The 55,547-nt window shown below is 59.9% G+C and carries 56 protein-coding genes and 4 tRNA genes (1 of these 60 running past the window's edge); 36 read left to right on the forward strand and 24 right to left on the reverse strand.

What is annotated here, in order from left to right; all coding sequences use genetic code 11:
• The first annotated feature begins 202 nt into the window (after positions 1-202).
• The gene (gene rhtA, locus QRN41_RS23715; RefSeq protein ID WP_094066277.1) at positions 203-1,090 is read left to right on the forward strand and encodes a threonine/homoserine exporter RhtA; all 888 of its coding nucleotides are present in this window, start codon (positions 203-205) and stop codon (positions 1,088-1,090) included.
• A gap of 164 nt (positions 1,091-1,254) precedes the next feature.
• The gene (locus QRN41_RS23720; RefSeq protein WP_034096797.1) at positions 1,255-1,536 is read left to right on the forward strand and encodes a hypothetical protein; all 282 of its coding nucleotides are present in this window, start codon (positions 1,255-1,257) and stop codon (positions 1,534-1,536) included.
• Positions 1,537-1,594: 58 nt separating this feature from the next.
• On the opposite strand, the gene QRN41_RS23725 is transcribed toward QRN41_RS23720, so the two are convergent.
• The 3 genes from QRN41_RS23725 to QRN41_RS23735 all read right to left on the reverse strand — a co-directional run bounded on the left by QRN41_RS23725 (position 1,595) and on the right by QRN41_RS23735 (position 5,117).
• A complete protein-coding gene (locus QRN41_RS23725; RefSeq protein ID WP_167418356.1) occupies positions 1,595-3,403 on the reverse strand; it encodes an aminopeptidase P family protein in 1,809 nt (602 codons plus the stop codon).
• Positions 3,404-3,452: 49 nt separating this feature from the next.
• On the reverse strand, positions 3,453-4,613 hold the full coding sequence (locus tag QRN41_RS23730) for a cysteine desulfurase family protein (RefSeq protein WP_167418355.1): 1,161 nt from the start codon (positions 4,611-4,613) through the stop codon (positions 3,453-3,455).
• A gap of 234 nt (positions 4,614-4,847) precedes the next feature.
• On the reverse strand, positions 4,848-5,117 hold the full coding sequence (locus tag QRN41_RS23735) for a hypothetical protein (RefSeq protein ID WP_167418354.1): 270 nt from the start codon (positions 5,115-5,117) through the stop codon (positions 4,848-4,850).
• Between the two features lie 272 nt (positions 5,118-5,389).
• Between QRN41_RS23735 and QRN41_RS23740 the strand changes: the two genes are divergently transcribed.
• Complete coding sequence (locus QRN41_RS23740; RefSeq protein WP_094066269.1) at positions 5,390-6,493, forward strand: sigma-54 interaction domain-containing protein; 1,104 nt, start codon at positions 5,390-5,392, stop codon at positions 6,491-6,493.
• Here QRN41_RS23740 and QRN41_RS23745 read toward each other — a convergent pair.
• The gene (locus tag QRN41_RS23745) at positions 6,482-6,847 is read right to left on the reverse strand and encodes an antibiotic biosynthesis monooxygenase family protein (RefSeq protein WP_167418353.1); all 366 of its coding nucleotides are present in this window, start codon (positions 6,845-6,847) and stop codon (positions 6,482-6,484) included. The two genes, QRN41_RS23740 and QRN41_RS23745, sit on opposite strands and share 12 nt — an antisense overlap.
• Before the next feature lie 99 nt (positions 6,848-6,946).
• Between QRN41_RS23745 and soxR the strand changes: the two genes are divergently transcribed.
• The 10 genes from soxR (at position 6,947) to QRN41_RS23795 (ending at position 14,342) form a co-directional block, all read left to right on the forward strand.
• On the forward strand, positions 6,947-7,387 hold the full coding sequence (gene soxR / locus QRN41_RS23750; RefSeq protein WP_034096748.1) for a redox-sensitive transcriptional activator SoxR: 441 nt from the start codon (positions 6,947-6,949) through the stop codon (positions 7,385-7,387).
• 101 nt (positions 7,388-7,488) lie between these two features.
• Entirely contained in the window at positions 7,489-7,950 is a 462-nt protein-coding gene (locus QRN41_RS23755; protein WP_167418357.1) for a VOC family protein, read from the forward strand.
• Between the two features lie 280 nt (positions 7,951-8,230).
• Positions 8,231-9,433 (forward strand): PepSY-associated TM helix domain-containing protein, encoded by a 1,203-nt coding sequence (locus QRN41_RS23760; protein ID WP_034096746.1) that lies wholly within the window; start codon positions 8,231-8,233, stop codon positions 9,431-9,433.
• Entirely contained in the window at positions 9,430-9,969 is a 540-nt protein-coding gene (locus QRN41_RS23765; protein ID WP_034096745.1) for a PA2404 family protein, read from the forward strand. Before QRN41_RS23760 ends, QRN41_RS23765 begins: the two co-directional genes overlap by 4 nt.
• Entirely contained in the window at positions 9,966-10,286 is a 321-nt protein-coding gene (locus QRN41_RS23770) for a hypothetical protein (protein WP_034112764.1), read from the forward strand. The genes QRN41_RS23765 and QRN41_RS23770 overlap by 4 nt, the downstream gene beginning before the upstream one ends.
• Positions 10,283-10,843 carry a DUF6162 family protein gene (locus tag QRN41_RS23775; protein ID WP_034137649.1) on the forward strand — a complete coding sequence of 187 codons (561 nt, stop codon included), beginning with the start codon at positions 10,283-10,285 and terminating at the stop codon, positions 10,841-10,843. The genes QRN41_RS23770 and QRN41_RS23775 overlap by 4 nt, the downstream gene beginning before the upstream one ends.
• A gap of 19 nt (positions 10,844-10,862) precedes the next feature.
• Complete coding sequence (locus QRN41_RS23780) at positions 10,863-11,783, forward strand: metal ABC transporter substrate-binding protein (protein ID WP_167418352.1); 921 nt, start codon at positions 10,863-10,865, stop codon at positions 11,781-11,783.
• Positions 11,780-12,526: a metal ABC transporter ATP-binding protein gene (locus QRN41_RS23785; RefSeq protein WP_034096741.1), complete on the forward strand. Its 747-nt coding sequence runs from the start codon at positions 11,780-11,782 to the stop codon at positions 12,524-12,526. The genes QRN41_RS23780 and QRN41_RS23785 overlap by 4 nt, the downstream gene beginning before the upstream one ends.
• Positions 12,523-13,422, forward strand: coding sequence for a metal ABC transporter permease (locus QRN41_RS23790; protein ID WP_040266411.1), 900 nt, complete (start codon positions 12,523-12,525; stop codon positions 13,420-13,422). Before QRN41_RS23785 ends, QRN41_RS23790 begins: the two co-directional genes overlap by 4 nt.
• The gene (locus QRN41_RS23795) at positions 13,422-14,342 is read left to right on the forward strand and encodes a metal ABC transporter solute-binding protein, Zn/Mn family (RefSeq protein ID WP_167418351.1); all 921 of its coding nucleotides are present in this window, start codon (positions 13,422-13,424) and stop codon (positions 14,340-14,342) included. Before QRN41_RS23790 ends, QRN41_RS23795 begins: the two co-directional genes overlap by 1 nt.
• A gap of 43 nt (positions 14,343-14,385) precedes the next feature.
• Here the strand turns inward: QRN41_RS23795 and QRN41_RS23800 are convergent, their stop codons facing one another.
• On the reverse strand, positions 14,386-15,099 hold the full coding sequence (locus QRN41_RS23800; RefSeq protein ID WP_034112756.1) for a UTRA domain-containing protein: 714 nt from the start codon (positions 15,097-15,099) through the stop codon (positions 14,386-14,388).
• A 350-nt stretch (positions 15,100-15,449) separates the two neighbouring features.
• Between QRN41_RS23800 and QRN41_RS23805 the strand changes: the two genes are divergently transcribed.
• The 8 genes from QRN41_RS23805 to QRN41_RS23840 all read left to right on the forward strand — a co-directional run bounded on the left by QRN41_RS23805 (position 15,450) and on the right by QRN41_RS23840 (position 25,060).
• Positions 15,450-16,526: an ABC transporter substrate-binding protein gene (locus QRN41_RS23805; RefSeq protein ID WP_285422196.1), complete on the forward strand. Its 1,077-nt coding sequence runs from the start codon at positions 15,450-15,452 to the stop codon at positions 16,524-16,526.
• A 127-nt stretch (positions 16,527-16,653) separates the two neighbouring features.
• Positions 16,654-17,460, forward strand: a complete 807-nt coding sequence (locus QRN41_RS23810) for an alkaline phosphatase family protein (RefSeq protein WP_285422197.1) — start codon at positions 16,654-16,656, stop codon at positions 17,458-17,460.
• A gap of 5 nt (positions 17,461-17,465) precedes the next feature.
• The gene (locus QRN41_RS23815; RefSeq protein ID WP_162276720.1) at positions 17,466-18,302 is read left to right on the forward strand and encodes an ABC transporter permease; all 837 of its coding nucleotides are present in this window, start codon (positions 17,466-17,468) and stop codon (positions 18,300-18,302) included.
• A complete protein-coding gene (locus QRN41_RS23820) occupies positions 18,289-19,089 on the forward strand; it encodes an ABC transporter permease (RefSeq protein WP_034137642.1) in 801 nt (266 codons plus the stop codon). Before QRN41_RS23815 ends, QRN41_RS23820 begins: the two co-directional genes overlap by 14 nt.
• Positions 19,086-20,075: an ABC transporter ATP-binding protein gene (locus QRN41_RS23825; protein WP_034137641.1), complete on the forward strand. Its 990-nt coding sequence runs from the start codon at positions 19,086-19,088 to the stop codon at positions 20,073-20,075. Before QRN41_RS23820 ends, QRN41_RS23825 begins: the two co-directional genes overlap by 4 nt.
• A gap of 28 nt (positions 20,076-20,103) precedes the next feature.
• A complete protein-coding gene (locus tag QRN41_RS23830) occupies positions 20,104-20,757 on the forward strand; it encodes an HAD family hydrolase (protein WP_034137640.1) in 654 nt (217 codons plus the stop codon).
• Between the two features lie 333 nt (positions 20,758-21,090).
• Positions 21,091-23,172, forward strand: coding sequence for a carboxy terminal-processing peptidase (locus QRN41_RS23835; RefSeq protein WP_173603440.1), 2,082 nt, complete (start codon positions 21,091-21,093; stop codon positions 23,170-23,172).
• Between the two features lie 118 nt (positions 23,173-23,290).
• Positions 23,291-25,060, forward strand: a complete 1,770-nt coding sequence (locus tag QRN41_RS23840; RefSeq protein ID WP_167418350.1) for a bifunctional diguanylate cyclase/phosphodiesterase — start codon at positions 23,291-23,293, stop codon at positions 25,058-25,060.
• Here the strand turns inward: QRN41_RS23840 and QRN41_RS23845 are convergent.
• The 4 genes from QRN41_RS23845 to bamJ form a co-directional block, all read right to left on the reverse strand.
• Positions 25,057-25,428 (reverse strand): hypothetical protein, encoded by a 372-nt coding sequence (locus QRN41_RS23845; RefSeq protein ID WP_034096729.1) that lies wholly within the window; start codon positions 25,426-25,428, stop codon positions 25,057-25,059. The genes QRN41_RS23840 and QRN41_RS23845 overlap by 4 nt on opposite strands.
• Complete coding sequence (locus QRN41_RS23850; protein WP_094066258.1) at positions 25,425-25,763, reverse strand: helix-turn-helix domain-containing protein; 339 nt, start codon at positions 25,761-25,763, stop codon at positions 25,425-25,427. Before QRN41_RS23850 ends, QRN41_RS23845 begins: the two co-directional genes overlap by 4 nt.
• Positions 25,764-25,859: 96 nt before the next feature.
• Positions 25,860-26,315 (reverse strand): YkvA family protein, encoded by a 456-nt coding sequence (locus QRN41_RS23855; RefSeq protein ID WP_167418349.1) that lies wholly within the window; start codon positions 26,313-26,315, stop codon positions 25,860-25,862.
• Between the two features lie 298 nt (positions 26,316-26,613).
• Entirely contained in the window at positions 26,614-27,345 is a 732-nt protein-coding gene (gene bamJ, locus QRN41_RS23860) for a BamJ family beta-barrel-assembly machinery protein (protein WP_034137636.1), read from the reverse strand.
• A gap of 247 nt (positions 27,346-27,592) precedes the next feature.
• Here bamJ and QRN41_RS23865 point away from each other — a divergent pair, with 247 nt between their 5' ends.
• Positions 27,593-29,401 carry a di-heme-cytochrome C peroxidase gene (locus QRN41_RS23865; protein WP_167418348.1) on the forward strand — a complete coding sequence of 603 codons (1,809 nt, stop codon included), beginning with the start codon at positions 27,593-27,595 and terminating at the stop codon, positions 29,399-29,401.
• Positions 29,398-30,564: a catalase family protein gene (locus QRN41_RS23870; protein WP_034137634.1), complete on the forward strand. Its 1,167-nt coding sequence runs from the start codon at positions 29,398-29,400 to the stop codon at positions 30,562-30,564. The genes QRN41_RS23865 and QRN41_RS23870 overlap by 4 nt, the downstream gene beginning before the upstream one ends.
• 307 nt (positions 30,565-30,871) lie before the next feature.
• Here the strand turns inward: QRN41_RS23870 and QRN41_RS23875 are convergent.
• Together QRN41_RS23875 and QRN41_RS23880 are read right to left on the reverse strand one after the other, a co-directional pair.
• Positions 30,872-30,948, reverse strand: a tRNA-Asp gene (locus QRN41_RS23875).
• 19 nt (positions 30,949-30,967) lie between these two features.
• Positions 30,968-31,043 (reverse strand) — tRNA-Val (locus tag QRN41_RS23880).
• Positions 31,044-31,245: 202 nt separating this feature from the next.
• On the opposite strand from QRN41_RS23880, the gene QRN41_RS23885 reads away from it, so the two are divergent.
• The 3 genes from QRN41_RS23885 to QRN41_RS23895 all read left to right on the forward strand — a co-directional run bounded on the left by QRN41_RS23885 (position 31,246) and on the right by QRN41_RS23895 (position 35,265).
• The gene (locus QRN41_RS23885; protein WP_034096723.1) at positions 31,246-31,764 is read left to right on the forward strand and encodes a sigma-70 family RNA polymerase sigma factor; all 519 of its coding nucleotides are present in this window, start codon (positions 31,246-31,248) and stop codon (positions 31,762-31,764) included.
• Positions 31,765-31,770: 6 nt separating this feature from the next.
• A complete protein-coding gene (locus tag QRN41_RS23890) occupies positions 31,771-32,754 on the forward strand; it encodes a FecR family protein (protein WP_285422198.1) in 984 nt (327 codons plus the stop codon).
• Between the two features lie 78 nt (positions 32,755-32,832).
• Positions 32,833-35,265, forward strand: a complete 2,433-nt coding sequence (locus QRN41_RS23895; RefSeq protein WP_167418346.1) for a TonB-dependent siderophore receptor — start codon at positions 32,833-32,835, stop codon at positions 35,263-35,265.
• Between the two features lie 139 nt (positions 35,266-35,404).
• Here QRN41_RS23895 and QRN41_RS23900 read toward each other — a convergent pair.
• Together QRN41_RS23900 and QRN41_RS23905 are read right to left on the reverse strand one after the other, a co-directional pair.
• Positions 35,405-35,481: transfer RNA gene (locus tag QRN41_RS23900), tRNA-Asp, on the reverse strand.
• 19 nt (positions 35,482-35,500) lie between these two features.
• Positions 35,501-35,576, reverse strand: a tRNA-Val gene (locus QRN41_RS23905).
• A 159-nt stretch (positions 35,577-35,735) separates the two neighbouring features.
• On the opposite strand from QRN41_RS23905, the gene rdgC reads away from it, so the two are divergent.
• The 3 genes from rdgC to sugE all read left to right on the forward strand — a co-directional run bounded on the left by rdgC (position 35,736) and on the right by sugE (position 38,201).
• Positions 35,736-36,656: a recombination-associated protein RdgC gene (rdgC, locus tag QRN41_RS23910; protein ID WP_047882847.1), complete on the forward strand. Its 921-nt coding sequence runs from the start codon at positions 35,736-35,738 to the stop codon at positions 36,654-36,656.
• A gap of 159 nt (positions 36,657-36,815) precedes the next feature.
• Positions 36,816-37,781 (forward strand): bile acid:sodium symporter family protein, encoded by a 966-nt coding sequence (locus tag QRN41_RS23915; RefSeq protein ID WP_034112747.1) that lies wholly within the window; start codon positions 36,816-36,818, stop codon positions 37,779-37,781.
• 105 nt (positions 37,782-37,886) lie between these two features.
• Positions 37,887-38,201 carry a quaternary ammonium compound efflux SMR transporter SugE gene (gene sugE, locus QRN41_RS23920; RefSeq protein ID WP_034096718.1) on the forward strand — a complete coding sequence of 105 codons (315 nt, stop codon included), beginning with the start codon at positions 37,887-37,889 and terminating at the stop codon, positions 38,199-38,201.
• A gap of 59 nt (positions 38,202-38,260) precedes the next feature.
• Here the strand turns inward: sugE and QRN41_RS23925 are convergent, their stop codons facing one another.
• The 4 genes from QRN41_RS23925 to QRN41_RS23940 form a co-directional block, all read right to left on the reverse strand.
• Positions 38,261-40,135 carry an MFS transporter gene (locus QRN41_RS23925; protein WP_167418345.1) on the reverse strand — a complete coding sequence of 625 codons (1,875 nt, stop codon included), beginning with the start codon at positions 40,133-40,135 and terminating at the stop codon, positions 38,261-38,263.
• A gap of 68 nt (positions 40,136-40,203) precedes the next feature.
• Positions 40,204-41,352: a TDT family transporter gene (locus QRN41_RS23930; RefSeq protein WP_167418344.1), complete on the reverse strand. Its 1,149-nt coding sequence runs from the start codon at positions 41,350-41,352 to the stop codon at positions 40,204-40,206.
• A gap of 106 nt (positions 41,353-41,458) precedes the next feature.
• A complete protein-coding gene (locus QRN41_RS23935; RefSeq protein ID WP_094066252.1) occupies positions 41,459-41,770 on the reverse strand; it encodes a cupin domain-containing protein in 312 nt (103 codons plus the stop codon).
• A gap of 42 nt (positions 41,771-41,812) precedes the next feature.
• Entirely contained in the window at positions 41,813-43,006 is a 1,194-nt protein-coding gene (locus QRN41_RS23940) for an MFS transporter (RefSeq protein WP_167418343.1), read from the reverse strand.
• Between the two features lie 91 nt (positions 43,007-43,097).
• Here QRN41_RS23940 and QRN41_RS23945 point away from each other — a divergent pair, with 91 nt between their 5' ends.
• The gene (locus tag QRN41_RS23945; protein WP_094066250.1) at positions 43,098-43,637 is read left to right on the forward strand and encodes a TetR/AcrR family transcriptional regulator; all 540 of its coding nucleotides are present in this window, start codon (positions 43,098-43,100) and stop codon (positions 43,635-43,637) included.
• A 69-nt stretch (positions 43,638-43,706) separates the two neighbouring features.
• Here QRN41_RS23945 and QRN41_RS23950 read toward each other — a convergent pair whose 3' ends face one another.
• The 4 genes from QRN41_RS23950 to QRN41_RS23965 form a co-directional block, all read right to left on the reverse strand.
• Positions 43,707-44,486 (reverse strand): ABC transporter permease, encoded by a 780-nt coding sequence (locus QRN41_RS23950; protein ID WP_034096712.1) that lies wholly within the window; start codon positions 44,484-44,486, stop codon positions 43,707-43,709.
• On the reverse strand, positions 44,483-45,415 hold the full coding sequence (locus QRN41_RS23955) for an ABC transporter ATP-binding protein (RefSeq protein WP_034137625.1): 933 nt from the start codon (positions 45,413-45,415) through the stop codon (positions 44,483-44,485). Before QRN41_RS23955 ends, QRN41_RS23950 begins: the two co-directional genes overlap by 4 nt.
• 134 nt (positions 45,416-45,549) lie before the next feature.
• On the reverse strand, positions 45,550-46,167 hold the full coding sequence (locus QRN41_RS23960) for a glutathione S-transferase (protein WP_167418342.1): 618 nt from the start codon (positions 46,165-46,167) through the stop codon (positions 45,550-45,552).
• Positions 46,168-46,211: 44 nt separating this feature from the next.
• Positions 46,212-46,871 carry a transglutaminase-like domain-containing protein gene (locus QRN41_RS23965; RefSeq protein ID WP_167418341.1) on the reverse strand — a complete coding sequence of 220 codons (660 nt, stop codon included), beginning with the start codon at positions 46,869-46,871 and terminating at the stop codon, positions 46,212-46,214.
• 192 nt (positions 46,872-47,063) lie between these two features.
• Here QRN41_RS23965 and QRN41_RS23970 point away from each other — a divergent pair, with 192 nt between their 5' ends.
• Positions 47,064-49,511 carry an acyl-CoA dehydrogenase gene (locus tag QRN41_RS23970; RefSeq protein ID WP_167418340.1) on the forward strand — a complete coding sequence of 816 codons (2,448 nt, stop codon included), beginning with the start codon at positions 47,064-47,066 and terminating at the stop codon, positions 49,509-49,511.
• A 74-nt stretch (positions 49,512-49,585) separates the two neighbouring features.
• Positions 49,586-49,993: a PA2817 family protein gene (locus tag QRN41_RS23975; RefSeq protein ID WP_034096707.1), complete on the forward strand. Its 408-nt coding sequence runs from the start codon at positions 49,586-49,588 to the stop codon at positions 49,991-49,993.
• A 26-nt stretch (positions 49,994-50,019) separates the two neighbouring features.
• Here the strand turns inward: QRN41_RS23975 and QRN41_RS23980 are convergent, their stop codons facing one another.
• The gene (locus tag QRN41_RS23980) at positions 50,020-50,952 is read right to left on the reverse strand and encodes a LysR family transcriptional regulator (RefSeq protein ID WP_167418339.1); all 933 of its coding nucleotides are present in this window, start codon (positions 50,950-50,952) and stop codon (positions 50,020-50,022) included.
• An 89-nt stretch (positions 50,953-51,041) separates the two neighbouring features.
• On the opposite strand from QRN41_RS23980, the gene QRN41_RS23985 reads away from it, so the two are divergent.
• On the forward strand, positions 51,042-51,668 hold the full coding sequence (locus QRN41_RS23985; RefSeq protein WP_167418338.1) for an alanyl-tRNA editing protein: 627 nt from the start codon (positions 51,042-51,044) through the stop codon (positions 51,666-51,668).
• 31 nt (positions 51,669-51,699) lie between these two features.
• Here the strand turns inward: QRN41_RS23985 and QRN41_RS23990 are convergent, their stop codons facing one another.
• Both QRN41_RS23990 and QRN41_RS23995 read right to left on the reverse strand, forming a co-directional pair.
• Positions 51,700-53,274, reverse strand: a complete 1,575-nt coding sequence (locus tag QRN41_RS23990) for an alkaline phosphatase D family protein (RefSeq protein WP_285422199.1) — start codon at positions 53,272-53,274, stop codon at positions 51,700-51,702.
• Positions 53,271-53,825: a GNAT family N-acetyltransferase gene (locus tag QRN41_RS23995; RefSeq protein ID WP_167418336.1), complete on the reverse strand. Its 555-nt coding sequence runs from the start codon at positions 53,823-53,825 to the stop codon at positions 53,271-53,273. The genes QRN41_RS23990 and QRN41_RS23995 overlap by 4 nt, the downstream gene beginning before the upstream one ends.
• Before the next feature lie 190 nt (positions 53,826-54,015).
• On the opposite strand from QRN41_RS23995, the gene QRN41_RS24000 reads away from it, so the two are divergent.
• The 3 genes in view from QRN41_RS24000 to QRN41_RS24010 are tightly spaced (at most 24 nt apart) and all read left to right on the forward strand, a layout consistent with a single transcriptional unit that may run on beyond the window.
• Positions 54,016-54,423: an ExbD/TolR family protein gene (locus tag QRN41_RS24000; protein ID WP_034096703.1), complete on the forward strand. Its 408-nt coding sequence runs from the start codon at positions 54,016-54,018 to the stop codon at positions 54,421-54,423.
• A gap of 2 nt (positions 54,424-54,425) precedes the next feature.
• Positions 54,426-55,151: an energy transducer TonB family protein gene (locus tag QRN41_RS24005; protein ID WP_167418335.1), complete on the forward strand. Its 726-nt coding sequence runs from the start codon at positions 54,426-54,428 to the stop codon at positions 55,149-55,151.
• A 24-nt stretch (positions 55,152-55,175) separates the two neighbouring features.
• Positions 55,176-55,547, forward strand: partial view of a TonB-dependent receptor gene (locus QRN41_RS24010; protein WP_167418334.1) — the beginning only. Its footprint extends 1,908 nt past the window's final position; the window shows 372 of its 2,280 coding nt (coding positions 1-372); its start codon is at positions 55,176-55,178; its stop codon lies beyond the right edge, outside the window.

A 55,547-nucleotide genomic window follows, 5' to 3' on the forward strand; every position in this document is an offset into this window, starting at 1 on the left:
CGCCGGAAGTGGGGCGAATTATAGACTTCTGGAATCTGCCGTCAAGCGTTAATTTGCGTTTTCTATTAACCCCCATGAAAGAAGCCAAAAACACTCTATGTAGATAAGCGCCTCACTATTGTTGAGCAATATATTGCTCATCCGTATCTACTTGAGCATCATACCGTCCTCGCCTATCCAATATGATCTCGGACGACAACAAATGACCTCCTCTCCCCGCAGCCTGGCATCAACACTGTTTCCGGTCGGCCTGCTCTTGATTGCCATGGCATCCATCCAATCCGGCGCATCGCTCGCTAAGAGCATGTTCCCGGTCGTGGGCGCACAAGGTACTACTGCTTTGCGCTTGATTTTCGCCAGCGTGATCATGCTGGTTCTGTTACGTCCGTGGCGCGCCAGGCTGACTGCAAAGTCTCTGCGTACAGTGGTTGTCTATGGCATGGCACTGGGCGGCATGAATTTTCTCTTCTATATGTCATTACGCAGTGTCCCTTTGGGTATTGCCGTAGCACTCGAATTCACAGGGCCGCTGGCCGTAGCTATCTATGCCTCCCGGCGAGCGGTTGATTTCCTGTGGATTGCCTTGGCGATCGTCGGCCTACTCCTCTTGATTCCGATGGGAGAAGCCAGCAATGGCATCGACTTGTTGGGAGGTGCCTATGCGCTGGGTGCCGGTATCTGTTGGGCGCTTTACATAGTGTTCGGGCAGAAGGCGGGGAACGATAACGGCGTGCAAACCGCGGCCCTGGGCGTGATGATCGCTGCATTGTTCGTGGCACCTATCGGCATCGTTCATGCGGGAACGGCATTGCTGACACCCGCCTTGATTCCGGTCGCCATCGGTGTGGCTATCCTCTCTACCGCGCTGCCCTACACTCTTGAGATGGTTGCACTCACACGTCTGCCGGCCCGTACTTTCGGCACGCTCATGAGCATCGAACCTGCATTCGGTGCACTCTCTGGTTTGTTGTTCCTACAAGAACACCTCTCCATCCCCCAATGGCTGGCCATAACCTGCATTATCCTGGCTTCGGTAGGTGCCACACTGACGATGCGCAATGAGTCCAAGCCGTTGGTTCCGGCGGATTGATGCATCGTTGAACGTAGCTCTGGTATTTGCCGCTCATTTGAGCCATGTTTAGCCCTCAACGAATGTTACTCATGGAGTTTTTCGACAAGGACAGCGCGAACGCCAAGCTCGGCAGCGAGCACAGCCTGCCTCAACTCTTACGAGGCGGCTTTTTAAGGATAGGAATGAGAAGAATATTGATACTGTTGATGGTCGTGGCGATTGCAGGCTGTGCCGCGACCACAAAAACAGAAGTAAAACGGGGCAAGAAAGGGCTGCATATCAACTGTTCCGGCCTGTCCTCCTCTTGGGAGCAGTGCTACACCAGCGCAACAAATTCATGCGGCACTAAGGGCTATCGGGTGATCGCGAAGTCTGGTGACAATTCTGAAGAACCTGGCGATTACCCCTTCGGCCTCAACCCGGCGGGTTACACCAGCCGGAGCATGATTGTCATTTGTAAGTAGCCGACTTTCAAAACGTGGGTCGATTTTATAGCCGCCCACGCTTTGAGAACCACAACCTTTAAATGGCCGACGTGCGGACCAGCAACCACTCAAGACCAGCGCCACTGAGCAATGGACTCAAACGTTCACGCACCTGTTCGTGATAGGCATTGAGCCACTCGCGCTCATCCGTTGTCAGCAGCGAAGGCTCCAGACAACGGGTATCGATGGGACAGAGGGTCAACGTTTCGAATTTGAGAAACTCGCCAAACTCGGTCTTGCCGGCCTCACGGTTCAACACCAGGTTTTCGATGCGCACCCCCCAACGACCAGGCCGGTAGGTACCCGGCTCGATAGAAGTGATCATCCCCGGCTGCATCGCTGTCTGCGGCGCGGTAGCCGCCTGATAGGCAATCACTTGCGGGCCCTCATGCACATTGAGGAAATAACCTACGCCGTGCCCCGTGCCATGACCGTAATCCACGCCTTCGGCCCAGATAGGAGCGCGGGCAATGGCATCCAACAGCGGTGACAGAATCCCTTTGGGGAAGTGCGCGCGCGACAGTGCGATCACACCCTTAAGCACACGAGTGCAGTCACGTTTCTGCTCGTCGCTTGGCGTGCCGATAGGCACCATGCGCGTAATGTCCGTAGTGCCGCCCAAGTACTGACCGCCAGAGTCAATCAACAGCAAGCCGTCGCCCTCGATAACCGCATGCTCTTCTTCAGTGGCGTGGTAGTGGGGCATCGCGCCATTGGCGTTGAATGCCGCGATAGTGTTGAAACTCAGCGAAACATAATCGGGACGGCGGGCACGAGCTGCCGTCAGGTGTTCGTCGATCGTCAGTTCAGTGATGCGCTCGCGCCCAAACGCGCCGTCCAGCCAAGCGAAAAATTCGCACAACGCGGCGCCATCCTGTTCCATCGCGCGACGAATATGTTCCGCGTCCGCCAGACTTTTGCGGGATTTGGCCAGCGTCGTCGGGTTTAGCCCCTCAATCAGTTTGACGCCGGCATCCAAGTTTTCCAGCAAACCGGCCGTCACGCGCGCGGGATCAACCTGCACGCTGGCACCCGACGGCACCGCACGCAGCGCCTGCGCTACCTCGCTGTAGTCGCGTAATGTCACACCGTCCTGCTGCAGCACTGCACGCAACTCGGCATCGACTTTAGTCAACGCTACGAACAATGTGGCCTGCTGCTGACTGATCAGCGCAAAGGACACAAATACCGGATTGAACGACACATCACCACCGCGCAGGTTAAACAACCAGGCGATGTCATCCAGGGTGGCAATAAAATGCCAATCAGCACCCTTCTCTTTCAGACTGGCGCGCAATGCGGCGAGTTTCTCGCCACGGCCAAGGGTCGCTTGGGGCGGCAGGTGCTGATAGATCGGTTGATCGGGTAAATTCGGCCGGTCTCTCCAAACCTCATTGAGCAAATCGATATCCGTGCGCAACCGTGCGCCGCGCTCTGCGAGCTTGGCGCTCAAGGTTCGCGCTGAAGCAACCGCCATCACCGCACCGTCCACTGCCACTACACCCCCTTCGGGTGTTTGCTCGGCCAGCCACTCCAATGGCCCAGGCTGACCTGGCTGCAGCTTGACCAGCTCGATACCACTGCCTTTAAGTTCCTTGGTGGCTTGCTCCCAGTAACGGCTGTCAGCCCATACACCGGCGAAATCCGCTGTAACGATCAACGTTCCCACTGACCCATGAAAACCAGACAGCCACTGGCGCCCCTGCCAGTAACCCGGCAGGTATTCGGATAGATGCGGGTCGGCCGACGGCACCAGCAAGGCATCGATCCCCTCGCGGCTCATCAGTTCACGGGTATGCGCCAGGCGCTGGGGAACCGTTCCATGGGTCAAAGGCTGCATGCTCATTGTGTCTCCTGCTAACCACAAATAATTGTTATGCGTTGCGAATGAATATTCAGATGGCCCAGAAGGCCGGCGCACTGGCGAGTGCGGCCTTGATCAACTGTGCTGCCCGATCGATGTCCTGCTCAGAGGTAAACCGTCCCAGGCTCAAGCGAATCGTGCGACCGGCGCCACGGGCATCATGTCCCAATGCAAGAAGCACATGAGAAGGCGTATTACTGGCCGAGTTACACGCCGAAGTCGCGGAAAACGCAATGTCCGCACTCAGCGCAGCCGAATTGAATTCACCTTCGCCAAACGTAAGGCTCAGAGTATGGGGAATACGTTGGGTTGGGCTGCCATTGAGGCGCATCCCAGGAACACTGTCCAACTGATCCAACAAGCGTTGACGCAAGGCCGCGATCTTAACCTGTTCTTCGGCGAACGATTCGGCGGCCAGGGCAAACGCCATCCCCATGCCGGCAATCTGATGGGTTGCCAGGGTGCCGGAACGCAAGCCGCCTTCATGCCCACCGCCGTGGATCTGCGCCAATACCTTCTGCTGCGCACGTGGGCCGACGTACAACGCGCCGATGCCCTTGGGCCCATACAACTTGTGCGCGGAAAACGACATCAGATCCACTGGCCACTGTGCCAGGTCAATCGCCACCTTGCCTGCCCCCTGCGCCGCGTCAACGTGCAGCAATGCGCCATGCTTGCGCACGCGCGCGCCGATGGTGGGGATGTCATTGAGGGTGCCCAGTTCGTTATTCACCAGCATCAGCGACACCAGGAAGGTGTCTTCACGCAGCGCCTCACTCACCGCATCGGCGCTGATCAACCCGTCGGCGTCCGGCACCAAGTAAGTCACGGCCACGCCGGACTCCTGCAATTGCCGCGCGGTATCCAGAGTGGCCTTGTGCTCAATCTGGCTGGTGATGATATGCCCACCAGCCACTCCCCGCGCCTGGGTCACGCCCTTGATCGCCAGGTTGTTGGATTCCGTAGCGCCGGAGGTCCAGACGATCTGTTCGGGCCGTGCGCCCACCAACGCGGCGACCTGCTCGCGCGCCTGCTCGACTGTCTGCTTGGCGGCTTGGCCGAAGGCATGGGAGCTGGACGCAGGGTTACCGAAATTGGCATTAAAGCCCAGGCATTCGACCATCACCTGGATGACCCGCTCATCCACCGGCGTGGTGGCGGCGTAGTCGAAATACAACGGACGTTTCGTCATAACGTTCAAACACTCGCAGAGCAGGTTCCCGAGAACAGCGTCTCAGGGGCATCGACCAGAACAAGAGGTCGTCAGGTTTACCCAATCGGATGCCATTGAAAAAGGACCACGTTATTTAAATGTGCGTAGGAACGCTCCTGAAATTGAGCTTAACAGGCTCGGGCGGCGCCAAGGCAAACAAAAAGCCCGAGGTCCTTAAAGGAAACCTCGGGCTTTTTGCTACTGGACGCAGGCTCAACTGGGACGACCGTGCAGCGTGACGCTACGCTCGGCGTTCATTTCACCCTGGCGATCAAAGCCGAACGGTTGCTGTGGCTGCCCCATCAAAGCGGCGCGCTGGCGTTGGTACTCATCAAAGGACAGCCCGCGACGACTGAGGGTTTCCAGCGCCAACTGCTTGGTTTCTTCCGCCGTGTAGGGACGCAATTCGGGCGAATGGTGGCTCGCACAACCGCCCAGCACAGAGGCTACAAGTAATAAAGAGACAGCGAGAAATCGGTTCATGGCGACGGTCCTGTGGGTGGGGCTCAAGTCAATGAACACAGGCTACTCCCGCCTATTCACAGTGAAAAATCACCGTCTTCGATAGTTGCTATCAACCGCTCAGGCACCTTCGATAGCTATATCGTCTAATATTCTATTTTGATCTACCAATATGGAAATTGATTAATTTACGGAATAACAACAACCCTCTATAACAAGCCACAACATGTGCCCGCGCTCCCCCCATCGACGAAATAAACCAGTCCTGACGCGCACTGACAAGAGAGGTATCCATGCAGCTTCTGACCTTGCCCTCCTCCCCAGCCCTGGCGACCTCTATCCGCGCCACGGCCCAGGTTTTCGAGGACCCGAAGTCTCAGGCCCTGCTCGCCCATATCCAGCAAGTAGCGCCCAGCGAAGCCAGCGTGCTGATTATCGGTGAAACCGGTACTGGCAAAGAGCTGGTGGCGCGCCACATCCATAACCTCAGCGCACGGCGTCACCGACCGTTCGTGGCAGTGAACTGCGGGGCTTTCTCTGAATCACTGGTGGAAGCCGAATTGTTCGGGCATGAAAAAGGCGCCTTCACCGGAGCCCTCACTGCCAAGGCCGGCTGGTTTGAGGAGGCCGATGGTGGCACGCTGTTTCTGGATGAAATCGGCGATTTGCCCATGGCGATCCAGGTCAAATTGTTGCGGGTGCTGCAGGAGCGAGAAGTGGTGCGCCTCGGTTCGCGTAAGAGCATTCCGATTGATGTGCGCGTAGTGGCTGCTACTAATGTTCAGTTAGAGAAAGCCATCAACGCCGGACATTTCCGCGAGGACCTCTATTACCGCCTGGATGTAGTCAGCCTTGAACTCAGCCCGCTGCGCGAGCGGCCCGGCGATATCCTGCCGTTGGTGCGCCACTTTATCCAAACCTACAGCCAGCGCCTGGGCTACGGGTCGGTCACTATCAATCACGAGGCGCAGCTCAAGCTGAAAAGTTACAGCTGGCCGGGCAATATCCGCGAGCTGGAAAACGTTATCCATCACACCCTGCTGATCTGCCGAAATGGCGTGATCGAGCGCGAGGATTTGCGCCTGTCGAATCTGCGCATCGAACGCCAGGACGACTCCGCGCACGCGCTCGACAACAGCGCCGAAGCCCTGCTAGAGCGCGCATTCCAGAAGCTGTTCGAAGAACAGGCCGGTGCCCTGCATGAAAAGGTTGAAGACGCCCTGCTGCGCGCCGCCTACCGATTCAGCCATTACAACCAGGTACACACCGCCAACCTGCTGGGCCTGAGCCGGAATGTGGCCCGCAGCCGCCTGATCAAAATAGGTGAATTGGCGGTGAATAAACGTCGGCCAGGGGAAACCCTTCAAGGTGGGCGGATGCTGCACCTATCCGTTTAGACGACAGTGCAAAGCGTTATCGGGGCCACGTTCGAAACTCTGCAACACTTGGAAAGAACCAAAGGTCACCGCAGTGGCGCGATGGGTGCGAATCAGCATCCAGAAGCCCTCATCGCCCTGCTCGAAACGCTGGAACGCCGCCTCGCCCTCCTCACGCGATTGCCATTGCAGGTAATTAAGCACGCGTCGCCCGTCAGCACTGATCTGGACGCTGGCGCTCAGGAAACCCTCCTGGCTCTGGGCCAGGCGCTCACTCTGGGTAGACAAGGCCGCCACCAGTGCCAATTGTTGCGGGGGCTCGACGTGGAATTCGATCAGTTGAGTGAAGCTGCGACTTTTCTCTATTACTTGCATGAACTGCCTCCTTTCTATGTAGGCGGAATCTTGCGATTAGATGCCACGCAGGGTAAAACCTCGAGTTAAGTCAAGGTCAAGCACTGATTCGGAGTTTTCATGCTCAATAAAGAACTGACCGTCGGCCAATTGGCCGCGCGCAGCGGTGTGGCCGTCACAGCCCTGCACTTTTACGAAACCAAAGGGCTTATCAAAAGTCATCGCAACGCCGGCAATCAACGGCGCTACCCGCGGGACGTATTGCGTCGCGTGGTGGTGATCAAAATCGCGCAACGCCTGGGGATTCCGTTGGCGACGATCGGCGAAGCGTTGCAGGCCTTACCGGATGGCCGTACTCCTACGGCGCAGGATTGGGAGCGCTTGTCGGCGCAATGGCGCGAAGACTTGGATGAGCGCATCCATAAACTGCAATTGCTGCGCGACAAGCTCAACGGCTGCATTGGGTGCGGATGCCTGTCATTGGAGGCGTGCCCGTTACGCAATCAGGGCGATCAGCTCGGCGAGCGCGGGCCAGGCGCGCACTTGCTCGAACCGGATTGACTGTCCTGGTCCACATCGCCGCCTCCCTGATTGGCGTGACCTATAGTGAAGTGGTCGGTAAACACCGGCGTCTTCCAATCCACCTGATCAAGGAGAGCGATATGAGCGTCAAACCTATCCCGGAAGGCTATCACCGCATCACGCCGTATCTGGGAATCAAAGAAGCCGCTGAGGCCATCGAGTTTTACAAGACAGCCTTCGGCGCCCAGCAAATCATGCGCTTGGACATGCCCGACGGCAGGGTCGGTCACGCCGAGCTGCGCATCGGCGATTCGGCATTCATGCTGGGCTCGCCCTGCGAAGAAAGCGCTCTACACAGCCCAAACAACGGTCATACCAGTGTTGGCCTGCATTTATATGTAGAGGACGTCGATGCGCAGTATCAAAAAGCCATCGACGCCGGCGCTGAAATCATTTCCAGACCAAGCGACCAATTCTACGGCGATCGTTCCGGCACACTGCGCGATCCTTTCGGCCATGTGTGGTTCGTGGCGACGCAAAAAGAGTCTTTGTCCGAAGATCAAATTCAAGAGCGCGCGAAGGCGTTGTTCCAGCAAAGCTGAGACCCTCGAGCTGTGTAGCACCAGGCTTGCTCGCCATGGAAGCCCGTTCGGCCATAGACGTCGCCAACCTGACTAGAGCAAGCCCCTCCCCCCATTTGTTGGGCGATATCAAGCAAGCGAAAAGGCACGACTGAAAGCTTGAAACATTTTCTTTCATTTGTGCCTTAGGGATTTCTCATTCTCATCCGTCTTAACTTAGATACAGCCTGTCGCGTCAGCAAAAGCTACGACTGGCCTTTTCCGGGCCCGCATTGCCCCTCCGATCAAGACCCTCATTCACATGTCGAAGAAGTCACGCTCCAAACTCTGGTTTCTCGTACACAGCTGGCTGGCGTTGCCCATCTGGTTTTTTGTACTGATCGTCTGCGTCACCGGCACCCTGGCGGTGGTCAGCCAGGAAATCGTCTGGCTGGCCAACCCTGACATCCGCGCGAGCAAACCGTCCGACGATGCCGAACCGCTGAGCTTTGACCAGGTGATCGCCGCCATCAAGCGCGACGATCCGCACGTCATCGTGCGCTCCATCATTCGCCCCGATGAATCGCACTTCGCCTTGAGTGTGGGCCTGAGCTATCCCGACGGACGTTCGGTGGAGGCGTATGCCAACCCTTATACCGGCGCGATCCAGGGCATCAGCCCTGCTTTCGATTTCCAGCAATTCACCCGCGCGCTGCACGGCTGGTGGCTGGTGCCTTTTACCAACGGCTACAGTTGGGGCTGGTACCTGGTTTCATTGCTCGGCTTGCCGTTGCTGGCGTCACTGATCACCGGCCTGGTGGTGTACAAGCGCTTCTGGAAAGGTTTCCTGCGCCCGACCTTGCGTATCCGCCACGGTGCGCGGATCTTCTGGGGCGACTTCCACCGCCTGAGCGGAATCTGGTCGATCTGGTTCATTGCGGTTATTTCCATCACCGGCACCTGGTTCTTGATCCAAGCGTTCCTGGGGGACAACCAGATCTCCATTTCCAGCGAACCCATCGTGCCGGTAATCGCCCGGGAGAAAGTACCGACATCCGCCCCTGGCGTACCGGCACCGATGATTCCCTTGGACGATGCCATCAAGATCGCCACCCAGCGCATTCCAGGGCTGGAAGCCAGCTTCGTATTCCTGCCGCTCAACGCTTACAGCCATCTGCAGATCGGTGGCCGCGGCTGGTACCCGCTGATGTTCCAGACCGCGCAACTGAACCCTTATGACGGCGATATCGCCGTTTCGCACCTGTTGTCCGACCGCACTGCCCTGGAGTTCGTCACCGAATCCATGCGCCCGCTGCACACCGGAGACTTCGGTGGCCTGTGGATCAAGCTGATCTGGGCGTTCTTCGGTCTGGTGCTGAGCATGATGGTATTGAGTGGCCTGCTGATCTGGACCAAACGCACCGCCCTGGCCACCGCCAATGCCCTCAAACGCAGCCACAAAGCGCCGCGCCAGGCCGCGTCCATCCCGGCCATGCAGGCTGAAACCCCGGAGACCAACCGATGAGCAAAGTCGCTGCCGCTGCACCGCCGTCGCCGCTGCGGGCGTTCTGGCTGAAATGGCGTTTCCATATCAACATCCTCCTCGTGCTGGTGCCGTTGGGCTTTATGCCCAAGTACTTCGCCGACGCCGCACTGTTTCGCGGGGACACCGGTATCGGCGAACGGGTAGCCGGTGAAGTGCAGGTCGGCCCCTGGAGCCTGACCCTCGCCGAGTTCCGTAACGAGGGCCCGCGCCCCGACCCGGCGGGCCCGATGAAATTTTTCAATGCCGCCCTGTGTGACGTCTGCGCCGATCAGGTCAAGGCCACTTATCTGCGTATCGGCAAACCCCGCAGCCTACGCGCCGCCGGCGTGATCTTCTTTGGCACGCCGTATCGCATGGGGGCCGGTCTGCCGGTGCCGGAGCGCACGCCGGTAGACGCCGAACTGTGGGTCACCATGGAAGGCTGGGACGGCACGATGCACCAGGGTTCCATCCCGCTGAGCCAGGCCTCCCCTGCCACCATTGCCTGGCTGAACAAGCAAGGAGTCAAACCATGACCTCAATCCTGCGCACCTATATCGCGCTGCTGTGTGTAGGCTTCAGCGCCACCGCCGTGGCCCACAATCCCATGTGCGAATGCAAGGAAATACCCGGCGAGCAAATCCAGTGCAAAGGTGGATTCTCCGATGGCAGCGGCGCGCCTGGCGTGACCCTGGACGTGATCGGCTACGACGAAACCATCCTGATGCCCGGCAAACTCGGCGAGGATTCGACCCTCACGTTCAAGAAACCTTCGGCCGAGTTCTACGTGTTGTTCGATGCCGGCCCTGGCCATGTGGTGGAAATCGATCAAGCGGATATCCAGCCCCAATGAGTACTACCCAGGTTGTACGCCCCGCTGGTGCCGGCCACGAAACCCTCTACGTGCTGCTGTTATGCCTGATCATCCTGGCGGTCGCCGGCACGGTGGTGGCCCTGCACGGCGAGTCCCAGCAGGTCGCGACTCTGCCCAGCCATCAATTGGACGCGCGGCGCGACCTGAGCGCCGCCGAGCAAGGCATCTACGCCGACCTGCGCGTGACCCTGGATGAAATCCATCTGTTGCAACAAGAGCAGAGCGCCCTGCCGACGCCCGAGCAACTGGCCGAGGAAGGCTTCGCTCCATTTGCTCAGGATGCCAGCTCGGTCAGCCGTGGCGATCACCGCTGGCAGTTGCTGGCACCGGCGGCTTATCTGGGAGTGAGCCAGGCACCTGGCGTGAGCGGCTCATTGCTGATGCGCGTGCAAGGCAGCGAACCGGATATCTGGCTCAACCGCTCCAACGATATCGCCTCCCCTTCCGACCTCACTGACCAGGCGCTGATCGCAGCCGGCTGGCAACAGGTGGTCGCGCAATTCGATGCCGGCGTGACCCGCCAGCACCGTCACTGAACGAGAAGACCGATTGCCCATGTCTATTTCATCTCCCCTGTTGCGCCTACTGCTGGTTGGCCTGCTCAGCCTGATGCTCACCCCTTTCGCCAACGCCGAAGCGGCCAAGCGCCTGCGCATCGGCATCACGCTGCACCCTTATTACAGTTACGTGGCCAATATCGTCGGCGACAAGGCCGAGGTGGTGCCGCTGATTCCGGCCGGGTTCAACCCCCACGCCTACGAGCCGCGCGCCGAGGACATCAAGCGCATCGGCACGCTGGACGTGATCGTGCTCAATGGTGTCGGCCATGACGATTTCGCCGACCGCATGATCGCCACCAGCGAACGCCCGGACATCCCCGTGATCGAGGCCAACGCCAACGTGCCGTTGCTGGCCGCCACCGGCAACGCCGCGCGCGGCGCGGGCAAAGTGGTCAACCCACATACCTTCCTGTCGATCAGCGCGTCGATTGCCCAGGTCAACAACATCGCCCGCGTACTGGGCAAGCTCGACCCCGACAACGCCAAGACCTACACCCAGAACGCCCGCGCCTACGGCAAGCGCCTGCGCCAGATGCGCGCCGACGCCCTGGCCAAGCTCACCAGCGCACCCAACCCTGACCTGCGTGTCGCCACGGTGCACGCGGCCTACGACTACCTGCTGCGTGAGTTTGGCCTGGAAGTCACCGCAGTGGTCGAGCCAGCCCACGGTATCGAACCCAGCCCAAGCCAGTTGAAGAAAACCATCGATGAACTGCGCGCCTTGGATGTGAAGGTGATTTTCTCGGAGATGGATTTCCCGTCCACCTACGTCGATACCATCCAGCGCGAATCCGGGGTCAAGCTGTACCCGCTCTCGCATATTTCCTACGGCGAATACAGCGCTGAAAAGTATGAAGTGGAAATGACCGGCAACCTCAACACCGTGGTCCGTGCCATTCAGGAGTCAGGCGCATGACCGCCGCCGAACAGCTGAATGTCGCCAGCATCGGGCCGACCCTCGACTTCGACAAGGTGTCGCTGACCCTGGGCCGTACCGCGATCCTGGCCGAGGTGAGTTTTCAGGTCCAGCCGGGCAGCATCCACGCGCTGGTGGGACCAAACGGCGGCGGGAAAAGCTCGCTGATCAAGACCTTGCTGGGGCAGACACCGCACCAGGGCCGCCTGAGCCTGGCGTGGCCGTCCTCGCCCGGCACCATCGGCTATGTCCCCCAGGCCTTGGAGTTCGACCGAGGTTTGCCGATGACCGTCGACGATTTCATGGCTGCAATGTGCCAGCGGCGCCCGGCGTTTCTTGGCCTGTCCCGGCATTACGCGGCCGCCATCGGCGAGGCGCTGGAGCGAGTGGGCATGCAGGATAAGCGCAAGCGCCGCATGGGGGCGTTATCCGGCGGCGAACGCCAGCGCGTGCTGCTGGCCCAGGGCCTGATCCCGGCCCCCCAATTGCTGGTGTTGGATGAACCGATGTCGGCCCTCGATGAGGCCGGTATCCAGGTGTTCGAACGCCTGCTCAACGACTGGCGCCTGGCTGGCATCACCGTCCTGTGGATCGAACACGACCTGGAAGCGGTTGGCCGCCTGGCCGATCGGGTAACTGGTCTGAACCGCCGCGTGCTGTTCGATGCCACGCCCAAAGAAGCGCTGACGCCCGACCGCCTGCTGACCCTGTTCTCTACTCACCCTCGGAGCACGGCGCCATGAGTTATGAAGCATTTCGCCTGATGGTCCAGGGCTGGGCTTCTTCGGGTTACCTGCCGGAAGCCTTGGCCTACGGCTTTGTAGTCAACGCATTGCTCGCGGGCCTGCTGATCGGCCCGGTACTGGGTGGACTGGGCACCCTGGTGGTAGTCAAACGCTTTGCGTTCTTCTCCGAAGCGGTCGGCCACGCCGCGCTGACCGGCGTAGCCGTGGGCATTTTGCTCGGCGAGCCCTACACCGGGCCGTACGGCAGCCTGTTCGGCTACTGCCTGTTGTTCGGCATCCTGCTCAACTACTTGCGCAACCGCACCGGGCTGGCGCCGGACACCTTGATCGGCGTGTTCCTGTCGGTTTCCCTGGCATTGGGCGCGAGCCTGCTGTTGATCCTGGCGGGCAAGATCAATGTGCACATCCTGGAGAACGTGTTGTTCGGTTCGGTGCTGACGGTTAACGGCAACGATCTGCTGGTGCTGGCGATTGTCGGTTCCCTGGTGATGGCCCTGGCATTGCCGCTGTACAACCGCATCATGCTCGCCAGCTTCAATCCCCAACTGGCGGCCGTGCGTGGCGTGGCAGTGAAGACTTTGGATTATCTGTTCGTGATCCTGGTGACACTGATCACCGTGGCGGCGGTCAAGGTCATCGGCGCGATCCTGGTGGGCGCGCTGCTGGTGATTCCGGCGGCAGCGGCGCGGCTGTTGAGCCAGTCGCTCAAAGGTTTTTTTTGGGTCTCGGTGGTGATCGCCACCGTCAGCACCCTCTGCGGCATTCTGCTACCAATCATATTTGACCTGCCCATCCCCTCCGGCGCCGCGATCATCCTCGTCGCCGGTATCGCCTTCGCCTGCGCGGCCATCGCGCGGGGCGTCGTCCCCAGCCTGAAAGGGAACCTTGGATAATGCGCTTCGTTCTACACCCTCTGACTCTGGCCTTCGCCTGCCTGATCGCCACACCGCTGATGGCGACCGAATCGGTAAAACCGGCGGTGCATGCCGCCAAACCTGTGAAAGTGCTGGCCTCGCTACCCATCACCTATGGCCTGGCGGACGTGTTGCTCAAAGGCACCGACGTGCAACTGGAACGCGCCGCGCCGGCCAACCTACCTGGCACGCGACAGGTATCGTATTTCACGGGGCGTGGCGCATCGGCGCTCAGCACGTTGGCCCAAGACGCCGACGCCGCCATCGGCTTGCGCTCGCTATGGCCGGATGACCCGCTGTACCCGGTGGCGCGACGGAGCAATATCCGTATCGTCGAAGTGGATGCCGCGCGTCCAGTGGACGGGGGGTTGCCGGGGATCGCCGTGCAACCCGGCGCCTCCGACGGTTTGAATAGCCAGCCCTGGCAATCGAGTAACAACCTGGGCCGCATGGCCGATGTAATGGCCTCCGACCTGAGCCGTCTGGCGCCGGGGGCCAAAACGAAGATCGACGCCAACCTCGCCGCCCTCAAGCAACGCCTGCTTAAATTCAGCGCCGACAGCGAGGCACGTCTGGCCAAAGCGGACAACCTGAGCGTGGTCAGCCTGAGCGATCATTTCGCCTACCTGATCAGCAGCCTGAACCTGGAAGCGCTCAGCACGGACGCCCGCCCCGACGCCGAGTGGACGCCCGACGCGTTGCGCAAACTCACCGCTGACCTGAAGGACAATGACGTCGCCGTGGTGCTGCATCATCGTCAGCCGAGTGAGGCGGTAAAAGCCGCAGTGACAGCAGGTGGCGCGCAGCTTCTGGTACTTAACGTCGACGGTACGGATCCGGTGACGGAGTTGGAAAACAATGTGGATCAGGTGATCAAAAGCCTTACGCCGCGCGGCTAAATGACAGCGGTCTTAAGGGGGACTTGGATTGGCCGCTGTTCACTCAGACGACATCCACCCCCACGTGAATCGCGTCATGCCGCCAAAACTCCAGATCGCAGTCGATCAGGCGCTGGTGCTGGTCATAGTTGACCCGAGCAATGCGCAGGCCGGGGCTGCCCACCGAGACGCGCAACGCAGCGGCCGCCTCCACGGGCAGTGAGGTCGGAACGATCTCGAAACGCACCCGCCCGTAATGCACGTCGTACTTGCGTGCGTACAGCTCAGTCATCGACTGGGTCAAATCACACGCCAGGATTCCGGGAAAATACTGCGGGTTCAGGTAGTGCTCTACATACAACACCAAGCGCCCATCGATCCGCCGGCCCCGGCAAATCTGGATCACGCTGGACAACGCCGGCAACTGCAGCCAGGCGCACACCGCCGCCGAGGCCGGTTGCAAGCGTGCGCTGAGTACTTCGGTGGACGCCACCCGGCCCTGGTCACTGACCATCGCGTGAAAGTGGCTGCGCTGCATCAGGTTGTAGGCCAGTCGCGGCGGCGATACAAACCAGCCACGGCGTTCCTCGCGATAGATCTGCCCTTGAGCCTCCAGTTGTAACAAGGCTTCCCGCACGGTTATGCGAGTGGTACCAAACAACTCGCTGAGCTTGCGTTCGGCAGGCAATTTGTGGCCGGGGGGCAATAGACCGTGATCGATCTGCTCCTGCAGCGCCAGGCCGATGGAAGTCACCGCCTTGATTGCTTCATCACGCATCAACGTTACCTATCTGGACTAGACCAGCACCGTTCAGGTGCATAAAGCGCTCGATAAATGGGCCCTTGTTACTGCGTGTCAGCCTAGGCATTACAAATGACCGAGAGATGACAGCACCTGCCGGAGTGGCACACCACACTCTGCAATACATCGGCCAAGTCCAGGCAATGCGGGCCCATGGGCATGGTCTACGCTAAGTTTGCGCTGACCGACATCAGCGCTTTAAAAACGACATCGACATGAAACTGTCATCCATCGAGCCTAGATTGGCTCAGGTATTGCTGACCTAGACCAAACCACCGCAATCGTTCGTAAAAACGCAGCGTTGTTAACGCCCATAGGAGCTTCGGATGAAACAGCTTTTCCTGGCATCACTGTTAGGCTCGACCATTGCCATGTGCACCGCCGCCATGGCTGCCGATACCGATCTAAAAACCCTGGAAGCCGCCGCGAAAGCGGAAGGCGCCGTCAACAGCGTCGGCATGCCCGATGACTGGGCCAACTGGAAAGGCACCTGGGACGATCTGGCCAAGACCTACGGCCTCAAGCACATCGACACCGACATGAGTTCCGCCCAGGAAATCGCCAAGTTCAAAGCCGAGAAGGACAACGCCAGCGCCGATATCGGCGACGTCGGCGCTGCCTTCGGCCCGATTGCGGTGAAGCAGGAAGTGACCCAGCCTTACAAACCGTCCACCTGGGCACAGGTGCCGGATTGGGCAAAAGACAAGGACGGCCACTGGGCGCTGGCGTACACCGGCACTATCGCGTTTATCGTCAACAAAAAGCTGCTGCACGGCTCTGAAGTCCCCCACAGCTGGGCCGACCTGCTAACCGGCAAGTACAAGGTTTCCGTGGGTGACGTCAGCACAGCGGCACAGGCGGCCAACGGCGTATTGGCAGCAGCCATCGCCAACAAAGGCGACGAGAAGAACATTGCCCCCGGCCTGCAGTTTTTCACCAAGATCGCCCAGCAAGGGCGCCTCTCACTGTCCAACCCGACCATCGCCACCATGGAAAAAGGCGAAGTCGAAGTGGGCATCGTCTGGGACTTCAACGGCCTGAGCTACAAAGCCAAAATGGCCAACCCGGATGACTACGTGGTGCTGATCCCATCGGACGGCTCGGTGAAATCCGGCTACACCACCATCATCAACAAATACGCCAAGCACCCGAACGCGGCCAAGCTGACCCGCGAGTACATCTTCAGCGATGCCGGCCAGCTCAACCTGGCCCGTGGCAATGCGCGCCCGATCCGTGCCGAAACCGACCTGAAACTGCCGGCCGATATCGCCAAGAACCTGATCCCGGGCGAGCAGTACACCAAGGCCAACCCACAGCCGATCAAGGACGCCGATGCCTGGGAAAAAACGTCCAAGAAGTTGCCTCAGCTGTGGGACGAGCAGGTCATCGTAGAGATGAAATAAGCCTGTCGCCCACATTGGAAATCCACTGGAGATCCAATATGAGAGGGGGCTAGCCCCCTCCCATACTTTTGACCTCGTTCCTCCTGAGGAATTGAGTCAAGTCTATTGCTGCGGAGCGCTCTCCCCCATGAAGCACAACGTCATCCTTGTCGTGCTCGACGGCCTGAATTTCGAGGTTGCAAGGCACGCCATGGGACATTTGCAAGCGTATGTCAGCGCAGGACGCGCAGCCCTCTACAAACTGGATTGTGAACTGCCCGCGCTGTCCCGCCCGTTGTACGAATGCATCCTCACCGGCGTACCGCCGATCCAGAGCGGTATCGTCCACAACAACGTCTCGCGCCTGTCCAACCAGCGCAGCATGTTCCATTACGCCACCGCCGCCGGCCTTAGTACCGCAGCGGCGGCTTATCACTGGGTCAGCGAGCTGTACAACCGCACGCCGTTCATGCCCGCGCGGGACCGTCATACCCACGACCCGGCGCTGGCGATCCAACACGGGCATTTCTACTGGAATGACCACTACCCGGACTCCCACCTGTTCGCCGATGCCGAAAGCTTGCGGCTCAAGCACACGCCGAACTTTCTGCTGGTGCACCCGATGAACATCGACGACGCCGGCCACAAACATGGCCTCGACACCGCGCAATATCGCAACAGCGCGCGCTCGGCCGACATCATCCTGGCCGACTACCTGCAAGGCTGGCTCGATGCCGGCTACCAGGTGCTGGTGACCGCCGACCACGGCATGAACAACGACCGCTCCCACAACGGCCTGCTGCCGGAAGAGCGCGAAGTACCACTGTTTGTGCTGGGCGATGCCTTCAGCCTGGATGCCGGCGCAGCGCCGAAACAAACCGAGCTGTGCGGCACTGTCTGCGAACTATTGGGCGTGCCCCACGACAAACCTGTCTGCCGGGAGTTGCTCAAGTGAATGCCATGACCCGCGGCAAATGGCTGGCCCTGCTGTGCCTGATGCCTTTTGCACTGTTCTTTATCGTGTTCGAAATCGCGCCGTTGGTATGGGTGCTGATCAACAGCCTGCAAACCGAAGAGTCCGGCTGGGGCGTGGACAACTTCACGCGGATCTTCAGTTCGAAGTTCTACCTGCAGGCCATCCAGTACAGCCTGGAGATCAGTTTCTACTCCAGCGTGTTCGGGATCATCATTTCCGTGCTGGGCAGCTACTCGTTGCGCCGGGTGGACTCGCCCCTGCGCAATTTCGTCACCGCCTTCGCCAACATGACCAGCAACTTCGCCGGCGTCCCCCTGGCCTTCGCCTTCATCATCCTGTTGGGGTTCAACGGCAGTATCACGATCATGCTCAAGCAGGCGGGCATCATCGAAGACTTCAACCTGTACTCGAAAACCGGGTTGATCATCCTCTATACCTATTTCCAGATTCCCCTCGGCGTGTTGCTGCTCTACCCGGCCTTCGATGCCTTGCGCGAGGACTGGCGTGAGTCGGCAGCGCTGCTGGGCGCCAGTGGCTGGCAGTTCTGGCGACACATTGGCCTGCCGGTGCTCACGCCCGCGCTGCTCGGCACCTTCGTGATCCTGCTGGCCAATGCCCTGGGCGCCTATGCCACGGTGTACGCATTGACCACCGGCAATTTCAACGTCTTGCCAATCCGCATCGCCGCGATGGTGTCCGGGGATATCTCCCTGGACCCGAACATGGCCAGCGCCCTCGCCGTGGTACTGGTGGCGTTGATGACCGTGATCACCGTGGTCCATCAATTGCTGCTCAAGAGGAGCTACCATGTCTCGCGCTGAAGCCGGCCCGGCCTCCCTCTACCATCGCGTGATGGTGTACCTGCTGTTTGCCATTCTGGTACTGCCGTTGGTGGGCACGTTTGTCTATTCGATTGCCAGCAGTTGGTCGGCGACCATTCTGCCGGCCGGATTTACCGTTAAATGGTATGTGCAGCTGTGGAGCGACCCGCGCTTTCTGATGGCCTTCGGCCAATCATTGGTAGTGTGCGTGGGCGCGCTGATCCTGTCGGTGGTGTTGATCCTGCCGCTGCTGTTCGTGGTGCATTACCACTTTCCCAAACTCGACGCGCTGATGAATATCCTGATCCTGCTGCCGTTTGCGGTGCCGCCGGTGGTGTCGTCGGTAGGCTTGCTGCAGCTTTACGGCTCCGGGCCGATGGCGATGGTGGGCACGCCGTGGATCCTGATCGGCTGCTACTTCACGGTCGCGCTGCCGTTTATGTATCGGGCGATCACCAACAACCTGCAGGCCATCAACCTGCGCGACCTGATGGACGCCTCGCAACTGCTCGGCGCCAGCACCTGGCAAGCCGCGATCCTGGTGGTGCTGCCCAACCTGCGCAAAGGACTGATGGTGGCGCTGTTGCTGTCGTTCTCGTTCCTGTTCGGTGAATTCGTGTTCGCCAACATCCTGGTGGGCACCCGCTACGAAACCCTGCAGGTGTACCTCAACAATATGCGCAACAGCAGCGGCCACTTCACCAGTGCCGTGGTCATTTCCTACTTCTTCTTTGTGCTGGTACTGACCTGGGCCGCCACCTTCTTGAACAAGGACAAAAGCCAATGAGCTTCGTCAGCGTGCAACACCTGCAGAAAAGCTACGCCGGCACGCCGGTGTTCAGCGACATCAATTGCGAAATCGCCAAGGGCGAATTCGTCACCCTGCTCGGCCCGTCCGGTTGCGGCAAATCGACCCTGCTGCGCTGCATCGCCGGCCTGACCGCCGTGGACAGCGGGCAAATCCTGCTGGATGGCCAGGACATCGTTCCGCTGAGCCCACAGAAGCGCCACATCGGCATGGTGTTCCAGAGCTATGCGCTGTTCCCCAACATGACCGTCGAGCAAAACGTCGCGTTTGGCCTGCGCATGCAAAAGGTCAACGCCGCTGACAGCCACAAGCGCGTGCAGGAAGTACTGCAACTGGTGGAACTCAAAGACCTGGCCGGCCGGTATCCGCACCAAATGTCCGGCGGCCAGTGCCAGCGTGTCGCCCTGGCCCGCTCTCTGGTGACCCGCCCACGCCTGTTGCTGCTGGATGAACCGCTGTCGGCGCTTGATGCCCGGATTCGCAAGCACCTGCGCGAACAGATCCGCGAGATTCAGCGCGAGCTGGGGCTGACCACGATTTTCGTGACCCATGACCAGGAGGAAGCGCTGACCATGTCCGACCGCATCTTCCTGATGAACCAGGGCAAGATCGTGCAGAGCGGCGATGCGGAGACGCTCTATACGGCGCCAGTGGACGTATTCGCCGCCGGTTTTATCGGCAACTACAACCTGCTGGACGCCGACAAGGCTAGCCGCTTGCTGCAACGCCCGATCAGCGGCCGCATTGCGATTCGCCCGGAATCCATCGAACTGAGCCGCAGCGGCGAACTCGACGCACTGGTGCGCAGCCACAGTCTGCTGGGCAACGTGATCCGCTATCGTATCGAAGCCCGCGGCGTAGAGCTGGTGGTGGATGTGCTCAACCGTTCGGCGCAGGATCTGCACCCTGACGGCCAGCGCCTGGCACTTTCCATCGACCCCAGCGCGCTATGTGAAGTAGCCTGAGCAGTGATTCATTGAGAGAGCGTAACGGATGGCATTGGTAATTTTTGATTTGGACGACACCCTGATCCACGGCGACTGCGCCACCTTATGGAGCGAGCAGATGGGCCGTCTGGGCTGGGTCGACCCCGAGTCGTTCATGCGCAGGAACAACGAACTGATGGACGCCTACAGCCAGGGCAAACTGGCGATGGAAGACTTTATGGACTTCAGCCTGGAGCCGATGATCGGCCGCACGCCGGAGGAAATCGAGCACTTGGTGGAGCCGTGGGTCGAAGACGTGATCGAACCGCTGATCTACAGCGACGCCACCAAAACCATTGCCCGCCACCGAGCTCAGGGCGACCGGATTCTGGTGATCTCCGCGTCGGGCACGCATTTGGTCAAGCCGATTGCCGCGCGCATCGGTATCGATGAGGTGCTTGGCATCGAGCTGGATGTCAGCCATGGCGTTTACAGCGGCAAAACCGTAGGGGTCCTCACCTACCGTGAGGGTAAGATCACGCGCTTGCTGGACTGGTTGGCGCAGGAAGAGCAAACCTTGGACGGCGCGTACTTCTATTCGGATTCGCGCAATGACTTGCCCTTGCTGTTGAAGGTCGATCATCCCCAGGTGGTGAACCCCGACCCAGTGTTAAGGGCCCATGCCGAACAGGCGGGTTGGCCGATTCATCATTGGGATTGATGCGTGTGGAACGCGCGCCGATCGAAGTGCAAGCGTCACTGTCAGTCAATGGCAAAAAGAGCCGGCCATGCTGTCATGAATCGGCGCGATAAAGGTTCTAAGTCATCATTGAAATGCGAAAAGAGCCTACATCGTATGTAGGACTCGAGACGCCAAGCACATCACATGATCTTCAACGCCTTGCAATGCTTTCACAGTGCCTCCATAGTGAGTCTGGACTGAGCCCGTAGCAGTAGCGTCGGGCTTTTTGCATTATGCGACCGGCCCACACGGAACCGGCGACTTCAAAGACGGCCTAATATGCGTTATCAATTGCCCCCGCGTCGAACCAGCATGAAGCATCTGTTCCCCAGCACCGCCCTCGCTCTTTTCATTGGTCTCGGCTTTGCGTCGATGTCGACCCATACGTTCGCAGCCAACAGCTGGGACAACCTTCAGCCGGATCGCGATGAGGTGATCGCCAGCCTTAACGTCGTCGAGTTGCTCAAGCGCCATCACTACAGCAAGCCGCCGCTGGACGACGCGCGCTCGGTGATCATCTACGACAGCTACCTCAAGCTGCTGGATCCGTCGCGCAGCTACTTCCTGGCCAGCGATATCGCTGAGTTCGACAAGTGGAAGACCCAGTTCGACGACTTCCTCAAGAGCGGCGACCTGCAACCCGGTTTCACCATCTACAAGCGCTACCTGGACCGCGTCAAAGCGCGTCTGGACTTCGCGCTGGCTGAACTGGACAAAGGCGTCGACAAACTTGACTTCACCCAGAAAGAAACTCTTCTGGTAGACCGCAAGGACGCCCCTTGGCTGACCAGCACCGCTGCCCTCGACGATCTGTGGCGCAAACGCGTCAAAGACGAAGTGCTGCGCCTGAAGATTGCCGGCAAAGAGCCCAAGGCCATCCAAGAGCTGTTGACCAAGCGTTACAAGAATCAGCTGGCGCGTCTGGATCAGACCCGCGCCGAAGATATCTTCCAGGCGTACATCAACACCTTCGCGATGTCCTACGACCCGCACACCAATTATCTGTCGCCAGATAACGCGGAAAATTTCGATATCAATATGAGTCTGTCGTTGGAAGGCATCGGTGCCGTCCTGCAAAGCGACAACGACCAAGTCAAGATCGTGCGTCTGGTGCCAGCAGGTCCGGCCGACAAGACCAAGCAGGTCGCACCGGCCGACAAGATCATCGGCGTGGCCCAGGCAGACAAAGAGATGGTCGATGTCGTCGGCTGGCGCCTGGACGAAGTGGTCAAGCTGATCCGTGGTCCGAAAGGCAGCGTGGTGCGCCTGGAAGTGATTCCACACACCAATGCCCCCAACGACCAGACCAGCAAGATTGTGTCGATCACCCGTGAAGCGGTGAAGCTCGAAGACCAGGCCGTGCAGAAGAAAGTCCTTAACCTCAAGCAAGATGGCAAGGATTACAAACTGGGCGTCATTGAGATCCCGGCTTTCTACCTGGACTTCAAAGCCTTCCGTGCTGGCGACCCGAACTACAAGAGCACCACCCGCGACGTTAAGAAAATCCTGACAGAATTGCAGAAGGAAAAAGTCGACGGCGTGGTCATCGACCTGCGCAACAACGGCGGCGGTTCCTTGCAAGAAGCCACCGAGCTGACCAGCCTGTTTATCGACAAAGGCCCGACCGTGTTGGTACGCAACGCCGACGGCCGTGTCGACGTGCTGGAAGACGAAAACCCCGGCGCGTTCTACAAAGGGCCGATGGCGTTGTTGGTCAACCGCCTCTCGGCGTCGGCTTCGGAGATTTTCGCCGGTGCCATGCAGGACTATCACCGCGCGTTGATCATCGGTGGCCAGACCTTCGGCAAAGGCACCGTGCAGACCATCCAGCCGCTCAACCATGGCGAGCTGAAGCTGACATTGGCCAAGTTCTACCGGGTGTCCGGGCAGAGCACCCAGCATCAGGGCGTGCTGCCGGATATCGATTTCCCATCGGTCATCGATACCAAGGAAATCGGCGAAAGCGCTCTACCGGAAGCCATGCCGTGGGACACCATCCGCCCGGCGATCAAACCGGCGTCCGATCCGTTCAAGCCGTTCCTGGCGCAGCTCAAGGCTGATCACGACACCCGCTCCGCCAAGGACGCCGAGTTCGTGTTTATCCGCGACAAGCTGGCCCTGGCCAAGAAGTTGATGGAAGAAAAAACCGTCAGCCTCAACGAAGCGGACCGCCGCGCTCAGCATACCGATATCGAAAACAAGCAACTTGTACTGGAAAACATCCGCCGTAAAGCCAAGGGTGAAGATCCGCTCAAAGAGCTGAAGAAAGAAGACGAGGACGCCTTGCCAACCGAGGCGGATAAAACCAAGCCTGAAGATGACGCTTACCTGGCCGAAACGGGCCGGATCCTGTTGGACTACCTCAAGATCAGCAAGCAGGTAGCCAAGCAGTAAATGATGGCGATTTAATGTGAACGCTCTCCGGAGTGTCATCAAATAGACATCATTCTGTCGTGAAATAAAGGACCCCAGGCATCATGCCTGGGGTCCTTTTTTTTCGATCGAGATCGCCATGACCATGACCGAACAGCTGAACGCATTGGGCTCAATCCTGGCTCAAGGCAGTTTGCACAGCCTGTTCCAGCCGATCCTCTGCTTATCCGAACGCCGTATTCTGGGCTACGAAGCGCTCAGCCGCGGCCCCTCCAACAGCCCCCTGCACTCCCCCATCGCACTGTTCGCCGTGGCCAGCCAAGCTGGACGCCTGAGCGACCTGGAAATGGCATGTCGCGAAAGTGCCTGCCGACGCTTCAGCGAACAGCAACTGCCGGGCAAGCTGTTCCTCAACATCTCGCCGGAATCCTTGATGGAAACGGCGCACCAGCCGGGCCGCACCCTGCAATTGCTGCACGACTTCGGTATTCCGCCGAGCCAGGTGGTGATCGAACTCACCGAGCAAACCCCCACTGACGATTTCGATCTACTGCAGACCGCCCTGCACCACTATCGCAACATGGGTTTTTCCATTGCCCTGGATGATCTGGGCGCCGGGTATTCCAGCCTGCGCCTGTGGTCGGAACTGCGTCCCGACTACGTGAAAATCGATCGACACTTTATCGACGGCATCCACCAGGATGCGCTCAAGCGTGAGTTTGTCGGCTCGATCCTGCAAATCGCCAGGGCATCACGCGCGCAAGTGATCGCCGAAGGTATCGAGTTGCCGGAAGAGCTGGCGGTATTGACGGAAATGGGCGTCGACCTGGTCCAGGGCTATCTGCTCTGTCGGCCACAGGAACAGCCACCGCAGGAAGCGCGGTTGATGCTGCCCAAACCTGAGAGCGCCAACGTGTCCCTCAACGAAGAAGGCAGCGACCTCAGTGCCCTGCTGAGCGAACAACCAGCGGTGGATCAAGACACCGCCACCGCCCAGGTCCTGGAGGCCTTTCGCCGCCAGGCCAATCTCAATTCACTGGCGGTGCTCGATGGCCGCGGCCATCCGGTGGGCATCGTGCACCGGCATTCGTTGTCCGACGCGCTGCTCAAGCCGTTCGCTACCGATCTGTTTGCGCGCAAGCCCATCAGCCGCCTGATGAGTAGCGACTTCCTGGCGGTGGAACTGAGCCAATCACTGCAACAGGTCAGCCGTCTGCTGACCAGCCGTGCACGGCAGCGGATCGAGGAAGATTTCATCATCACGCTCAATGGCGACTACCTGGGCCTGGGCCGAGTGATCGACGTGCTGAAGTTGATCACCGAGCTGAAAATCCAACAGGCGCGCTACGCTAATCCACTGACATTGCTGCCGGGCAACGTGCCGATTCAGCAATGCCTCACGCGACTGTTACAACAGCAACGGGAGTCGGTGATCTGTTACGTGGACATCGACAGCTTCAAGCCCTTCAACGATATCTATGGCTACGGACGGGGGGATGAGGTGTTGCTGTGCCTGGCACAGTGCCTGAACGACCGGGTCGACCCAAGCCGCGACTTCGTCGGGCATATCGGCGGCGATGATTTTTTGCTGGTGCTGGGGCCGCAGGATTGGCGCAAGCGGCTCAACCAGTTGCTGGATGATTTTCACACCCAATGCCGGCGCTTCTACCGCGCCGAACACCTGGATGCCGGCTGCTTCGTCGCATTGAACCGCCAGGGTGTGCGCCAGGAGTTTGCCCTGCTTTCGCTGTCGATCGGCGTTGTCCATCTACATCCACAGGCCTGTGAACAGCTCGACGCCAGCCAGTTGGCAGAGCTGGCGTCGCAGGCCAAGCATCATGCCAAGGACATGGAGGGCTATAGCGTCCATGTGATCAACAGCATGGACATGCTCTCGCCAGCGCTTTAAGCCTCGGCGGATTCCGGATACTCGTATTCGAACACCCGTACCACTTCGGAAGCATGCCAGGAGGCAGCGGCCACACCGTCGGACGGTCCGCTGAAACGTCCCAGACGCTCCACGCATTCAAAAAAACCAGTACGCGGCAGGCGACTGGCGCCCTGGCTGATCACCAAGGAGCTACGCAGCGGCTGATCGGCCTTGGCATCTAAGGCCGCCAGGTGCTCCAGGGCGGCGGCCAAGGTCTGCATGGCCGGTGAGGGAAACTGCAAACGCTCCAGCAGCGCCCGATACGTCAGTAGATGGCGCTGGCGGCGCGCCTGGTCCAGCTCGTTGAGCAACCCATCCCAGTGTTGACGGCTGATACGTAGGCTCAAGATTCATCCCTCCAACCTGCCACACCCAATTCCCAGGCCAGGCTGCGGCGGATCGCAGCATCCGGCTGACGCTCGCCACTCTCGATCAATCCAAGATACGAGGGGCTGATACCCACGGTGCGGGCCAGCACTTCAATAGCAAGGCCCTTGGCTTCACGCAGGCCGCGCAGGTCGGCGAGCGGACGCAGATCCTGATCGACCGTGCTCTGGGCAGGAGAGGAAACAACTGACGGAGGCTGTTGCTGACCGGCCGCTTTAAGCAGCGCCTGGTACTGCTCCCATGGCAACACCGCGTATTCGGGTGCGCCGTCGCGTGAAATTATCTGAATATCCATGACTGCCCCGTAGGATAACAACACTTACAACGTAAGCACTTTCCTTAGGAGTGTAATCCTAACAGCCATAGAGGTCGCAGGGGGATAGCGATGCCATCAGTTTTTTTGCGGGTTTTCCTGGGCGAGCAGCGCCGGTGTGGCAGGCAGGCGCTCGACTACGGCGAGCTTCTCCGGGCGCTGCGCCTCACGCCAAGCGCGGAAGGCGTTAAGTTCGCCGTCCAGCGTCTTCAGGATCCATGCTAGTACGGCGATATCATCGAACATACCAAACATGGGGATAAAGTCCGGGATCGCGTCGACCGGGCTCAGAAAGTACATCAGCCCCGCCACGATCGAGATCAGTGCCTTGGGGCTGATGGCGCGGTATTCGCCGCGCCAGTAAGCCAGGCAAAGGGCCTGAAGCAGCTTGAGGTCATCTTTGAGTTTGCCCAGGCGGCCGCCTTGGCTGGAACCCTTGGCAGCGACGGCAAACAACAGGGTCGGCAAGCGCCCACGCCCCAGCAAGCGTGCCGCCATGGGCAGAAAGCGGGTGAAATTGAAGGGTGGTTTCATCGGTCACTCCAGTTCCAGCCTACGCACAAGGTTATCCACACAAATTGTGGATAACCTTGTGAACAGAGCCTGTTTTGCGGCCTGAAAGCCACGGGTTACAAGGCTTGCAGTCAGATCGGGCGTTTTTTGCGCACCTCAAAAAAACCCAAGATTTCATTGACTTGGCGTTGCTGTGCGGTTACCCGTGCTCGAGTGTTATATCAGACTGTTACAGGTTGCGGACGTTCGTTTGGATGTACGCGAACCGCAGAAACAACAACGCCCCGTCGAGACGGGGCGTTGTGTGTTCAGGCGCCGATTACTTCTTGGCGGCCGGTGCGGCAGGGGCTTCAGCCTTGGCTGGGTCCTTGATGCCCAGCAGCTCCAGGTCAAATACCAGCACGGAGTTGGCTGGAATCGCCGGGCTCGGGCTCTGAGCGCCGTAGGCCAGGTCGGACGGGATATACAGCTCGACCTTTTCGCCAACGTGCATCAGTTGCAGGCCTTCGACCCAACCCGGAATCACGCCGCTAACCGGCAGGTCAATCGGGCTGCCGCGATCCACGGAGCTGTCAAAAGTGGTGCCGTTGGTGAGTTTACCGGTGTAATGCACGGTCACCACGTCGGTTGGCTTAGGCTGCGGGCCGTCGGCCTTCTTCACGATTTTGTACTGCAGGCCGGACGCAGTGGTCACGACGCCGTCTTTCTTGGCATTGTCTTCGAGGAATTTCTTGCCGGCGGCTGCCGACTCTTCGCTCATCTTAGCCATGCGTTCTTCAGCACGTTTTTGCAGTGCGGCGAACGCTTCAACCAGTTCGTCGTCTTTGAGCTTCTGCTCTTTCTTGCCGACGGCATCTTCGATGCCTTGGGCTACTGCTTTTGAATCCAGATCATCCATGCCTTCCTGGGCAAGGCTTTTGCCCATGTTCAGGCCGATGCCGTAGGAAGCTTTTTGCGCCGGGGTTTTCAGCTCTACGCTGGTCTGCGAATCACAACCCGCAAGTACCAGGCTAACCAGGGCCACCGCCGCCGCCAACCGATGCTGTTTCATGCTATTTCCTTGTTCATGCGCCAATAGGGCATTTGAATAAAGTCGCGAGCTTATCAGGCGGCCACGACCAATGGCTACCGGCATGTGAGCAGGAAACTTCCGATAAGTTCACGTGTTTAAAAGCATTTTCATTCATTATGAGGGCCCGCGACGGACTGCGGGACCGCCTTTATCCAGGCTCATGGCCACTTGCCGCACCTCTGGCGTAGTGGCATAACAACGCAACCCCTCGACAAGGATAGTTATCTTGCGCATTTTTTCCCGTATTTTGCTGCTGATCGGGCTCGTGCTGGGTCTAATTCTGGCTGTAGTGATCTATTACACCGCCAATCCCAAGCTGCCGGACCCTGTGCCGGTGAAGCAGGTGCATTACCAAGACCAATGGAGCGCCGCCGACCGCCAGACCTACTACTTCACGCCTCAGGGCACCCAGGTAAAAGGCCTGCATTACGATTGGTTCACCGCCCTGGAATTGCCGTTCTCCGAGCGACGTTTCGCCACACCAGAATACCTGGCGCGCTTCGGCTTTCTGGTCGACCCCAAGCAAGTACCCTCCGCACAAAACCCCGGCAACCTGCCGGTGGGGTTCGCCCGTCATAAAGATGCCGACAGCAAGGTTGAATACCTGGATATCACCTGCGCCGCGTGCCATACCGGCGAGTTGCATTTCCAAGGCCAGGCGCTGCGTATCGACGGCGGCTCAGCCCAACACGTTTTGCCATCTAGCGTACCCACCCTGCGCGGCGGCAGCTTCGGCCAGGCCCTCGTCGCCAGCCTGGCGGCAACCTATTACAACCCCTGGAAATTCGAGCGCTTCGCCCGTCAGGTGCTGGGGGATCGATATGAAACCGACCGCAGCCAACTGCGTCAGGACTTCAAACAGTCGCTGAATCAATTTCTCAAAGTAGCCTGGAACGATACCCACCGCGGCCTCTATCCCACCGAAGAGGGCCCCGGTCGCACCGACGCCTTTGGGCGCATCGCCAACGCCAGCTTTGGCGATGGGATTTCGCCGGACAACTACCGCGTCGCCAATGCCCCCGTGGACTACCCGCAGCTGTGGGATATCTGGACCTTCGACTGGGTGCAATGGAACGGCTCGGCGCAACAACCCATGGCACGCAACATCGGCGAAGCCCTGGGCGTCGGCGCGACCCTGACCTTCTTCGACAGCGCCGGTCAACCCCTGCAAGGCGAGGCGCGCTACCCTTCCAGCGTACGGGTGCGCGACCTCAACCTGATTGAAGAAACCCTGCAACGCCTCAAACCGCCCACCTGGCCGGAAGACCTGTTCGGCGCCGTTGACAAGCCTCTGGCCGCCCAAGGTCGCGCGCTGTTCGCCGAAAACTGCGCAGGCTGCCACGTACCGAATGTGACCGAGGAAAATGGTCGGCCAGTGCAGCACTTGAAAATGCTGCCGGTTGAGTACATCGGCACCGACCCCGGTACCGCCAGCAACATTGCCGATCAACGTTACGACCTCAGCGCCCTGCAATGGGACCCGGCCGAACTGGCCCGACTGAATGTCGAACTGCACCCCACCCCGACCGAACCGCTGGACCTGAAGAAAATGTCGGTGGCCAAGGGCCTGGCCTACGTCACCGCCTTCGTTGAAGACCACGCCTACCGCGCCGCCGGCGTGACTCCGGCCGAGCGCCCACGCCTGGATGGCTATGGCCTGCCGATCGGCGTGCGCGAGTTGCGTGCCTACAAGGCGCGCCCACTGGCCGGCGTGTGGGCCACGCCACCGTTCCTGCACAATGGTTCGGTGCCGACTATTTACCAACTGCTCTCGCCCCAGGATGAGCGCAGCACCACTTTTTATAAGGGCACCTTCGAGTACGATCCGCGCCATTTGGGCTTTGAGACCGCGGCGTTCAAGAATGCCTTCCTGTTCGACACCCGGGTGACGGGTAACCATAACAGCGGCCACGAATTCCGTGCCGGCCAACGAGGCAACGGCGTGATTGGCCGTGGCCTGCTGCCCCAGGAACGCTGGGCGCTGCTGGAATACCTCAAAGTACTGGGCGGCCCTTTGGAGCAACAACTGCCATGATGATTCGATCTCAATATGACCGCCCTTCCCTGTTTGCACGCCTCTGGTTGTGGGTTGGCCGCTTTCTTGGCAAGACGTTGCTCTGGCTGGTAACGCTGGGCCTGATTGGCTGGCTGGCGACCACGGCCTGGTATGCGTGGCAACATAGCGGCCCGGTGTCGGCGGATGAGCAAGTGCCGCCGGGTGAAGCAGCGATGACCCAAGGCATCATCCAGACGGCGGTGCGCATCGTCGATCAGCATCGCGAAGGCACGCGCTACCTGCGCGACGCCCACGCCAAAGCACATGGCTGCGTGAAGGCCGAAGTCAGTGTATTGAGCGATCTGGACCCTGCGCTGCGCCAGGGCGTGTTCGCCGAACCCGGTAAGACCTGGCAGGCCAGCATGCGGCTGTCAAACGGCAATGCCTACCCACAGTTCGACAGCATCCGCGACGCGCGGGGCATGGCGCTCAAGTTACTCGACGTACCGGGCAAACAACTGCTGGCGGACCAACAAAGCCGTACCGAACAAGACTTTGTGATGTTCAGCCATCCCAACTTTTTCGTCAGCGACGTCGCGGAGTACGCCCAGAACATCGGCGCCCAGGCGGACGGCAAGAAAGTGCTGGCGTTCTTTCCCAAGATCGACCCACGCACATGGCAAGTGCGCCATCTGTTTATCGCCCTGGCAACTCTGGCGCCGGCACCGGCCAGCCCGACGCAGACTACCTACTTTTCGGTATCGCCCTACAAGTTCGGCGCGGCCAATGCCAAATTCCGCGTAGCGCCCGCCCCACAGAACTGCCCGGAGTACGTGCTGCCCAAACAGAACCAGGACCTGCCGAACTTCTTGCGCAGTGCCTTGAGCCAGCAGCTGTCGACAGATCGTGTACCGGCGTGCTTCGTCTTGCAGATCCAGCGGCAGAATCCGCAGAAGTTCATGCCCATCGAAGACACCAGCATCGAGTGGAAAGAGAGCGACGCGCCCTATGAAACCGTAGCCACCGTCCGGATTCCCGCTCAGGACTTCGACACCCCGGCGCAAAACCTGGCGTGCGACAACCAATCGTTCAACCCCTGGTTTGGCGTCGCGGAGCACCGCCCCATCGGCGGTATCAACCGCCTGCGCAAGGCGGTGTATGAAGCAGTCAGCGACTACCGCCATAGCCGCAACGCACCGTAAAGAGTACGTAATAAAGGGCCCGACGCTGTAAGGATTGCGTCGGGTCTATTGAGGAGTTTTCGCCATGCACTTAGCGTGATTTCCTATCCCATCATTTAGGAAATCACTGTGGAAAGCTCAACCCTCGGCATGATCGTACTGACCCTTATCGCGGTTTTCGGCACGGCCTCGTTTTGCTTCGAGCACCTGGCTATCCGTCAGCCGCGCAAGGAAAAGCGGGCTAACCAAATCCCAGGCACAAAAAAGCCCGCTCAATGAGCGGGCTTCTTGTGGTGACCTGGCGTTCAGTGGTCCAGGTTACCGAATATGGCGCAGCGGACGGGACTCGAACCCGCGACCCCCGGCGTGACAGGCCGGTATTCTAACCGACTGAACTACCGCTGCGCGTAACACTTGAAGCGAATGGTGGGTGATGACGGGATCGAACCGCCGACCCTCTGCTTGTAAGGCAGATGCTCTCCCAGCTGAGCTAATCACCCTTCACTTTCGGTGTGGGCGGCATCATACAGCAAAATTTCGCAATGTCTTGATTTAAATGCACTTTATTTAAAAATTTTTCTTATGACCGGAAAAGGCCCGTAAAAACAGGCTCCACTCCCCTTCAAACGCGAGTCTATTGCGTTTACCTGCTGCTTGGCCGCACAATTAAAAACCATTCTCAATAACGCCTGAGTCACGCCTATGTCTGTGGGTGAACCGCCATTCCAACGGGAAATTTCCCAGCTCTACAGCGAGCATCATGGCTGGCTGCTCACTTGGCTGCGACGCAAACTGCGCTGCCGGCATCATGCGGCCGACCTGGCCCAGGATACGTTTGCACGCATCCTAAACGCGCGCGAATCCGTGGCCGGCATTCGCGAACCCCGGGCTTATCTGAGCACCACTGCCCGGCGCCTGATCATTGACCAGACGCGGCGCCGACAGATTGAACAAGCCTACCTGCAGGAATTGGCCCTCACGGTGGACGCATTGGAGGGGTTTCAATCCCCGGAGCAGATCCACACCACCCTTGAAGCCCTTGAACAGATCGCGTTTATCCTGGAAGGCATGCACGAATACGCACGCCAGGCATTCGTGCTGTATTACCTGGAAGAAATGACCCAGCAGCAAATCGCTCGCCAGCTCAAATTGTCGGAACGCACTGTACGCAAATATCTGATCCAGGCGCTCATGCACTGCGGCCATAGCATGGATACTTGATAAAGCATGTCGGATAGCCACCCAGAGATCGAAGAGCAAGCCGCCGAATGGCTCCTGCACCTGCATGAAGGCGAACTGAATGAGCCCCAGCGCCAGGCGTTCGAACGCTGGAAACAGCAAAGCCCGCATCACGCTGCGGCCGCCGCTCGAATGGAAGTAGTCATTGCCCGCATGCAGGCCCTGCGCGGCAAAAAAAACCTAGCCAAGGCGGCGCTGAACGCGGCTTTCGCGCAGCCTAGAAACCGCCGTAGCAAGAACGCCGTGCGCGCATTGGTATTGGCGTGCAGCCTGGCGATTCCAACAACCGCATTGCTTGTCAGCCCTTACCCCCAGCAATGGATGGCCGATGTACGCAACGGTCCGGGCCAATGGAAAACCCTGCAATTGGCAGATGGTTCGACGCTGGCCTTCAACGGCGTCAGCGCGGCGAACCTGCATTTCGATGGCAAGCAGCGCCGTATCGATTTGCTGCAAGGCGAAATCCTGGTGGAAGTGGCCCACGACAGCACGCGGCCGTTTGTCGTGCAGACACCTCAAGGCACATTGCGCGCGCGGGGCACACGGTTCGTGGTCAAGCGAGACGGTGATGTCACCGTGCTGAGCATGCTCGAATCCCGCGTAGCCGCACACAGTGCCGATGGCGAGCAGACGCTGGAGGTCGACGCAGGCTCGCAGGCCCTGATGCGCTCGAATGACGTCCGCCTGAGCGGCACGGTCGACCCGGCCAGCATCAACGAGGCGTGGCGCCGTCATCAATTGGTGGTCGAGAATCGGCCATTGCCCGAGGTGCTGGACGAAATCGCCCGGCATCGCGCCGGCCGTGTGCAATTCGATCGCCATGCGCTCCAAGGCATACGAGTATCTGCCGTCATACCGCTGGATGACAGCGACCATGCCTTGCAACTGTTGGCGCAAACACTGCCGATACGGGCCCAGGCTTTCACCCCTTGGCTGATCGTCGTCACACCCGCAATGCCGCCCAATGAATAATTATTCGCATTTGCTTCCGGTTTTTGTGAAGCTGCCCGTCAAGGAAGGTAATTCAGCACATAAAGGACTACCTTCACCATGCCTACCCCCTCCCCCGCGGGCAGACGTTTTCGACTCCTGAAAAGCGCGCCACTGTCGCTGGCGCTGATCACCACCATCACATTAAATATGAGTCTGGCCCATGCAGACGTCGCCAGCATCACCACTCGGACTTACGACATTCCAGCCGGGCCGCTAGGCAGCTCGCTCAATCGGTTTGCCCAGCAGGCGGGCGTCGCCATCGTGTTCCAGTCCCACGAACTGGAAGGCCTTCAAGGGCAAGGTCTGAAAGGCCCCTACGGCATCCAGGACGGTTTCGACAGTTTGCTGCAAGGCAGCGGCTACCGTGCGGTAAAAGGCGATCAAGTCTATGCGCTGGAACCCGCGCCCGTCAGCGGCGGCGGCACCATGGAGCTGAGCCCGACCCAAGTCAGCGGTAACCAGCTCGGTAACGTCACCGAGGGCACCGGATCCTACACGCCCGGCACAATCGCGACCTCGACACGGCTGGTGCTGACGCCCAAGGAAACGCCGCAATCGGTCTCGGTAGTCACCCGCCAGCACATGGATGATTTCGGCCTGACCAACGTCGACGATGTGATGCGCCATACACCCGGCATCACTGTGTCAGCCTTCGACACCGAGCGTACCAACTACTATGCCCGGGGTTTTTCCATCAACAACTTCCAGTACGACGGCATTCCGTCCACGGCGCGCAATGTCGCTTACTCAGCGGGCAACACCCTGAGCGACATGGCGATCTACGATCGCGTCGAAGTGCTCAAGGGTGCCACCGGCCTACTCACTGGCGCAGGCTCGCTGGGGGCGACAATTAACCTGGTGCGTAAGAAACCTACCGCAGACTTTCAAGGACACGCCACCCTCGGCGCCGGCTCCTGGGACAACTACCGCAGCGAGCTGGATGTCAGCGGTCCGCTGACCGAAAGTGGCAACGTGCGCGGCAGAGCCGTGGCGGCGTACCAGGACAAGCATTCGTTCATGGACCACTACTCGCGCCAGAGTCCCACGTACTACGGCATCATGGAGTTCGATCTGTCACCCGACACCCTGCTGACCGTAGGCGGCGACTATCAGGACACGCTGCCAAAGGGTTCTTCATGGTCGGGCAGTTTTCCGCTGATCAACGCCAAAGGCGATCACAATAGCGTCAAGCGCTCGTTCAACAACGCCGCCGACTGGAGCAGTTGGGAGCAATACACGCGCACCGTATTTGCCGTGCTTGAGCACGATCTGGGTGATGGATGGGTGACCAAGCTGCAATTGGATCACAAGATCAACGGCTACCACGCGTTGATGGGTTCGATCCAAGGCGACCAGCCTCAACCGGATGGCACCGCGCAACTCACGTCGGGCAAGTACACCGGGGAAACTGTCAGCGATTCCGCCGATCTATACGTGAGCGGCCCGTTCAGCCTGGGAGGTCGAGAACATGAACTGGTGCTGGGCGGCTCCATCAGCGCCTCCGAATGGAAAGGTAAAGGCTACTGGAATCTCTCGCCGAATATCGTCGATTTCAATAACTGGCACGGGCACGCCGCCATACCGGATTGGGGTCAGGCACAATCGCTGACCGATGACACCGTGCGCCAGACAGGCGCTTATGTCACCACGCGCCTGAACCTTGCCGACGACCTCAAGCTGCTGCTGGGCGGACGCGTGGTCAACTACCAGGTCACAGGCTACAACCCCAATTACCGTGAGTCTGGACGTTTCGTACCTTACGTCGGTGCCGTGTACGACCTTAACGACACGTACTCGGTGTACGCCAGCTACACCGATATCTTCATGCCGCAGGAGAATTACAACCGCGACCGCGACAACAAGCTGCTTGAGCCCGACGAAGGCCAGAACTGGGAGCTGGGCCTGAAAGCCGACTTCCTCGACGGTCGCGTGAACGCCAGTGCAGCCTACTTTGAAATCCATGAATCCAATCGCGCGCTTTCGGATGACGAGTACAACAACCAAACGCCAATCCCAAACAACTACGCCTACAAAAGCAGCAAGGCCGTTACCAAAGGTTATGAGTTGGAGATGTCCGGCGAGATTGCTCCCGGCTGGCAACTTCAGGCCGGCTACACCCACAAGATAGTGCGCGACGACAAGGACGAAAAAATCTCCACCTTCGAGCCTGAAGATCAGGTCAAGCTGTACACCACCTACCAACTCAAGGGCCAATTGGACAAGTTGACCGTCGGCGGTGGCGTACGCTGGCAGAGCGTTGGCTGGCAGGACATCTACAACAACCCGCATAAGCAATACGAAGAGTTCTCCCAGGACGCTTATTGGCTGGTGGATGTGATGACCAAGTATCAGGTCACTAAGAATCTGTCGGCCACACTGAACGTCAACAACCTGTTCGACAAGCACTACTACACCAATATCGGCTTCTATAACTCCGCCGCTTACGGCGAGCCGCGCAATTTTATGGTGACCACGCGCTGGGATTTCTAGAGCCCCAATAAAAAACGCCGCTGATCAAACCTGATCGGCGGCGTTTTTCAGTTTATGCAAAGTCCAGACAGTAAAAAGCCCGCTCAATGAGCGGGCTTTCTGTGGTGACCTGGCGTTCAGTGTTCCAGGTTACCGAATATGGCGCAGCGGACGGGACTCGAACCCGCGACCCCCGGCGTGACAGGCCGGTATTCTAACCGACTGAACTACCGCTGCGCGTAACACTTGAAGCGAATGGTGGGTGATGACGGGATCGAACCGCCGACCCTCTGCTTGTAAGGCAGATGCTCTCCCAGCTGAGCTAATCACCCTTCGTTTCGGTGTGGCGCGCATTCTACGGAGCGCCCCCAAGTCTGGCAAGCACTTTCTTAAATCTTTTTTTTGATAGCTTCCAATGGCTTAGGCAGGGTTGGCCTGGCGCGATATGAAGAGAATAATGCCCCCCTTTGTATAAAGGAGAGACTCACCCCATGTGGTTCAAGAACCTGCTTATCTATCGCCTGACCCAAGATCTGCCTGTTGATGCCGAGGCGTTGGAAGCGGCCATGGCCACCAAGCTGGCGCGCCCATGTGCAAGCCAGGAGTTGACCACTTACGGTTTTGTCGCCCCGTTCGGCAAAGGTGAAGATGCGCCCCTGGTGCACGTCAGCGGTGACTTCCTGCTGATCGCCGCGCGCAAGGAAGAACGCATTCTGCCGGGCAGCGTGGTGCGTGACGCACTCAAGGAGAAAGTCGAAGAGATCGAGGCCGAGCAGATGCGCAAGGTCTATAAGAAAGAACGCGACCAGATCAAGGATGAGATCATCCAGGCCTTCCTGCCCCGCGCATTTATTCGTCGCTCGTCGACCTTTGCCGCCATCGCGCCGAAACAAGGTCTGATCCTGGTGAACTCGGCCAGCCCCAAGCGCGCCGAAGATCTGCTCTCCACCCTGCGTGAAGTGATCGGCACCCTGCCGGTACGTCCGCTGACGGTGAAAACCGCACCGACCGCCATCATGACCGACTGGGTCACCACCCAGAAACCGGCCGATGACTTCTTCGTCCTCGACGAGTGCGAGCTGCGCGACACTCACGAAGACGGCGGCATCGTGCGTTGCAAGCGTCAGGACCTGACCAGCGAAGAAATCCAGCTTCATCTGACCACCGGCAAAGTCGTGACTCAGTTGGCCCTGGCCTGGCAAGACAAATTGTCCTTCATGCTCGACGACAAAATGACCGTCAAGCGCCTGAAGTTCGAAGACCTGCTGCAGGATCAGGCGGAACAGGACGGCGGCGACGAAGCCCTGGGCCAGTTGGATGCCAGCTTTACCCTGATGATGCTGACATTCGGCGACTTCCTGCCGGCGCTGATCGAAGCACTGGGCGGAGAAGAGACCCCGCAGGGCATCTAAGCCGTGTGAGGATCGGGAGGCGTTAGGGGCCCGTGTTCTGGATTGCGCTGTGTCGGTCAACTTATTCATTGGCTGACACAGTGCGATCACGGGCAAGCCCCCTCACACATTTGACCGCATCAACCCTTCAAAAAAAGACCAACGAAAAAGGACATTCCCATGCGCGCCCTCGCCAGCCTGAGCCGCTTCGTCGGCAATACCTTCGCCTATTGGGTGTTGATTTTCGCCGTTGTGGCGTTCTTCGAACCGTCCTGGTTCATTGGCCTGAAAAGCGCCATCGTGCCGTTACTGGGGCTGGTGATGTTCGGTATGGGGCTGACCCTGAAGCTGGATGACTTCGCTGAAGTCGCCCGGCACCCATGGCGCGTGGCGCTGGGCGTGGTGGCGCACTTTGTGATCATGCCCGGCGTGGCCTGGTTGTTGTGCCAGGTGTTTCATCTGCCGCCGGAAATTGCCGTCGGCGTGATCCTGGTGGGCTGCTGCCCAAGCGGTACCTCGTCCAACGTCATGACTTGGCTGGCCCGTGGCGATCTGGCGTTGTCGGTGGCCATCGCCGCCGTCACCACCCTCCTCGCTCCGCTGCTGACGCCGGCGCTGATCTGGTTACTGGCGTCAGCCTGGTTGCCGGTGTCATTCATGGAGCTGTTCTGGTCGATCCTGCAAGTGGTGCTGCTGCCGATCGTGCTCGGCGTGGTGGCGCAACGCGTGCTTGGTGAGCGCGTGCGCCATGCGGTGGAGGTATTGCCGCTGGTGTCGGTGATCAGCATCGTGACGATCGTCGCGGCGGTGGTTGCGGCGAGCCAGGCCAAGATTGCCGAGTCGGGCCTGTTGATCATGGCGGTGGTGATGCTGCATAACAGCTTCGGCTACTTGCTGGGTTACTTCACCGGTCGCCTGTTCAAACTGCCCTTGGCACAACGCAAATCCCTGGCACTGGAGGTGGGCATGCAAAACTCCGGGCTAGGCGCCGCGCTGGCCAGCGCGCACTTCTCGCCACTGGCGGCGGTGCCGAGCGCGCTGTTCAGCGTCTGGCACAATATTTCCGGGGCATTGCTGTCGACTTACTTCCGCCGGATGAGCGAAGCGCAAGACCGTCTCCCACTGGAGAGCACCCCGCCAACTTGATCGCGTGATCGATGTTCGGCACTCTAACGCCCTTCGCGGGGACGACCCCGCGACGCTTCCAAGCGCCGATTCCGGGGACGACCCCATCCACAGAAGGGGTTACCCATGTCTTGGATCATTTTGTTTTTTGCCGGGTTGTTCGAAGTGGGCTGGGCCGTCGGCTTGAAGTACACCGATGGTTTCAGTAAGCCACTGCCCACCGTCCTGACGCTTGCCGCCATGGCCGTGAGCCTTGGCCTGCTGGGGCTGGCCGTGAAAGAGCTGCCGCTGGGTACTGCCTATGCCGTATGGACGGGCGTGGGTGCCGTAGGGACGGTGATCGCCGGGATTATCCTGTTTGGCGAATCCATGGCGTTGTTCCGGCTGGCCAGCGTGGCATTGATCATCTTCGGGTTGATTGGTCTCAAGCTCAGCACCTAGGTCGCCAGCGCTTACCGTCGGCAACCCGCCCGCGGTAAGCGCTGATTAGCCGTACAAATCTAACGGACCGTGCCGCGCAGTCCCGCTACCACTTCCTGCAACTGCGCAGGAGTAGCCGCCTCCACCGCAACCGGCTCGCCGGCCACCAGCACCACCCGCGACCAGATGCGATGGAAGAAGCCTTTATTCGGATCGCGACTGAAGAAACTGCCCCATAACCCCTGCAACGCCATGGGAATCACCGGCACCGCCGTCTCTTCCAGAATGCGCGTCACGCCACCGCGAAACTCATTCATCTCACCATCGGCGGTCAGCTTGCCCTCCGGAAAGATACACACCAACTCCCCTTCTTTCAGGTACTCGGCAATCCGCTTGAAGGCTTGCTCATAGATCTGGATATCTTCGTTGCGCCCGGCAATCGGAATCGCCCCGGCAGTGCGGAAGATGAAGTTGAGCACCGGCAAACGGTAGATCTTGTAGTACATGACAAAACGAATCGGCCGACGCACCGCGCCACCGATCAGCAGCGCATCGACAAACGACACATGATTGCACACCAGCAACGCCGCGCCTTCGTCCGGGATGGCCTGCAGGTTGCGGTGCTCCACGCGGTACATGGAATGGCTGAGCAGCCAGATCATGAAGCGCATGGTGAACTCGGGGACGATTCGGAAGATGTAGGTATTGACCGCGATATTGAGCAGCGACACCACCAGGAACAGCTGCGGAATCGACAGCTTGGCCACGCTCAACAGCAGGATCGACACCAGCGCCGACACCACCATGAACAGCGCATTGAGGATGTTGTTGGCGGCGATCACCCGAGCGCGCTCATGTTCAACCGTGCGCGACTGGATCAACGCATACAGCGGCACGATATAGAAACCGCCGAACACACCCAGGCCGAGAATATCCGCCAGTACCCACCAGGCCTGCCCGTAGCTGAGCACCGCCAGCCAATCGTTGGCCTGGACGTTCTGCGGGAAGCCGCCGGAATGCCACCACAGCAACAGGCCGAATACCGTCAGGCCGAATGATCCGAACGGCACCAGACCGATTTCCACCTTACGGCCGGAGAGCTTTTCGCACAGCATCGAACCCAGGGCGATGCCCACCGAAAACACGGTAAGAATCAGCGTCACCACGGTTTCGTCGCCGTACAGCCACTCCTTGGCATAGGCCGGGATTTGCGTCAGATAGATCGCGCCGACAAACCAGAACCACGAGTTGCCGACAATCGAGCGCGACACCGCCGGCGTCTGCCCCAGGCCCATGCGCAAGGTGGCCCACGATTGGCTGAAGATATTCCAGTTCAGGCACAATTGCGGCGTGGAGGCCGCCGCGCGCGGGATGCTGCGGCTGGCCAGGTAACCCAGCACCGCCACGCCGACAATCGCCACCGACACCACCTTGGCGTAATGGGTGGACGACATCATGATCCCAGCGCCGATAGTGCCCGCCAGGATCGCCAGGAAGGTGCCCATTTCCACCAGGCCGTTACCGCCGACCAATTCGTCGTCGCGCAATGCCTGGGGCATGATCGAATACTTCACCGGGCCGAACAGCGCCGAGTGCGTGCCCATGGCGAACAACGCCAGCAGCATCAATTCCAGGTGGTTGAACAGAAAACCGGTGGCGCCCACGGCCATGATCACGATCTCGGCGATCTTGATCACCCGAATCAGCGCGTCCTTATTGAATTTTTCGCCGAACTGCCCGGCCAGCGCCGAGAACAGGAAGAACGGCAGAATAAACAGCAGCGCGCACAGGTTGACCCAAATGGCGCGATCGCCGTCGATGGCGAGTTTGTAGAGGATCGCCAGGATCAGCGATTGCTTGAAGATGTTGTCGTTGAACGCACCCAACAACTGGGTGATGAAAAACGGCAAAAATCGCCGAGTGCGCAGCAAGGTGAATTGGGAAGGATGGCTCATCGTCGTCCGTGTTCCTGCGTGGCCTGAAGGCTTATCGATTATCAGGCCACGACTTTACCTAATCCTGGTTACTTATTCCCTAATCCTGCAATACACGGTGAAACAAAAAGCTCACCTTTATAGGCCCCCACCACGGTGCGCTTGGTCACGATCAACCACATCCATGCCAACGCCGCCACCAGCACGCTGCCCACTACATTGAAGAACGCCAAGTGCAACACGTTCGCCAGTTTCAGGGTGGTCAAGGCGTACACCCCCAGAGGGAAGGTAAAGCCCCACCAGCCCAGGTTGAAGGGGATTTCGGCGCGCAGGTAACGCAGCGTGATCAACACGGCGATCAGCATCCACCACAAGCCGAAGCCCCACAGCGTAATACCGGCCACCACGCCGAGGCCGTTGGCGATGTCGCCGATGCCTGGCAAGCCGTTGGCGGCGAAGATGGCCGGTGCATCGCCCCCCAGCAGCAACATGCCGAGGGCACCGGTGCCGATGGGGCCTAAGGCCAGCCAGCTGGATGCGGCCATGTTGGCGTGGGGCAGTTTGTGCAAGGCCATGCGCAGCATCAGGATGGTCAGGATGCTGAATGCCACCGGCAGAGAAAACGCCCACAGCACGTAGCTGGTCACCAACATCACCAGTTGCGAATGGGCATCGGCCAGGTGCGGCGCCAACAGCCCACCACTGGCGGCAACCACCTCGGCGGCGACCACGGGCAACAGCCACACGGCGGTCATCTGGTCGATGCTGTGCTCCTGGCGCGTGAACATCATGAACGGGATCAGCACGCCGCAGGCCAAGGCCATAGCCACATCCAGCCACCACAGCACCTCGGCCAACGGCACCACGGCACTGCCCCAGCGCGGCAGACCGAACAGCAGCAAGCCGTTGAGGATCGTGGCCAGGCCCATGGGGATGGTGCCGAAGAACATCGAAACCGTGGAGTGCCCGAAGATCCGTCGCGCTTCATGGAAGAACATCACCCAACGCGCGGCATACAGCCCACTGAACAGCATGAACAAGACGATGGTGAACAGCCACAGCGCTTCGGCCAAAACATGCAGGCCCGGCAGCGCCACCGGCAATTGGGCCAAGGCCAGCGCGAGCACGCCGGTGCCCATGGTCGCGGCGAACCAATTGGGTGTGAACTGGCGAATCACTTCCCGAGGTCGGGTCAGGTGACTGAAAGGTTTATATCTAAGTGTTGTAGAGCAGGTCATCGTGTCAGTCCTCTTCCTCTTATGAGGTTGATTTCATGATAGAACCTGATCACATATCTATATAACGGGTAATTTCTCTAACTGTTATCTATTTAACCGATAAGAATCAGACACTACCTGCACTTTCGATTACCAGGACGCGTGCCGGGCCTTGGGGATGGGCGACATGCTCGGTACCGACGCTGGCATAAAAGATGTCCCCCACCGCCAACTCAGCTACCTGTTCAAAGCCGTTATCGCGGTAGTGCATCAGCACCCGACCGTCGAGCACGACAAATACTTCTTCGCCGTCGTTGACGTGCCAGCGGTACGGTTGATCGGTCCAGTGCAAACGGGTGGTGATGCCGTTCATAGTGGCGATATCCAGCGCCTCCCAGGCACGGCTGCCGGTGAAGTCTTTGCTGCGGATAATCTTCATCGTCGAACCCTTCGGCTGTTGAAGTCGCCGATTATGACCGGATCACCGACTGGATGTCGCGCGGCTCCTGGTGCAGTCCTGGAGCAGCAACGCCATCAAGGCACTGAGGGCCAACACGATCAACGAGGCGCCATAGCCGTCGGTGGTGGCGATCAGGCCGAACGTGCGCGTCAGGGTGCCCGCCAACAACGAGGGTATGCAGAACGCCAAATAGCTCAGGACGTAAAACGCCGACATCAAGCCTGCGCGCTCGTGGGGCTGAGCCAATGGCACGACGCTGCGCACAGCGCCCAGAAACCCGGCGCCGAACCCGCTGCCGGCGATCAGCGTGGCGACGAAGAACAGCGGCAGGCTGGCTGTGTGTACGGCGCCGAGGATCAGCGCCACGCCCAGCGCCAACAGCATGGCGCCCAGACGCAGGACTTTGTCAGCCGCACGGTGGCGCAGGCCGTAAATCATCAGCGCCCCGCTGACGGTCAGCACCGCCACCAATGCACCGCCGATCAGGTTCGATGTCGACCCGGTCGCCGCCCGCACCAGAGAGGGCGCCAGCGATAAATAGAAACCGCCCATGGCCCACACCGCGATATCCACCGGCAATGCAATCCACAATGCGCGGCGCGCCTGGGCAGGCACATGCAACGTAGGCCACAACGACGCTAACGCCCCGGGGATGGGACTGACGGTTTCCGGCAGGCGCCACACAAGCAAGGCTTGTAGCAGCATCGCGCCGAACAGCACCCAGTAAATCAACTGGGTCGGAAATGGCGCGAACTCCACCAGCAGGCTGCAGCCCATCGCTCCGCAGGCCATGCCCAGCAACGGCGCAAGGCTGTTGATCAGTGGGCCCTGTTCGCGATCGGTATCCAGCAGCGCTGCGCCCAGCACTGCGGTGGCCATACCGGTGGCGAAGCCCTGTAATGTGCGCGCGACGATCAGCCAGGCCACACTGCTTTCATTGATAAACAGCAGCATCGCCAGCATCTCAAGGACCAGCGCGGTGAAGATCACCGGCTTGCGCCCCAGGTAATCCGACAGCGAGCCCACGGTCAGCAGCGCCGCTAACAAGCTCAGGGCGTACACACCAAAGATCAGCGTGAGCATGCCTGCGGAAAAGTCCAAGTGCTGCTGATACAGGTGATACAACGGCGTCGGCGCGCTGGAGGCGGCGAGAAACGTCAGCAAGGTGATCGCCAGGAACACCAGGCTGGGGCGATGGGAAGTGAGACTGGACATGGGCACGCTCCGCTAAAGCTAATATTTTGCTTTTGTGCAGTGTGCGACCCGCCGACGCTTAAAGCAAATTCTTTGTGTTAAGGTCGCGTCCATGGTGATTAAAGAAGGCCTTCGCCCGGGAGGCCGCAGTGCCCGGGTACAAGCATCGGTACATTGTGCCGTGCGTGAACTATTGGAAGCCCACGAGCGATCCAGCGTGACTGTGCCGATGATTGCCGCGCGCGCCGGGGTTACGCCGTCGACCATCTACCGACGCTGGGGGGACCTCTCCGCCCTGCTCGCCGATGTGGCCGTGGCACGCATGCGCCCGGACAGCGAGCCGGCCGATACCGGCAGCCTGCGCGGCGACCTGCGAGCCTGGGCCGAGCAGTACCTGGATGAGATGAGTTCGGAGCCGGGGCGCATGATGATGCGCGACGTGCAATGCAGCCCAACGCCAGGCTACTGCGTCAGCATTCTGAGCGGGCAGTTGCAGACAATTGTCGATCGCTACCCCGGCGAAACAGCGCCAAGCGTGGACCGCTTGATCAACCTGCTGGCGGCGCCGACAGTGTTTCGTATTCTGTTCTCGAGCGCGCCGTTGCCAGTTGAAGAACTGCACGAGCTGATCGAGCTGGCACTGAAGTCCTGAAGACCTGATGCAAAACCATAGGTGGGAGAGCGCTTGGCCCTCCCACATTTTCACTGCGTTCGGAGCAGCTTAGGTGCGCATCCCGCGTCCACTGACCAGCAACCGTGCACACCCGATGTAAAGCACCACAGTAGCCACGATCATAAAAGTGATCGCCACGCTGATCTTGATATCCGATACGCCGAGGATGCCGTAACGGAAGGCATTGACCATGTGCAGGACAGGGTTGGCCAACGATACGGTCTGCCAGAACGGCGGCAGCAGGCTGATGGAGTAGAACACCCCGCCCAGGTACGTCAGCGGTGTCAGCACGAAAGTCGGGATGATCGAGATGTCATCGAAATTGCGCGCAAACACCGCGTTGATAAAGCCCAGCAGCGAGAAAATCGTCGCCGTCAGCACCACCACCAGAATCGTCACCCCCAGGTGATGCACCTGCAGATGGGTGAAGAACAGCGACAACAGCGTCACGATCACGCCCACCATCAAACCGCGCAGCACACCGCCCAGGGTGTAACCGATAAGGATGGTGTGGGGCGACACCGGCGACACCATCAGTTCCTCGATGGAGCGCTGAAACTTGCTGCCAAAGAAGCTGGAGACCACGTTGCCGTAGGAGTTGGTGATCACCGACATCATGATCAGGCCCGGCACGATGTACTCCATGTAGGTGAAGCCACCCATGTCGCCGATCTGCCGACCGATCAGGTTCCCGAAGATCACAAAGTACAAGACCATGGTGATTGCCGGCGGCAGCAACGTCTGCGGCCAGATCCGGGTAAAGCGCTTCACTTCGCGATAGACGATGGTCTGCAGGGCGACGAGGTTGGGTTGCAGTTCGGAACTCATACCGCCACCTTCGCCAGATTTTTCTCCACCAGGGACACGAACAACTCCTCAAGGCGATTGGTTTTATTACGCAGGCTCAGCACTTCGATGTTCTGGGTCGCCAATTGGGTGAACAGCGCGGTGATGCCCATGGCTTTGTCCACCTGGACTTCCAGGGTATGGCTATCCACCAGGCGGCAGGGGTAGCCGAGCAGTTGCGGTGCGACGGTCAGATTGTTCTTCAAGTCCAGCAGGAACGTTTCCACATGCAACTGGCTCAGCAGGTTACGCATGCTGGTGTTCTCGACGATGGTGCCGTGGTCGATGATGCCGATATTGCGGCAAAGCTGCTCAGCCTCTTCCAGGTAGTGGGTGGTGAGAATGATGGTGATGCCCTTCTCGTTCAACTCGGTGAGAAAAGTCCACATCGAACGCCGCAGCTCAATGTCCACGCCGGCGGTGGGTTCATCGAGGATCAGCAGGCGCGGCTCATGCACCAAGGCGCGGGCGATCATCAAACGCCGCTTCATGCCGCCGGACAGCGAACGCGAAGGAACGTCGCGCTTGTCCCACAGGCCCAATTGCGTGAGGTACTGCTCGGCGCGTTCCTTGGCGATTTTCGCCGGGATGCCGTAGTAGCCCGCCTGGGTCACGACGATGTCGAAAGTCTTTTCGAACTGGTTGAAGTTGAATTCCTGGGGCACCACACCGATGCAACGCTTGAGCGCCGCCGGGGACTGGTCCAGGTCATTACCGAAAATATTCACCGTGCCGCTGGTTTTGTTGACCAGGGTCGACAAGATGCCGATGGTGGTGGATTTGCCGGCACCGTTGGGGCCGAGCAAGGCGAAGAAGTCACCTTCGGCAACGTCCAGATCGATACCACTCAGGGCCTGGAAACCGTTGCCGTAGGTTTTGGTTAGCTGCCGGATGGACAGAGCGGAACTCATATCGGATTACGCACCAGAGAAGGGAATAGAAAGAGTAGATGAGGGCGCACCGCCCTTAGTTCAACGGCGGCGCAGGACAGGCATGGTGCTTGGCCGCGCCGCACAAGTACAGTCACCCTTATTAATAGTAGGTATTAAGTCAACGCGGTCATGACGGCTTTTCGGTAGGCCGGGCGTTGCTGCAAACGCTGGTACCACGCTTCCAGATGCGGCATGGCCGGCCGTTCGATGGGCATTTCAAACCACGCATAGATAAAGCTGCCCAGGGGAATATCGCCCATGCCGATGGCGTCGCCGGACAGGTAGGGCTGTTCGGCCAGAGCCTTGTCCACCATACCGAGCGCGTCGATGCAGGCGTTGCGCCCGGCATTGATGGCATCCCAGTTGCGTTGCTCCGCGGGGGTGCGCACGATGCCCCAAAACACTGCTTTGAATGGCTCGGCGAGGGTCGAGGTGGTCCAGTCCATCCACTTTTCCGCGTTGGCGCGGGCCTTGAGGTCGGTCGGATACCAGCTCGCCCCGTGCTTGGCGCACAGGTAGCGCACGATAGTATTGGATTCCCACAACACGAAGTCGCCGTCTTCGATCATCGGCACTCGCCCATGGGGGTTCAACGCACGGTACTGCGGCGTGTCGACCACCCCAAAAGCACCGCCCGCATCGATGGCTTCATAGTCCAGGCCGAGTTCCTCGGCGCACCACAGTGCCTTCCTGACATTCGATGAATTTTTACGACCCCAGATTTTCAGCATGACCGCGCCTTAGTGGATGGGTGGACGCAGCAGCATACGCCGGTTCACGAGCGGCTTAAATCCGTCTGCAAGTCGCCGAGCAAGGGAGGCAGCCCATCGTCAAACAGGTGCGGGTAACATTTCTGCAGGTGGGAAAAGAAAAAAGCCTCCGGCACATCGGTAAATTGCCCATGGTCCACCACGTATTCCATCGAGCGCTGGCCTTGGCGATTGAAGGGGTGGAAAACGCTATCGTTGATACCGTCGAACGCCAAGGGCGGCACATCGAAAAGTTCGCACAGCTGGGCATTGAACGCCGGCGTGGCCTTGACCCAGCGACCGTGCAAATACAGTTCGGTGTACCCATGCATGGCGAACACATCACTCTTGAGCAATGCGATCAGGCGTGGGGTCGACAGGTGGTTGCGCACGTCCGCCAGGCCGATGCGCGCGGGGATGCCGCAATACCGGGCGCAGGCGGCGAGCAAAGTGGCCTTGGGCACGCAGTAACTCTCACGGCTGGCCAGGGCGAAACTGGCACTGAGGGTGCGCGGATCGCGACTGAAGGTGTAGGGGTTATAGCGAATAGCCTCACGCACGGCATAGTAAAGACTGACCGCCTGGTCACTTAAATCCGCGCTGGTTCCGCGATGTTTTACCGCGAACTCCACCACCGCAGGGTGGTCACTATCGATGAAGCGGCTGGGACTCAAGTACGCATTCATGATGTTTCATCTCCGAGGCAAGCCTGGAGTTTAACCACAGGCTCACCCCACGGATAACGACGATTCGGCCAAATGTCGGCGCCCGCTGCAGGGGGCTGTCAGCACAACTGGTTACACCCTGACCACCGCGTTTTCTCGGATGCCGACTAAGCTCCTTGGTGGTTTCGCCCTTGGTTTCACGGAGGATTGAATATGCTGTTGTTGTGGATACTGGTTCTGGTGGTCGGCATTGCCTACCTGGCACACCGCCGCACCGCGCCCCTACCCGCCCTGGGTGTGGTCGCCGTTTACCTGCTGGCGATGGGCGCCTGGAGCCACGCACCGGGCTGGTTGTTGGTGATCCTTTGGGTGCTGCTGGTCGTCGTCGCGGCGCCGCTGCTGCTGCCGGACCTGCGTCGCCAATATTTCACCAAGCCGCTGTTCAGCTGGTTCCAGAAAGTCCTGCCGCCGATGTCCGAAACCGAGCGCGACGCCATTGACGCCGGTACGGTGTGGTGGGACGGCGAACTGTTCAGCGGGCGTCCCGACTGGGACAAATTGCTCGCCTACCCCAAGGTGCAGTTGACCGAAGAAGAACAAGCCTTCATCGACGGCCCCACCGAAGAACTCTGTGCGATGGTCAGCGACTGGGAAATCGGCCAGGCCATGGACCTGCCTCCCGCCGCCTGGGAGCACATCAAGACCCACGGTTTCTTCGCCCTGATCATTCCCAAGGAATACGGCGGCAAGGGCTTTTCGGCCTACGCCCACTCACAGGTTGCGATGAAGCTCGCCACCCGCAGCGGTGACCTGGCTTCCACCGTAATGGTGCCCAACTCCCTCGGCCCGGCCGAATTGCTGCTGCATTACGGCACCGACGAACAACGCAACCACTACCTGCCGCGCCTGGCGCGTGGCGACGATATCCCCTGCTTCGCCCTGACCGGTCCGCTGGCCGGTTCCGACGCCGGCGCCATGCCCGATACCGGCGTGATCTGCAAAGGTGAATGGCAAGGCCAGGAGACCATCGGCCTGCGTTTGAACTGGGAAAAACGCTACATCACCCTTGGCCCGGTCGCGACCCTGCTGGGGCTGGCGTTCAAGGCCTACGACCCCGACCACCTGTTGGGCGAGGAAGATGACCTGGGCATCAGCCTGGCCTTGATTCCCACCGACACCCCCGGTGTTGAAATCGGCCGTCGCCATCTGCCGTTGGGCGCGGCCTTTATGAATGGCCCCAACTCCGGCAAGGACGTCTTTATCCCCCTGAGCTACCTGATCGGCGGCCAGGAAATGCTCGGCAAGGGCTGGATGATGCTGATGAACTGCCTGTCGGTAGGCCGTTCGATTTCCCTGCCGGCGGTGGGCACCGGCGCCGCGAAGTTCACCAGCCTGGTGACCGGCCAGTACGCCCAGGTACGTGAACAGTTCAACGTGCCGCTGTCGGCCTTCGAAGGCATTCAGGAAGCCCTGGCCCGTATCGGCGGTAACGCCTGGCTGATGGACAGCGCGCGGATGCTCACCGCCAATGCCGTCGACCAGGGCGAAAAACCTTCGGTGCTGTCGGCGATTCTCAAGTACCACCTCACCGAGCGGGGCCGCGAATGTATCGGCCACGCCATGGACGTGCATGGCGGCAAGGGCATCATCATGGGCCCGAACAACTACCTGGGCCGCAGTTGGCAAGGCGCGCCGATCTTCATCACCGTGGAAGGCGCGAACATCCTGTCGCGCAACCTGATGATCTTTGGCCAGGGTGCCATCCGTTGCCATCCCTTCGTGCTCAAGGAAATGGCGCTGGCCGGGCGTGAAGATAAGGACCAGGCACTCAAGGAATTCGACAGCCTGCTGATGCAGCACATCGGCTTCGCTGTCAGTAATGCTGCCAGCGCGCTGGTGCTGAACCTGGGCATCGGCCACTTCGAGAAAGCGCCGGGCAACCGCCTGAGCCAGGGCTACTTCCGTGCATTGAACCGCCAGGCAGCGGCGTTTGCGCTGCTCGCCGACCTGAGCATGATGTTGCTGGGCGGCGAATTGAAACGTCGCGAACGCCTCTCGGCCCGTCTGGGGGATGTACTGAGCCACATGTACCTGGCATCGGCGGCACTCAAGCGCTACCACGACCTGGATTCGCCAGACCACTTGGAACCCTTGTTCGTCTGGGCCATGGAGGAAAGCCTCGGTGAGTCGGAGCGTGCATTGGATGAACTGCTGAGCAACTTCCCGAACAAGGTGCTTGGCTGCCTGATGCGGGTAATCGTATTCCCCTTCGGGCGTCGCCATACTGGCCCGTCGGATGCGCTGGATGCCGAAGTGGCCGCAGTGATCGGTCGTGCGAAAGGCGACCCGACCCTGGAAGAATTGCTGGCCGGCTGCTATCGCCCGCAATCGGCGGAAGATCCGGTGGGCGCGCTGCAACATGCCTACGATCTGCTGAACGCCAGCCACCCGCTGCAAAAGAAACTGCATACCGCGCTCAAAAGCGGCCAGCTCAAACCGGCTGCCGGCGAGCACGCCATCGACGCGGCACTCAACGCCGGCGTGTTGCAGGCGGCTGAAGCGCAGACACTGCGCGACGCCGAAGCGGCACGCCGCAAGGTGATCGACGTGGATGATTTCAGCAAGGAAGAACTGGCCCAGGCTGAGGGCAAAGTCCGCTGATACGAGCGGTCATATAATTACGGGCGCGTGAGCTATATACTCTCGCGCCCGTTTTTGCTTTGAGGACTTATCTCGTGTCCAACGTCGTTGCCGATCATCTCGTCTTGCTCGACCACCTGCGCAGCATCCTGGTAGCCGTCGGCGAAGCCGAACAGGTGCCCGAGGAAAGTCACGCCCTGTTCCTGGAGCGCTTCGACGAACTGCGCGCCCTGTTGCCCATCGACCCTATCGAAAGCCAGTACCTGGGCCAGGACCTGATGAGTCAGGTCATCCTGCGGTACCCGCAAATTGCCCATCTCGTTCCGCGTGACCTGCTGTGGTTCTTTGGCGGCGACTGCCTGCACTTCATGCCCGATGAAGAACTGGACCTGTACCAGGCCCTGGAAGAACGTCGCTACGAAGCCGAACAGAACGACGAACCGTTCGACTGGAACCAAGAAAAGCAGCTGCTAGCCATGCCGGACGACCAGAGCAAACACTGATCTGCCAGGAGCGAGCCTGCTCGCTCCTAACGTTTTCTCAGCGTCGGCTCCTTGGCCATGCACGCCACCAGGTAATCGATAAATACCCGTAGCTTCGGCGGCAAATAGCGTGTCGGCGAATGCAGCAGCCACGCCTCGCCGTGGTACGACGCAATAAAATCCCACGCCGGCAACACCTGCACCAAGCGCCCCTCCTCCAAGGCATGGCGCGCCGTGAAATACGGCAGGCTGCCAATACCCACATGCTGCAACACCGCATCCAGACGCACGCCGGTATGGTTCGCCGCATAGCGCCCGCGTACCGCAACGGTCACGGCCTTGGTGCCCTGGCGAAACTTCCAGCGTGAATCCGCCGGTGTCTCGCCAAGATAAATGCAGCTGTGCGCCGCCAGATCATGGGGATGGCCCGGCGTACCGTGCTCGGCCAGGTACTGCGGTGTCGCACAGAGCAAATGTTCGATCGGCAACAACTGCCGGCCCACCAGCCCCGGCGGCGGGCTGTCGGTGATGCGGATACTCAGGTCGACGTTGTCGTCGATCAGGTCCACATGGCGATCCTCAAGGATCAGCTGCACATCCACCTGGGGATAGCGTCGCAGGAATTCCGGCATGTGCGGATGCACGACAAACCGCCCTACCGCCTTGGGCACGCTGACCCGCACCAGCCCCTCGGCTTCATGGGTGAACTGGCCACTGATCTCCATCACCGAGCGCGCCGCGTTGACCATCTCCTGGCAGCGCTTGAACACCTCTTCGCCGCCCTCGCTAAGGCGCAGTTTGCGCGTGGTGCGTTGCAGCAAGCGGGTCGCCAGCGCCCGCTCAAGACGCGAAATACCGCGACTCACCGCCGAAGGCGAAACGCTCAGTTGGCGCGCCGCTTCGGAAAAGCTGCCGGCCTCTACCACTTTGACGAACATCGCCATTTCCCCCAGCAGGGGCAACGGAAGATTAATGCTCATGACGCACAGGTCCATTGATAATTGAACGGATTATCACCCATTCGAGCAGTATTTATACTGCCCGTAGAACCCTGATGCGGATGCAGATGATGACCGAACGCCTGTTTTTTACCCACGACCACCTGACCGCCGAGCTTGAAGTGCTGAGTTGCACGCCCCACGACGATCACTTCGCGGTGATCCTGCAATCGACCCTCTTCCACCCCCAAGGCGGCGGGCAGCCTTTCGACACCGGCTGGCTGGGCGACAGCCAAGTGCTGCGTGTCACCCACGAGGCCGACCGCGTGGTGCATTACGTCGACCACCCTGTAGAACCCGGTCCGATCACCGCAAGGGTCGATGAACAGCGCCGCGCCCTGCACTCGCGCCTGCATTCGGCCGGTCACTTGATCGGCAACGTCGGCGAAACCCTCGGCTGGATGCCGATCAAAGCCCACCACTGGCCGGGCGAAGCCAAAGTGACGTTTATCCGAGGCGAAGCGGCGCAAGCCATGCAGGCCGAGGCGATTCAACAGCAGCTCAACGAATGGATCGCCGCCGACTATTCCCGTCATATGGCCGTGGACAATGGCACTCGCGAAGTCGGCTTCGGCGAACTGCCCGCCTATGCCTGCGGCGGTACGCATGTGCAGACATTGAGCGAATTGGGCCAAGTCACCATCCTGGCCCTGTCCGAGAAAAAGGGCGCGCTGTCGGTGCGCTATACCCTGGATTGAGGCGCGTGTTGAGCGTTCACCCCTGACGCCCTCAAATCGCGACCGCCCCTGCCCTCCCCGGCTCCACCGCGAAAGATTTGAGGGTCGACACCGTCGCCGCAGGGTCCTGCGGGTCACTGATGACACGCAGGTGCGTAAGCATCTGCCGCTCCTGCATCTCCACCGAAACGTAGCCGCGCTGGCGGCTGTCGAAAAACTTCACATGGGGGTTCATGGGCAGGATTTTGCTGAAGGCATCGAACGGCGGCCCATCGGACGTCACCGAGGTGCCGACGAATTCGGTGGCGATCACCGGCGAATCCGGGTCATTGCCATCGACGTGCAGATCGTTGGCCCAGAACGAGTGGATATCACCACCCCAGAACACCGGGTTGTTCACCCGGTTGCGCTGAATAGACGCCAGCATCCTTGAACGATTGGCCATGTAGCCATCCCAACCGTCGGTCCAGCGCCCCGGCTTGTGGTTGGTCAGGTCCCGTTGCACCAGCGGCGCCACCAATAAGTCTTGAGCGATCACATTCCACTGCGCCCTGGAGTGGGCAAAGCCCTGATCCAGCCAAGCCTCTTGCTGCCAACCCAGCATCGTGCGGCCAGGATCGCGCAACTCGCTGCACGGGTTAGTCACCACATGCCCCTGATGACTGCCATTGGCCAACACGCAGGGTTGCTCGGAACGGTATTGTCGTCCATCGAGTACATGAAAACGGGCGAGTCGCCCGTAGTCCAGGCGCCGGTAAATGCGCATATCGGCGCCTTTGGGCAGGCTGCTGGCGCGCAGCGGCATATGTTCGTAATACGCCTGATAAGCCGCCGCCCGCTGCTGGAGAAATGGCGCCATCGGGGTTCTCGGGTCCTGGGACCAACGGTTGGCGTAGTCGTTCTGCACTTCGTGGTCGTCCCAGGTCGCCACGCTGGGGGCGGCAGCGTGCAGGGCCTGCAAATCCGGATCAGTTTTATACAGCGCATAGCGGTTGCGGTAATCGCTGAGGCTCACCGCGTTGCCACTGCCATGGGCGCGAAATACCTTGCCTGACTCCGGCGCGTAGGAACTGTCGTAGATATAGTCGCCCAGGAAAAACACCAGGTCCGGCTGCTCGGCGGCCAAGTGGCGATACGCACTGAAATAGCCACGTTCCCAATGGGAGCACGAGACAAATCCCACGCGCGCAGAGGTCATTGCCTGCAACGGTGGCGCGGTACGTGATTGCCCCACCGGGCTCTGCGCGCCCAGCCCTTCAAACTGATACCAATACGGCCGCCCCGCCTGCAGCCCAGCCACCTCCACATGCACCGAATGCGCCCAGCGCTCGCTGGCCATGACCTCCCCCTGGCGCACGATGCGGGTCATCGCCGCATCGCTGGCCACCCGCCAACGCACCGGCACCCCGCGGCTCAAGCCACCGCACCCGTCTACGGCATTGAACAGCGGCGCCAGCCGCGTCCAGATCACAAAGCCATCCGGCAGCGGATCCCCAGAGGCCACACCGAGGGTGAACGGATAGTCCACCCCGGCACTGCGGGCGAACGGACTGAGGATCGAAAACGTGGTGGCCACCGCCAGCCCGGCCAGCACCCGACGTCGCCCCTGATCGACCGGGCCGTTCATATGCGGTGCTCCCACTCAGAACGCAGGGCGGCGAACACCAGCATGTCTTCATGCACACCGTTCTTAAGAAACGCCCCGCGCAGGCACCCCTCGTAGTGCAGACCGATTTTTTCCATGACCCGCGCCGATTCTTTATTACGGCTGAAGCACTGACTGCCCACGCGGTGCAGCCCCAACGCCTCGAACCCATGGACCATCAAGGCAGTGGCGGCCTCAGCCGCAAACCCTTGGTTGCGCTCAGACGCCGCCACCCAGCCGCCCAAGTGCCCATACCCGTGTGCCGCGTTGATGCGCAGACTGACGACGCCGATCAATTCATCATCGTCGCGTCGGTGCATACCCAGGCTCAGCAACCCCGTGGCGCGAAACTTTTCCTGCATCCCCTCGATAAAATCCTGCGCGGTTTGCAGCGTGTAGGGCGACGGAATGCTGGCAGTGTTATCGGCGATCTTCGGCCCGTTGGCCAAGGCGCATAACCGCTCGGCCTGGTGGGGTTCCAGTGCGTGCAGCAGCAGGCGCGGGGTCGACAGATACGGCAATTGGCAACTCATTCCTAAGGGCCCTCAATGTAAATTTTTTGAGAATGCGCGCCTTGGATTTCAATTCTGTTACGCCGGAGAAATGACCCTAGAGTCTTCTGTAAGACCCGTCCTAGAGCCCTCAAAACGTCAATTAAAGTTAACCAATCGGTCATTTTTGCTTGTTAGCGTGTCGCCCCTAATTCAATAACGGGGTAAGGGAATGAGAACCTGGGACGAACCGAAAAAACGCAAGGCGCACATCGAATTGATCCCGATGATCGACGTGATGATGTTCCTTCTGGTGTTTTTCGTACTCGTGAGCCTGAACGTGATTCCGGCCCTCGGCATGAAGACGCAACTGCCCAGCGCCAGCAGCTCGCAGCAGCTCAAGCCGCAGAACAAATTCATCCTGACCCTGGGCGTGGAAGGCCAGTTGCAACTCGACGGCAAGGACCTCACCGTCGACGCCCTGGTACCTGCGCTCAAAGCCGCAGAGAAGCCCGATACCAAGTCGACGATCATCGTCAACAGCGACAAGGGCGTGGAGGTTTCGCGCCTGGTGGAAGTGATGGACACCCTGCGCCTGGGTGGCTTCACCTCCGTGTCCATTGCCACGCGTAAGTCCTGACCATGTACGTTCTGTTTCGTGTGCGCCAACTGCTGGGCAGTGTCCCGGCCGTGATCGCCCTGGTGCTGATTGCCATGGGGATCCAGTCCCAGACATTGAAGGTCGAGCCGGTGTATGACGAGTCGGCGGTCGAGCTCGCCTTGGTCGATCCGGAGCCAGAGCCGCCAGTCATCCCGGAACCGGTGGTTGAGCCGCCACCACCAGTGATCGAGGAAGCCGACGCCGAGCCGGCGCCGCCGCCTCCACCGCCTAAACCGTTGCCAAAACCCGAACCCAAGCCCAAGCCCAAACCGCTGCCCAAACCGGTAGTGGCGAAAGCCGCGCCTACTCCGCCCCCGGTTGCCGCCGCCAAACCGGTACCAGCCGTAACCGCCCCAGCGGCACCTGTGCCGGCACCGCCCGCGCCGCCGAAAATCGACGGCCAAGCCTTGGAGGGTGGCTATCTCAAGGGCCTGCGCAACGAGTTGGACACGTACAAGCAGTATCCCACCGGCCGCCAGGCATCCCTCGAACGCCCGAGCGGCGAGGTGGTGGTGTGGTTGTTGGTGGATCGCCAGGGCCGCGTGCTGGATTCCGGCCTACAGACCCAGGCGTCGAGCATGTTGCTCAACCGGGCCGCCACCAACAGCTTGCGTCGTATCAAGCAAGTCAAGCCGTTCCCCGAGCAAGCCTTCGGGGGGCGCAATGAGCAGCGCTTCACCGCCACTTTCCACTACAGCGTGCAATAAGCACCCGACACCAGGACGACATTGATGAGGTTCACACGGATTCATCTGGCACTCGTTGCCGCGAGCATGGGGCATGGCATGGTCATGGCCGACACCAACGACAGCGATGTCGGCACCATTGGCGTGCAAGGCAAGGCCACGGCGGGTGGCGGCTACATGGTGCAGGAAGAAAGCATCAAGGGCCGCTCCACGGTGACCAAGGAAGCGCTGGATAAACAGACCGCCACCGGCAACGCCGTGGACAAGCTCAAATACACCCCGGGCCTGAACATCTCCAGCGAAGACAACACCGGGCTGTCGGGCTTTCGCTTCACCATGCGCGGCCTCAACTCCGACCAGGTGGGAATGTCGGTGGATGGCATGCCGATCAACGACTCGGGCAACTATGCGCTGTAT

The sequence above is a fragment of the Pseudomonas sp. efr-133-TYG-23 genome (genome assembly GCF_030209215.1).
Taxonomy (GTDB): domain Bacteria; phylum Pseudomonadota; class Gammaproteobacteria; order Pseudomonadales; family Pseudomonadaceae; genus Aquipseudomonas; species Aquipseudomonas rhodesiae.

Excerpts from the sequence above, each read along its gene's own strand:
- rhtA (WP_094066277.1), top strand. The coding sequence starts at position 203 with ATGACCTCCTCTCCCCGCAGCCTGGCATCAACACTGTTTCCGGTCGGC.
- QRN41_RS23720 (WP_034096797.1), top strand. The coding sequence starts at position 1,255 with ATGAGAAGAATATTGATACTGTTGATGGTCGTGGCGATTGCAGGCTGT.
- QRN41_RS23725 (WP_167418356.1), bottom strand. The coding sequence starts at position 3,403 with ATGAGCATGCAGCCTTTGACCCATGGAACGGTTCCCCAGCGCCTGGCG.
- QRN41_RS23730 (WP_167418355.1), bottom strand. The coding sequence starts at position 4,613 with ATGACGAAACGTCCGTTGTATTTCGACTACGCCGCCACCACGCCGGTG.
- QRN41_RS23735 (WP_167418354.1), bottom strand. The coding sequence starts at position 5,117 with ATGAACCGATTTCTCGCTGTCTCTTTATTACTTGTAGCCTCTGTGCTG.
- QRN41_RS23740 (WP_094066269.1), top strand. The coding sequence starts at position 5,390 with ATGCAGCTTCTGACCTTGCCCTCCTCCCCAGCCCTGGCGACCTCTATC.
- QRN41_RS23745 (WP_167418353.1), bottom strand. The coding sequence starts at position 6,847 with ATGCAAGTAATAGAGAAAAGTCGCAGCTTCACTCAACTGATCGAATTC.
- soxR (WP_034096748.1), top strand. The coding sequence starts at position 6,947 with ATGCTCAATAAAGAACTGACCGTCGGCCAATTGGCCGCGCGCAGCGGT.
- QRN41_RS23755 (WP_167418357.1), top strand. The coding sequence starts at position 7,489 with ATGAGCGTCAAACCTATCCCGGAAGGCTATCACCGCATCACGCCGTAT.
- QRN41_RS23760 (WP_034096746.1), top strand. The coding sequence starts at position 8,231 with ATGTCGAAGAAGTCACGCTCCAAACTCTGGTTTCTCGTACACAGCTGG.
- QRN41_RS23765 (WP_034096745.1), top strand. The coding sequence starts at position 9,430 with ATGAGCAAAGTCGCTGCCGCTGCACCGCCGTCGCCGCTGCGGGCGTTC.
- QRN41_RS23770 (WP_034112764.1), top strand. The coding sequence starts at position 9,966 with ATGACCTCAATCCTGCGCACCTATATCGCGCTGCTGTGTGTAGGCTTC.
- QRN41_RS23775 (WP_034137649.1), top strand. The coding sequence starts at position 10,283 with ATGAGTACTACCCAGGTTGTACGCCCCGCTGGTGCCGGCCACGAAACC.
- QRN41_RS23780 (WP_167418352.1), top strand. The coding sequence starts at position 10,863 with ATGTCTATTTCATCTCCCCTGTTGCGCCTACTGCTGGTTGGCCTGCTC.
- QRN41_RS23785 (WP_034096741.1), top strand. The coding sequence starts at position 11,780 with ATGACCGCCGCCGAACAGCTGAATGTCGCCAGCATCGGGCCGACCCTC.
- QRN41_RS23790 (WP_040266411.1), top strand. The coding sequence starts at position 12,523 with ATGAGTTATGAAGCATTTCGCCTGATGGTCCAGGGCTGGGCTTCTTCG.
- QRN41_RS23795 (WP_167418351.1), top strand. The coding sequence starts at position 13,422 with ATGCGCTTCGTTCTACACCCTCTGACTCTGGCCTTCGCCTGCCTGATC.
- QRN41_RS23800 (WP_034112756.1), bottom strand. The coding sequence starts at position 15,099 with ATGCGTGATGAAGCAATCAAGGCGGTGACTTCCATCGGCCTGGCGCTG.
- QRN41_RS23805 (WP_285422196.1), top strand. The coding sequence starts at position 15,450 with ATGAAACAGCTTTTCCTGGCATCACTGTTAGGCTCGACCATTGCCATG.
- QRN41_RS23810 (WP_285422197.1), top strand. The coding sequence starts at position 16,654 with ATGAAGCACAACGTCATCCTTGTCGTGCTCGACGGCCTGAATTTCGAG.
- QRN41_RS23815 (WP_162276720.1), top strand. The coding sequence starts at position 17,466 with ATGACCCGCGGCAAATGGCTGGCCCTGCTGTGCCTGATGCCTTTTGCA.
- QRN41_RS23820 (WP_034137642.1), top strand. The coding sequence starts at position 18,289 with ATGTCTCGCGCTGAAGCCGGCCCGGCCTCCCTCTACCATCGCGTGATG.
- QRN41_RS23825 (WP_034137641.1), top strand. The coding sequence starts at position 19,086 with ATGAGCTTCGTCAGCGTGCAACACCTGCAGAAAAGCTACGCCGGCACG.
- QRN41_RS23830 (WP_034137640.1), top strand. The coding sequence starts at position 20,104 with ATGGCATTGGTAATTTTTGATTTGGACGACACCCTGATCCACGGCGAC.
- QRN41_RS23835 (WP_173603440.1), top strand. The coding sequence starts at position 21,091 with ATGAAGCATCTGTTCCCCAGCACCGCCCTCGCTCTTTTCATTGGTCTC.
- QRN41_RS23840 (WP_167418350.1), top strand. The coding sequence starts at position 23,291 with ATGACCATGACCGAACAGCTGAACGCATTGGGCTCAATCCTGGCTCAA.
- QRN41_RS23850 (WP_094066258.1), bottom strand. The coding sequence starts at position 25,763 with ATGGATATTCAGATAATTTCACGCGACGGCGCACCCGAATACGCGGTG.
- QRN41_RS23855 (WP_167418349.1), bottom strand. The coding sequence starts at position 26,315 with ATGAAACCACCCTTCAATTTCACCCGCTTTCTGCCCATGGCGGCACGC.
- bamJ (WP_034137636.1), bottom strand. The coding sequence starts at position 27,345 with ATGAAACAGCATCGGTTGGCGGCGGCGGTGGCCCTGGTTAGCCTGGTA.
- QRN41_RS23870 (WP_034137634.1), top strand. The coding sequence starts at position 29,398 with ATGATGATTCGATCTCAATATGACCGCCCTTCCCTGTTTGCACGCCTC.
- QRN41_RS23885 (WP_034096723.1), top strand. The coding sequence starts at position 31,246 with ATGTCTGTGGGTGAACCGCCATTCCAACGGGAAATTTCCCAGCTCTAC.
- QRN41_RS23890 (WP_285422198.1), top strand. The coding sequence starts at position 31,771 with ATGTCGGATAGCCACCCAGAGATCGAAGAGCAAGCCGCCGAATGGCTC.
- QRN41_RS23895 (WP_167418346.1), top strand. The coding sequence starts at position 32,833 with ATGCCTACCCCCTCCCCCGCGGGCAGACGTTTTCGACTCCTGAAAAGC.
- rdgC (WP_047882847.1), top strand. The coding sequence starts at position 35,736 with ATGTGGTTCAAGAACCTGCTTATCTATCGCCTGACCCAAGATCTGCCT.
- QRN41_RS23915 (WP_034112747.1), top strand. The coding sequence starts at position 36,816 with ATGCGCGCCCTCGCCAGCCTGAGCCGCTTCGTCGGCAATACCTTCGCC.
- sugE (WP_034096718.1), top strand. The coding sequence starts at position 37,887 with ATGTCTTGGATCATTTTGTTTTTTGCCGGGTTGTTCGAAGTGGGCTGG.
- QRN41_RS23925 (WP_167418345.1), bottom strand. The coding sequence starts at position 40,135 with ATGAGCCATCCTTCCCAATTCACCTTGCTGCGCACTCGGCGATTTTTG.
- QRN41_RS23930 (WP_167418344.1), bottom strand. The coding sequence starts at position 41,352 with ATGACCTGCTCTACAACACTTAGATATAAACCTTTCAGTCACCTGACC.
- QRN41_RS23935 (WP_094066252.1), bottom strand. The coding sequence starts at position 41,770 with ATGAAGATTATCCGCAGCAAAGACTTCACCGGCAGCCGTGCCTGGGAG.
- QRN41_RS23940 (WP_167418343.1), bottom strand. The coding sequence starts at position 43,006 with ATGTCCAGTCTCACTTCCCATCGCCCCAGCCTGGTGTTCCTGGCGATC.
- QRN41_RS23945 (WP_094066250.1), top strand. The coding sequence starts at position 43,098 with ATGGTGATTAAAGAAGGCCTTCGCCCGGGAGGCCGCAGTGCCCGGGTA.
- QRN41_RS23950 (WP_034096712.1), bottom strand. The coding sequence starts at position 44,486 with ATGAGTTCCGAACTGCAACCCAACCTCGTCGCCCTGCAGACCATCGTC.
- QRN41_RS23955 (WP_034137625.1), bottom strand. The coding sequence starts at position 45,415 with ATGAGTTCCGCTCTGTCCATCCGGCAGCTAACCAAAACCTACGGCAAC.
- QRN41_RS23960 (WP_167418342.1), bottom strand. The coding sequence starts at position 46,167 with ATGCTGAAAATCTGGGGTCGTAAAAATTCATCGAATGTCAGGAAGGCA.
- QRN41_RS23965 (WP_167418341.1), bottom strand. The coding sequence starts at position 46,871 with ATGAATGCGTACTTGAGTCCCAGCCGCTTCATCGATAGTGACCACCCT.
- QRN41_RS23970 (WP_167418340.1), top strand. The coding sequence starts at position 47,064 with ATGCTGTTGTTGTGGATACTGGTTCTGGTGGTCGGCATTGCCTACCTG.
- QRN41_RS23980 (WP_167418339.1), bottom strand. The coding sequence starts at position 50,952 with ATGAGCATTAATCTTCCGTTGCCCCTGCTGGGGGAAATGGCGATGTTC.
- QRN41_RS23985 (WP_167418338.1), top strand. The coding sequence starts at position 51,042 with ATGACCGAACGCCTGTTTTTTACCCACGACCACCTGACCGCCGAGCTT.
- QRN41_RS23990 (WP_285422199.1), bottom strand. The coding sequence starts at position 53,274 with ATGAACGGCCCGGTCGATCAGGGGCGACGTCGGGTGCTGGCCGGGCTG.
- QRN41_RS23995 (WP_167418336.1), bottom strand. The coding sequence starts at position 53,825 with ATGAGTTGCCAATTGCCGTATCTGTCGACCCCGCGCCTGCTGCTGCAC.
- QRN41_RS24000 (WP_034096703.1), top strand. The coding sequence starts at position 54,016 with ATGAGAACCTGGGACGAACCGAAAAAACGCAAGGCGCACATCGAATTG.
- QRN41_RS24005 (WP_167418335.1), top strand. The coding sequence starts at position 54,426 with ATGTACGTTCTGTTTCGTGTGCGCCAACTGCTGGGCAGTGTCCCGGCC.